Raw genomic sequence first — 55,898 nt, 5'->3', positions numbered from 1 at the left:
GTACGCCGCCTCGGTGAGCGCGGTTACGGCGTACGCGTCCCGGGCGGTCGCGGGGGGTTCCTCGCCGCTTTCGACGCAGTCGATGAACGCACCGGCCTTGCTCTCGCGGCGCTGGTTGTCCATGAACGGAACGACGGTCGTGCTGTCTTCTCGAATCTCCGTTAACTGCCGGGGTTCCCACTGACGCCCTTCGAGATAGAGCGCACCCTCGTCGTCCCAGATGTGGATGTGTTCGCGAACGCACGGTGCGTCGCTGTACACGGAGATGCTGGCGGACGACCCTTCCTCGAACTGGACAGTGAGCTGAGCTCGCTCGTCCACTCGGTTTTCGTCGTCGGCGAATTTCATGTTCGCCTGCACCGACGTGGGCGTCAGGCCGGTCGTCCAGAGGACCGCGTCGATGAGGTGACTCCCGGTGTCGTAGAGGTTGCCACCGCCGGAGAGGTCGGGGTCGGTTCGCCACGCGTCCTCGAACCGTGAAATCCAGTTTTGCGTGATTTCGGCGCTGATGAAGCGGGGCGTCAGGTCCGTACCGTGCCACCGTTCACGCGCTCGGACGAACGCCTGATTCAGGTGACGCTGGTACCCGACCATCAGCACCTGGTCGCCCTCGCTTCGTTCGGCGAGTTCGCGTGCCCGCTCGGTGTCGGTCGTGAGTGGTTTGTCACAGAGGACGTGGAGACCCTCGTCCAGTGCTGCCGTCACTTGCTCGTAGTGGAACGCGTGTGGCGTCCCGATGAGCACGGCGTCTAGGTCCTCCGCGTCGAGCATCTCGGTGTAATCTTCGTATCGCGAGCCCTGTCCGACGTAGAGGGTCTCGCCAGCCTCGTTTCGGGCTGCCTCGTTCACGTCCGTGAGCGCGACGACCGACGCTCGACGGTCGTCTTCGAACTCTCGGCCCACCGTGGTTCCGATGAAGCCGCAGCCGACGATGCCGACTCGAAGTTTAGGCGATTGTGGATTCATTCCTGACATAAATTACTCCGTGTTTGAAGAAATTCTCACGCTCGTTCGATTGGAGGGGTCACGACTTATGTTTCACGGCTACTCCCAGGTTCGGACGAGCGAAACCAACGCCCCTCCGGTCGTCGCTGCCGATGCTCTCGGGTCTCCGCCGTAACTGGCTTTGGAGACCCACGGGAACCGGACGAATCCCGGTAATCCACGAACGTCGTTCGAGACGAGAACGCGCACAGTTCCGCTTCGCTCACTTTTAAGCCCGTTCCCGAGGTGTGCATTCAGCACGACGAAAGTCGAAATCGAATACTGTCCCGTGTGAGATGTTAGACCGCACACAGAGCCTCCAGCGCGAACTGCTCTCGGAGTACGGTCGGCGACTCGACGCGGTGACGTTGAAAACCGGCGACGATGGCGTCTTCAGGGTCAGCGTCGACGACGAGGTGGTGTTCGACAAGAAAACCGACGAGTACGACATCGACGCGATTGCCGCGTCGGTCGGCGAGCGACTCTGAAGGGCGCGAGACGGGTCGTCTCGAATCGACGTTACACCGGTACCGGACCGGTCGAACCGGATTTCGTCGGATGCCATCCTTCTGACAGTTTGAAGATTGCGACATCCTCGTTTTCGAAGACGAGGTGGTACTGCGACGACGTGAGCATCGTGGTCGCCATCTCATCCGGTTGGGAACGTTGCATTCCACGAACAGTGTACCCGCCTTTCGGGACGTAAACATAGTCGGGATGGACGCGAATGGACATCAGTTCGGCAGTGAGACAGTACGAACTGTGACAGCGGGATAGCTGGCGGAACTGGCGTAACTGATACCGATACTGCGAGTGGCCTTTCCACTCGACGCCCCACGGACCGACCAGCATCGTCCGGTCGGACTGCTGTGGGAACCACTCCGCCGCGTCACCGAGAACGACGAAACTCGACGACTGGTCGGTGTTCTCTTCGGCCCACGCCATCGCCTCTACGTCGCCGTCGTCCAGGAACTGCGGAAGTGATGGACTCCCCGCGTGAGCGTTCAGTCCGCCCGTCGCGTAGAGCGTACCGCCACTGAGTCCGACGAGCGCGAGCAACACGACCGAGACCATCACCACCTCCTCCCGGTTCAACGTCACGAACACACCCTCTTTCAACCACGGGGCGATTCCGTCGAAGACGAAACGGGCGGTGACCAGTGCTCCGATGAGAAACACGAATCGAGGTTCGCCCATGATGATAACGATGGTGAGCAACCATGCTGGCAAGAAATACTCTCGTCGGGACAGCAACCAGAACCAGCCAACGACCGGAAACACGTGCCACGCCGACAGGAAGGGCGGTTCGTTGAGTTGTCGTTCGAGCAACCCAATAAGGGTGGTAATCGCCGCGCCGATGCCACCGTGCGTCCCCGCAGCGCCGGTGAACACGGCTCCGCCGTGATTCGAGAGCACTAGCCCCCACCACGGCGCGGTGAGGAGAACGCCGCCGAAGCCGACGAGCAAGCCGAAGAGCACGCCACGGAACGACCGGTCGAACCGGGCGTAGAGCAGGACGAAACTCACCACGAAGAAGACGGTGTACATCGGATGGGTCAACAGCGTCAGCGAGAAGGCGACGAGTGCCGGGACGAGCCATCTCGTGTCTCGATATCGAAAGAGGTGGAGCCCCGCGTAGATGCCGACGAGTGCGAACAGCATCGCTGGTGCGCGAACGGTGCCTCCGGCCGAGATATGCCACTGAAGAATCGGGGGGCTGACGGCGACGATGAGGGTCGCAAGCGACGCCTGTGGCCGCGAACCGAACAGGTCGCGGGCGAAAAAGTAAAGCGGGACGAGGTAGGCGATGGTGACGATTCCGGGGAGGAATCGGGCGAGCGTCAACGGGTCGAGACCCGTCACGTCGAGAATCACCGCCAACACGTAGAACATGAGTGGCGGGTAGGCGAACGGAACGCCTCCGGCGGTGTAGTTGGGAATGGTTTCCGGGAGGACGTACCCGTTCGCACTGATGCTCTCTGCGATTTGAAAGTACAACCCGGCGCCGAACGAAGGGTACGTGTGAGAGTCGAGGTAGAAAAAGAGGATGCACATCCCGGCCAGCAGCGGGGGGACGAGCCACGGCAGTTCGTAGCCGAGGTGGGGTTTCTGTGTCGTTTTGGAATCCGTCTGATGACTAGCCATTGTTGAACTAGGGGCGGTCGCTCTGCAGCGCGGCGCGGCGAGCGTTCTCGTTGGAGAGAACTATCGTAGGATTCACTCTTTGTTATCCAGTGGCTATCGGCGAAACACCGACGAATACTCCCCGCTCGCTGAAAGTAGGGAGTCGTTTTGCTCGCGGTAACGGCTGGTTGTGCCTACTGCTCGTCCGAGACAGCGTGACACCCCGCGTGTCGGACCTACGACGGTCTAATCGTTCCGCGGACAGGTCGTACGGTCTATTCGAGATTTCAACTGCAAGAGCAAATACACGTTGTCGCGTTATCACCACTCGAAAGAGATTCGTCCGCGGGAGTCACTCGTAGCGCAGTGCGTCGATTGGGTCGGTGTGTGCGGCGTCCCACGCCGGGTAGATTCCGGCGAGGATGCCGACGAGGACTCCGACTACGACGGCGATGCCGAACCACTCGGGTCGGAACGTCAGCGGGAGGCCGATGAACTCCGCCGCGAGATAACCCCCACCGAGGCCGGCGAGCGCACCGAGTGCGGACCCGAACAGTCCGAGCAGGACTGCCTCGAACAGGAACAACTGCAAGACGTCTGTGTTCTGTGCACCGACCGCTTTCATGATGCCGATTTCGCGGGTTCGTTCCGTGACGCTGACGAGCATGATGTTGGCGATACCGATCGCACCGACGACGAGCGAGATGAGTGCGATGCCGGTGATGTACGCCGTGAACGTGTTACTCACCTGTTCGACCTGGTCGACGAGTTCGTCCTGTGTGGTGACTTTGAACCGATAACTGTTCGATTTCAGCTGCCGGGCGTCGGAATCCTCTCCGAGGTACGTGTACACGCGTCCCTGCACGGCGTCGACCTGTTCGGGATTCTCCGCCAGGACGAGTATCCGTCCGTAGACGCGCTGGTTCTCGTTCTCGGTGGGACTGAACACCGTCCGTTTGTAGAACGGGTCGGTCGGCGCGAAGACGCGCGGCGACGGCCCCTCCGAAAGCCCGAGCGTGGACTCCCCGGACGGTTCGACGATTCCGACGACCGTCGCGTTCACCTCTTGCCCGCCCGCGGCGCGCGTGAGCGTGATGTTGTCCCCGACAGAGACGTTCTCGTCTCCGAACATCCTCGCAGCAGGGCGATTCAAGACGACTTCGCGTTCGCCACTCGTGAACGACCCACCTGCGACGAACTCCTGATTTTTCACGTCGAAGTACGGCGGCGTCGTGGCGACGACCCACTGGCGACCGACCGTCGAATTGTTGAATTCGACCGTCGATGCAGCGATGCCACTCTCCGGAACGGCGGCTTCGACGCCCTGTAACGACCGGATGCCGTCTAAGTCGTGTTCCGTGAAAATCGTCTGCCCGCCGCCGCCGAAGTTCGGCAGGCCGGTCTGACTCTGTGACTGTGCGGAGACGTACATCGTCGCGGCGTTACCGCCCGCGACGGTGCTGACGATGTCCGCCTGCAAACTCGCACCGAGCGTGACGAACGTGATGACGGCGGCCACACCGATGATGACGCCGAGTGTCGTCAACGCCGAGCGAAGTTTGTGTTCGCGGATGTTTCGCCAACTGATTCGAAGGCTCTCGAGGACGTTCATCCGCCCGTGTCGTTCTGCGTATCTCTCATTTCCCGTCTACCCGTTTTCGGCTACGTGAGCCACCGACAAAAACCTATGACGGGAAACTCCGTCTTAACCGCTTGAAACGCTGGATTATCTGCGTTTCGACCGACGGTGGAGAACGTCCTTACTTTTTCTTCTCCATCCGAACCGTGAGAACGGGAGCGTCGGAGAGACGGACGACCTTCTCGGTGACGCTGCCGAGGAGATAGCGGTCGAGTCCTCGACGGCCGTGGGTTCCCATCACGACGAGGTCGACGTCGTTGTCGTCGACGTAGTCGAGGATGGCGCGGTGGGGCGTCCCTCTGAGCACGGTAGTCTCGACGGCCGTTCCGTCGTCTTCCGCTTTGGATGCGATGTCACGTACCGCCTCGTCGGCTTCCCGTTCGAGTTCGTCGTAGACGATGTCGGCCCGAACGTCCGGCGGGACGACGGTCCTGTCCACGACCGAGATGACGTGGAGCGTCGCGTCGTAGTTCTTCGCTATGTCGAGCGCCTGTCGGGCCGCTTTTTCGGACGTCTCGCTGCCATCTGTCGGGAGTAGAATTCGGTCGTACATGCTTCGTATAGTACGTCCTCGATATTCAAAGCCCTACGGGAGGTTATCACGAACTGAGAATCAGCCTCTTTATAAAGCGGTCACAATGCCAACGAACAGTCGAGAGAGACTATGTTAGATCCCACGTTAGCGAGTCGCCTCCAGTTCGCACTGACGACCATCGTGCACATCATCTTCCCCGTCATGAGCATGGGCCTCGCACCGTTTCTCGTCTACTTCACGTGGAAGGAGGTTCGAACCGGACGCCCGCTCTACGAGCAACTCCGCCGGTTCTGGACGAAGATTTTCGCCGTCAGTTTCGTCGTCGGGACGGTGACCGGACTGGTGCTCGAATTCGAGTTCGGGACGAACTTCGCCGCGTTCGCCGCGACGACGGGTGAGCTGTTCGGTGGCCCACTCGCCGTCGAGGGGATGATGGCGTTCTTCCTCGAAGCGACGTTCCTCGGTATCTTCGTTTTCGGTCGCGAACGCGTCTCCGACCGCCTCTATCTCGTCTCGGCTGTGCTGGTGGGTCTCGGAACGTGGCTCTCTGCGGTGTGGATTCTCGTCGCTAATTCGTGGATGCAGACGCCACAGGGGTTCGAGATGGCGATGCAGGGTGGACGACCAATCGTCACGCTCGTCGACCCCGTCGCGGCGTACGCGAATCCGCGATTCCCCTGGATGTTCGTACACATGCAAAACGCCGCCGTCCTGACGGTCGCACTGTTCATGGCCGGCGTCGCGGCGTACAACCTTCGATACGTTCGGAGCGACCGTGACACGCAGTTCTGGCGCGCAACACTGAAGATTGCACTCGTCGTACTCATCGTGACGGCACCGCTTCAGGTGATCCACGGTGACGCCTACGGTCGCCACGTCGCGGAGACGCAACCGCAGAAGTTCGCCGCGATGGAGGCAGTCTGGGAGACGGACAGCTACGTGCCGGAGTACATCGTCGCGTTTCCGACCGACGTGGACGACCTGCTGAATCCGCGTGCGAAGGACATCTTTGGCATCGGTATCCCCGGAGGAGCGTCGTGGCTCGCGAGCGGTGGCGACGCGCAGGCGGAAATCCAGGGGCTGAACGAGTTCGAAGGGTCGCCGCCAGTGGCCATCGTCTTCTGGTCGTTCCGCGCGATGGTAGCGATGGGATTCTGGTTCATGCTCCTCGCCTTCTGGGCAGGATATCGCTGGCGGACGGGTGAACTGTTTGAGGATACGCTCCTCCACAATGCGTTCGTCTGGTCGTCGCTGCTCGGATTCGTCGCAGTCGAAACCGGGTGGATCGTGACCGAGGTCGGCCGTCAACCGTGGGTCGTCCAGGGCGTCATGAAAACGAGCGCGGGCGTCTCGCCGGGACTCTCTTCGATGGAGGCGACGCTGACGCTCGTCGGATTCGGCGTCGTCTACGCAGGTCTACTGGTGCTCTACAGCTACATCGTCTGGCGAATCGTTCGCAGTGGCGCTCCCGACGTCGAACGTGTCCACCGAGACGCACCCGGCGTGGAGGTGACGACCGATGATTGAGCTTCCCGACCTGTGGTTCGCACTCGTGTTCGCCCTGCTCGGAACCTTCCTGTTCCTCGACGGATTCGACTTCGGGGTCGGCGCGCTGTTCGCTACCCGCGACGACGAGGAGGAACGCGAAACCCTGCTGGCCGCTATCGGGCCGGTCTGGGACGGTAACGAGGTGTGGCTCGTCGTCTTCGGCGGCGCACTGTTCGCCGTCTTCCCGGCGGCCTACGCCGGACTGTTCAGTCGGAACTACCTCCTCATGTTCGCCATCCTCGGCGCGCTCATCCTGCGCGGCGTCGCTCCCGAGTTCTACGAACAGCGGGAAGACGAGCGTTGGCGGCGGACGTGGGGGAGAGCGTTCGTCGTCGGCAGCGTCACCGCCCCGTTCTTTCTCGGCATGTTCGCCGCGAACTGGGTGCTCGGTGCGTCGGGCATCGTGAACGTTCCCGCAGTCGCGTTCGGACTGGTCGTCGTCGCGCTCACGGTCGTCGAGGGTGTCGCCTTCCTCGGCCTGAAGACCCGTGGTGAACTGCGGTCCGAGATGGCGCGGTACGCCGGGCGCGTGACACCTGCGTACCTCGCGCTGGTCGTGGCAGTAATCGCCTATCTCGCGGCGACTCGTCCCGACCTCCGGAGCGCGCTGGTGTCGCCACTCTCGCTGCTCGCGGTCGTGGTAACTGTCGGACTGGTCGCCGGCGTCGTCCTCACGATGCGGGACAAACGATACCGGGCAGGATTCGTCGCCGCTGCTGGATTGCCGTACGCGCTCGTCGCCTTCGTGGGTAACATGCTGTATCCCGCAATCGACCCCGCTGTCGGTCTGACGGTCCGGGAAGGCGTCGTCTCGGACCTGCCGCTGACGATAATGACCGTGGCGGCAGCGTTCCTCATTCCGGTCGTGTTGACGTATTTCGGCATCCTCTACTCGGTGTTCAGCGGTCCAGCAGACCCGTCGGAGACGTACTGAGGGGGCGGCCAACGGAGTCGTTCTCGTTCTGGAAGGTTCCGAACCGACGACGGAATTCGTCGACAAATCGCCTGTCGTGGAGGAACGTGCCAGTCGAGCCACGAACCGATGGTGAACACCGCTACGAGCGTTCGGACGATGATTCGTCCGCTTTCGTGTCCCATCTCGGTACCGACTGCTTCCGTTTTAGTATATAAACCATCGGCTCAGCGAGTGGGTGACGGTCGACCGCCGGCCGTCACCGAGGTCACGAGGACGTAGCAGATAGGGAGCATGAGCAAGCCACCGAGGACGAACGGAAGCCAGTAGGCGACGGCCGCGTACAGCGCGCCCGCCGCGACTGGACCGATGGCTCTGGCGATGCTCCCCGCACTCTGGGTGAGTCCGAACGCGCCGCCCTGTTCGTCCTCGGACGCGCTCTTCGAGACGAGGGTGTTGAGCGAGACGTTCGCCAGACCGTTGCCCACTGCGAGTGCGGTGAGCACGCCGAGTAGGGCGAGCAAACCGCCGGAGAACGGGCCGAGAGTCGGGAGCGAGTTTCCGAGCGTGGGCGAGAACGGGAGTAAAGCGAGCGTGACGAGTTCGAGCACAGCACCCACGAGCGCGAGGAGTCGTTCGCCGAACCGGTCGGTGAGTCGGCCGACGAGTCCGCCCTGGACGATGGCGATGACGACGCCGACGTAGGCAAGGACGTAGCCGTTCATCTCGGGTCCGTAACCGAACTCCTGTTTCGTGAACAGGACGAACATACTCTCCATCGCCGAGAAGGCGAGCGAGAAGAGGAAAAAAGAGACGACGAGTCCCGAGAGCGCCGGGTCGGAGAGCGCGTCGAAGATGCGGGCCAGTCGAGATTTTTGCTCCATCGTCGTCCGGTCGGTTCGCGTCTCCGGCAGCACGAAGAACGCGCCGACGAGGTTGAGCGCACTGATTCCGGCGGCGGCGAAACTCGGCAGGGAGAACTGAGTCACCGGGACGAATCCCGGAAGGAGGCTCTGCCCGAGGGCGACGGCGGCATCGCTGGAGAAGATGCCACCGAGTGCCGGGCCGAAGACGAAGCCGAGACCGAACGCCGCACCGATGAGACCGAGTCCTTTCGCCCGGTCTTCCGGCGGCGTGACGTCGGCGATGTAGGCCTGTGCGGTCGCGATGTTCCCACCCATCGCGCCCGCGAGAAGACGCGCCAGAAAGAGCACGAGGAGACTCCCGGCGAGGCCGAAGAGCGTCCACGCGACGACGCTCCCGAACAGAGAGAGCAGGAGGATGGGTCGTCGTCCACGCTCGTCCGAGAGTCGGCCGAGAATCGGCGCGAAGACGAACTGCGTGATGGAGTACGAGGCGATGAGGAGTCCGACGACGAACTCGTTCGCCCCGAACGCCTCGGCGTACAGCGGGATGATGGGGATGAGAATACCGAATCCGAGGAGGTCGACGAAGACGATGGCGAACACCGTCGCCAGTGCACGACCCGTGCCTTCGTCGTTTTCCATCACAACCTCCCGGCGACCAGGAGGAGACCGACCGCTACGAGACCAGCAGCGTGGAACAGCGTGGCGTTGGCGGTCGCGGCCTGTTTCGCTCCGGCGTCGAGACGCTTCGTCAGGCGACTACTCGCCAGATGACTCAGACCGGCGAGCACGAACCAGAGCGCGACCATCGTGAGAATGAGGTGGCCACGTGGCTGGTTCAGGAGGTACTCGAAGGTGTATCCGGTGCCAGCGAGGTGACCGCCGGTAACGAACAAAACGAGCGCCGACAGCATCGAGAAGCGCGAGAATCTCCCTGTCATCCAGCCGAGCGCGTCGCTGCCGAGATGGCCCTTCTTGGCCGCCGGGAGGACGAGGGCGGCCATGAACAACGTAAAACCGGCCCAGACGCCCGCGAACAACGTGTGAAGAATCTGCATCGTCGCGTCGAGGAGTGTCATCGGCCGGGGGTTACCCCGGATAGTTCAAATAGCTTCGGATGGAAACCGATACCGTATAATCCAAATTCGATTATGAAAACCGACGTAGACAGACCACGGGGGATGCTCTCGCCCGCCGACCGAGCCTACCTCCTCGGCGAAGCGGAGATGGAACACGACCAGTCGAAGCGCAACGCCGAGGCGCGAATCCGTCAGCGAATCACGGACACCGTCCTCGATTTCGCTATCGTCGTCCACCACCTGAAGCAGAAAGACCGCAGACAGGTGTTCGACCGAGCGGTCGAAGGCGACGACTTCGTCGACGGCGTGATGGCGATGCTTTCTTTCACTTACATCGGGATGCGCGAGAGCGGCCTTGAGTTCGCCCACGCGCTGGAACCGGCGATTCGCAAGGCAGAGGAGGTCCACGCCGCCGCCGCGCTCGGCCAGGCAATCTCGGTGGACGTGCAGTTCGACGTCGAAACCGAGGTCGAAACGGCGGTAGACGACGTCGCGGCGAACATCGAAGCGGGCAATCCCGTCACGCCCGCAGAACTGTTCTCCGTTCTGGTCGGCAGCGACGCACTCGACGAGGTGGACGAGATAACGCTCCAGTTAGGGAGTGACGACAGTCTGCTCAAACAGGAGGAGTTCGTTGCTCACCTCGCCGAGTATCTCGACGCAGACCTGCGATGGCTCCCCTACGACCGGGTGAAGGTCGTCGTCGGTCAGGCGACGTAGCGCGTCCACAGTCGAAGCACGCTCGGGAGGACGAGAACGGTGGCGACGAACGCGTAGACGATGCTCAAGGCCGTCACGATGCCGAATCGCTGGAGCGAAGGAACGAGCGCGAACGCGAGAACGCCGAATCCGCCTGCCGTCGTCACGGCACTGCCGAGGAGCGCACCACCGGTACCCGTGACGCTCACGGCTAACGCCTCTTCCGGGTCGTTTCGGTCGAGTTCCATCCCGTATCGTTCGCTCATGTGGATGGCGTAGTCCACGCCGAGACCGATCGCCAGCCCCGTTATCATCGCCGTCTCGGAGTTGAACGGAATGCCGAGGAGGTACATCGTTCCGAGCGTCCACGCGAGCGAGACCAACACGGGAAACACCGTCACCAGACCGAGAGTCGCGTAGCCTTCCCGGAGTCGGTAGGCGATAGCGAGGAAGCCGAGAACGGCAACGAGCGTCAACACGAGCGTCGTGACCAGCGTCTGGAGGAGGCGTGCTTGTACGACCGCCGTGAGTACGGGTTGGCCCGTCGCGGTCGCGGTCAACCCGTCGCCCGAAACCGTCTCCGAGGCTGCACGCATCTCGGCGGTCACGTCGCGCACGTCCGCGTTGCCCCGGACGGAGACCGCCATCCGGAGCGCCCGGTACTCGCCGTCCTCCCGGTGAACGACTTCGGCTGCCCCCTCGGGGGCGGCAGCGAACAGCGCGTCGTACACCCGGTCGAGATTCTGATCGGGGACGCCGTTGCCGTCGGTATCAGCCCGTTCGACCACGTCGGCGAACGACTCGTTTCGCGCCGCGATGGTCTCGACGAGCGTGAGGGGACTCGCGATTCGGGAACCACCGTCGGCCAGCGTGACGGTCGTGGAACTCCCCGAGGCGCGTTCCTGTGCCCGGTGGAGTCGTTCGAGCGTCTGCGGGTCGGTCACGTCACCTTCGACGAGAATCTGTGCTCGTGTCGTATCGCGCATCTGAACGAAGTGGTCGTTGACGAACTGGACGTTCTGGCGGACGTGGTACTCACCCGGTCGGAAGGGGTCGGGAAGCGAGTCCATCCACTGGGGTGGATCTTCGGCGATGAAATCTTCCTGGCGAAAACTCGTGTCTATCTTCGTCGCGCTGTAGGCACCGCCAGCACCGACGAGGAGAGCCACGACGAGGACGACCACTGGCGCTTTTCGAGCTGCGAACGTTCCGACCGACAGTATCCTCGTCAGCGCACCGCCACCAGTTCCGAACGCACGCTTTCTCCGGTCGAATCCACGTCCTTCCAGGAACGCGTCGAGTTCGACCTTCGATGCCGGTATCAGTACACCGAAGACGAAGAGCGTGGAGACGATTCCTGCCGCACTGACCACGCCGAAATCTCGAATCGGTGGAACGGAACTGCTCAGATTCGAGAGGAAGCCTATCGCCGTGGTCGCGGTGACCCACACGAGCGCGACACCGACACCCCTGAGTGTGGCGTCCATCGACTCGCGGGCGGACGCGTCGGCGTGTGTTTCCCGAGTCTCCCGGTGACGCATGAACACGTGAATCGCGTAGTCGATCGACAATCCGATGAGCAGGATGGGCACTGCGATGAGCATCTGGTTGAACGCGATCCCTGCCCAACCCATGAACCCCGCCATCCAGACGAGCACGAGACCGATGCCCAACAGGCCGAGGAGGATGTCGAGCAAGTCGCGGTACGCGACTGCCAACGTCACCAGCACGAACAGCAACGCGAGCGGCGTAATGACGGTGAAACTGTCGCCCATCGAGCGACCGACTTCGTCGGTCACGATTCCGAGACCGAAGACGAAGGCGTCGTCACCGAGCCGCTCGGCCGTCAACGACTGCATCGCCAACTGCGATTCCACGAGACGGTCGGAGGCGTCGCTCAAACCACCGACGTCGGAAGTGGTCGTCTGGAAGACGACGAACATCCGTGCGTTCGCGGTGGTCGTTCCGGGTTCGTACTCCGTGGGCATGAACACCAGGGCGTCGTCTCGGCCGCCACCATCGGCGAGAACCATCGTCAGGACGGTGTCTATCTCCGACTGGTTCATCGAGCGCAGTTGGTCGATCTGCGCGTCGAGGGAGGGGCCTTCGTCGGTCGTGGCGTCTTCTGTGGGAGGAACACGTCCATTCGCTCCGTCGGATGGACTCCGTCGTTCCGCACGCATGGCCGCGAGTGCGACGGCGTTCGCGACGCCGACCGACGAGGTGTTCGAAGCGAGCGTCGGCCCGACCGTCTCGTCGTCGCGGAACGTTCGTTGGAGTTCGAGCGTTCGAAGTAGCGACGCCTTCGAGAGAACGTCGTCACCACGGACGACGACCTGGACGGTCGTCCGGTCGTCGTTTCCCGTCGAAAAGTTGGATTCGATGTAGTCGAGTTTCTGTGATGCGGTCGAGTCGACCTGAAACTGGTCGAGCGAGGAAGATTGTCCGAGGTTCGAGACCCCACTCCCCACGGCGAGCGAGAGAACGAACAGGACGACGATGACGAGGCGACTGCGCTTCGTGACGATGGCCGCGAGTCGGTCGATTACCATCGGCGAGCGCTTCCCCCAGCGATTCGTGACATGCCGAGGTAGTTACTACTCTGAACGAAAGTCGTTTCGGTGAAAATCGATGTGTTATAATCCGAATCGGATTATACCGTTGGTGTGGGCTGCTCCGACTCGGCGTACTTGTCCTCGAACTCCTGGATGAGTTGCCCCATCTTGGCGTACCACTCGTTCAACATGCGCTGCATGTCGCGGGACACCTCGTCGGGATTGGTCGGTCGGTACACGTGGTAGTAGCCACCTTGCTCGTAGTTCACCTGCTCTTTCTGGATGAAACCGGACTGGAGCAGTCGCTGGATAGACCGGTAGGCCGTCGAGCGTTCGCGTTCGATTCGGTTTGCAATCTCGTCGATGGTCAGCGGGTCGCTACTGCGGACCACGACCTGATAGCACTTCCTGTCGAGTTCTTTGAGTCCGTGGATACACTCCAGCAGTCCCTCACACTCCATGTCTTGCTGGAGGTACTCTGCCATCGAATCTGCCATGTCTAGTAACTACTAGGAACTGCGTCCGTAAAAGGGTTTGTATAGTTCGTGCAAAACTCCGCTAACTAAGTCAGTCAGCCGTCGGCGATGGCTGAGTACTCTGTTTGCGGAGCGTGTGAACGCTGCTGTAGATGACGGCACCACTGACGAGGAGTGCGGAACCGAGGATCAGCACCAGACTGACCGTGTTCAGCACTTCCATCCCGTAGGCGTTGCCGATCTGTCGGAACGCGACTGCGATTGCGCCACCGAGCAGCATGTACCCGAAGTACTGTTTGATCTCGTCTTCGTTGACGATGTTCGTCGCTGCCGACCCGATACGTGCGCCGAGGGCGCTCCCGGCCAGAAGCGGTGCGACGATGGAGAGGTCGACACCGCCAGACCCGGCGTACAGGAGGCTCCCGATACCGCCGGAGAACACGATTTCGAACAGGTCCGTACCGACGGCGATGGGGACCGGGACGCCGATGAGGTAGAACAACGCTGGCATGCGGATGAAGCCACCGCCGACCCCGAGCAGTCCCGAGAGGAGCCCCGTCAGGAACGCGACACCGAGGATCATCCACAGCGACACCGACACGCCACCGCGAAGCGATATCATCGGCGGAACGTTGTACTTCTGGATCCGTTTGGCGATGTCCGGAATGTCGTCGGCGTCGATCTCGCCGTCCGCGTCGTGGTCGATGCCACCGCCACTGTCACCGCCTTTCAACGCCTCGTAGGTGACGAACAGGCCGATACCACCGAGCAGGACCACGTAGGTCACGCTGATGAGGCTCCCGGCCATCCCGAGTTCTTCGAGCATCAACACCATCTCCTTGCCGACTTCGATACCGAGGGTCGTCCCGGCAATCATCAGGACGCCGAGTTTGTAGTCGACCTGTCCGAGGTCACGGTGTTTGAGCGTCGCGATGACGGACGTCCCGAAGACGAACGCCAGGCCGCTCCCGACCGCTACCTTCGGCGCGTAGCCCATCACGAGGAGGGCCGGCGTGACGAGGAACGACCCGCCCATGCCGAAGAAGCCGAACAGGACGCCGATCATCAGGCCGAAACCGACGAACAGTGCAACCAACTCCGGCGCCATTCCGAATAGCAGGTCCATCGATTATTTCCCCCGTATAGCGTCCATGATTCCATCTCCCGCGACTCGCGTGAGTGCGCCGTACCCGACGTACAGCACGATTGCCTCCACGAGCACGATGCCGACGGTCGTCAGTGACTCTACGTCTGCGCCGAGCGCTCCGATGTCTACCATACCATATCACACCCTCTCTGGGGCACTTTGAACGGTTGTGTGCGTATCATACTATTCTACTCAGCCATACCTATCCGCCGAAGGGTTATAACGGTTTTGGGAATACGATACAATACTATTCCGCCCGTACGAACGCCAGACGGCGGTGATATCCGGCAAATATTACGTTGTCTGAAAATTTCGAAAAACCGTAACTACGTCAGTCTGCCATCGATGCCGTGGTCGTCTCCCCCCGACGAAGGTTCTTCACGGTGGCGTACATTATCGCCCCGCTGACCAGCAGGGCCGCACCGAAGATGAGCGCCATACTCAGCGTGACTAGCGCGTCGACGTCGAACGTGTTGCCGAGTCGTTTGCTCGCCACAGCGGCACTCCCCGCCAACAGCATGGCGGCGAAGTAGCCCTTGATTTCGTCTTCGTCCACGATGGCGGTCGAGGCGGCCCCGATTCGCGCGCCGAGGGCGCTTCCCATCAACAGCGGGACAACGATGGAGAGGTCGACGGCCCCGCTCTGTGCGTAGAGGAACGATCCGACGGCTCCGGAAGCGGTGATCTGGAACACGTCGGTTCCCACCGCGACGGCCGCAGGAACTCCGAGCACGTACATCATCGCGGGCATCAACAGGAAGCCGCCACCGACGCCGAGGAATCCGGAGAGGACGCCGATAGCTGCCGCGATTGCCAGCGTGAGCCACACCGAAACTTCAGTTCCACCTTTGATGGAGACGGTCGGCGGGAGCTGAATCGATTCGAAGCGTTCGACGAGGGCACGGTCATCTCCGTCGTCGGACGTCGTTCGGGCGTCTTTCAAGATGAGCAAACCGACAGCACCGAGGAGGACGACGTAGGAGACGCCGACGACCAGGTCGGCCATGCCGAGTTCCTCCAGGAGGAAGACGACCTGCTTACCGCCTTCGATACCCACCGTCATGCCGACGATGAACAGTGCGCCGAGTTTGTAATCGACCTGGCCGTGGTCACGGTGTTTGAGTGACGCGATGACGGACGTCCCGAAGACGAACGCCAACCCGCTTCCGACCGCGACTCGTGCCGGATAGTCCATCACGAGGAGGGCCGGCGTGACGAGGAACGACCCGCCCATGCCGAAGAAGCCGAACAGGATGCCGATGAGGAGGCCAAAACCGACGAACAGGACGAACGTGGTCGGGTCGATGCTGAGCCCAATCACGCCTTCTCACCTCGTATCGATTCGACGGCCGATTCGGTGACGTCCGTTAGCAAACCGTATCCGACGTACAGGGCCAGCGCTTCGCCGAGCACCGTCCCGATAGTCACGAACGCACTCGCTGTTCCGCCAACCGATTCGATGCCAGCCAGGGTCATCGTTGCTTCCACCTGTCGAAATTTCGTGGTTTTGTACGAACCATGCTTTTCCGCGTAGTCGGCGATTACCGGCTACAGCATTTATCAACGTTGGGATTCTCGTGCAATATTGTATCCGGAAATCGTAACGATAACCTATGAATCGGCTGGCGGAGTCGGCTCCGGGCTGCGACGGTGAGAAGGAAATCGTACTGATACCCTACGAATCGGTTCGGAAGCCGACTAGAGGAGCGCGACGACGAAGACGCCGTACCCGATGGTGAACGCGATGACGAACGACCCGGCCCACGCCCCCACGGTCTTGAGGAGTTTGACGCTCTCGACGTTCGCGTTTCCGCCGACTGCGGCGCCACTCCCGACGATTGCACTGACGATTATCTCGTTGAACGAGATGGGGACCCCGAGTAAGACGGCAGTCTGTGCGATGAGGAACGAGGGGATGAGCGCGGCTATGGACCGACGCGGCCCGAGCGAGGAGTACTCCCGCGAGAGAGCCTGGATCATCCGCGGTGCTCCCGTCCACGACCCGATGAGGAGGCCGAGACCACCGCCGACCAGGACGAGCGCCGTCGGAACGGCGAACCCGTCCAACAGCGGCAACAGCGGGCCGACCGCCAGACCGACCTGACTCCCACCGGCGGCGAACGCGACCAATCCCCCGAGTGCGAGGAGAAATCGCCGGAGTGCTCGCGCCTCGTCACGGTCGATGTCTCGACGGAGGACGACGGCGAGCGCGAGGGCGACGACGAGCGTGATGGCGATACGAGCCGGCAGTGCCGGGACGGGTACGCTGACCGCGACCGCCTCGGAGAGCGAACGGGCGACGCCCGTCGGTCCGAGGAAGGTGAACTCGACGTTGGCGATGACGAGACCGACGAACGCCCCGAGCACGGGGATACTGACTCGTTCGGGGACGTCCTCGCGTGGGAGGACGCGGGCGATGCCGTAAGCCAGTCCACCACCGACGAACGGCGTCAACAACCACAGCGCAGCAATCTCCTGATACTTCGCCCACGCGGGCGTGCCACCGAGTGCGAGGCCGACACCGATGACGGCACCGGTGACCGTGAACGCGGTTGCGATGGGGATGCTGGCGTAGATGCCGATTGCCATCAGTCCGGCACCCGTCAACAACGCCACGATGACGGCCATCGGCGTCAGCGTCACCCCGGTCACGAGACCACTCCCGACAGCTTCGGAGACGTTTCCTCCCTGGACTGCAGCACCGGCGAAACCGAGGATTCCGACGACGAACGCCGCACGCAGTATCGAGATGGCGTTCGCGCCAACTGCCGGGGCGAACGGCGTCGCACCACTCGACCCCGCCCCGAGGACCCACGCCATGAAGATGCTGCTCAAGACGGCGACGAGAACCGGAGCCAGTGTTACGACGTCGGCCATCACAGCCTCCCTCTGGAACGCATCGGTTCGACGTGTTTCTGATTCATTGACAGCCGTTACGAAACGACGGGATAAAACAGTTCTGCATAGAATCTACAATACTGCACGACCAACGAAGACCGTGGCGAGACGCTCTATCGACGGTCTCGTGCGCCACGGCTCTGTCATCTCTTCGGTCGTGAGAAAACAGTGACGAGTTAGTCTGCCGTCGAAGTCGGCGCAGTCGATTCACTTCGATGCTTTCGCCAGAGACCCTGCAGGTACGCGCCGAGGAACATCCCGCCGACGCCGAGCAACATCGGATAGTTTCCGAGTCCGACGCTCGCGTAGGCAGACCCCGGACAGATTCCGGAGACGCCCCAGCCGACGCCGAAGATTCCCCCGCCGATGAGAACGTTCCGGTCGAACGACTTCAGTCGTCGTTTGTATCTGCTTCCCGTCAGCGGCGCGCGGTCGAGGAACGTCGTGGCGATGGTGAACGTCACTGCCGTCACGGCCGCAGCTCCTCCCATCACGAAGAGGAGGCCGAGGTCCTCGAACTGGAGGAAGTCCAGCACGACTTCGGGTTGGGCCATGTGGCTGTAGCCGAGACCGAACCCGAAGATGAGTCCACCCGCCAGTATCAGGGGCAAGAACAGCGGGCCGCGTTGGCTGCTCATGGTGTCACCCCCAGTGCCTGCACCAGTTGGGCCGTCCCGATAGCCACCGCCATGAACATCGCCACGTTAGCGATGGACGTAGACGAGGCGGAGCCGACGCCACAGACGCCGTGTCCCGACGTACATCCCTTCCCGATTCGGGTTCCGACACCGACGAGGATGCCGCCACCGAGCAGTCGCCACCACTGGACGTCGGTCGTCCAGATTTCGCCGTGGAAGACGGCCTGATAGATGGCCGCCCCGCCGACGATTCCGAGCGTGAAGACGACACGCCAATCGCGGGAGGCGATGTACTTCGGCTGCTTGAACCGAGGGATGTTCGAGACGTACGACAGCGTCGACTCGAGGAACGTGCTCGCTCCAGCGATGATGCCGGTTCCGAGGTAGATTACCGCCGCCCCGAGACCGATGAGCACTCCCCCGATGGCGTATCGTGCGATACCCTCGGGGAACAGTTCTGCGTACGTAAGTATCGGTGCCAGTTCGTATACCATAAGTTGAGATGAATACTACGCGCCAGTTCAGTCGCTCGTCATCGCGTCTTGGCTGGCTGCGCAGTTGTTCGGGCCGAGTTCGAGTTCGAATGCCTCATCATCGTCTGCGTCTTTCACGCCCAAGTTGGTTTCGATAATGTCCACGTAGTTCGCCGGCCGCGGTGGCATGTCCGAGAGGATGAACTCGACGAACTCGTCGCGTTCCATCGAGAGTGCCCCCATCGTGTCCACCAGTTCGCCGATGGTCGCGGTGTACGTCCCGTCGTCGCGTGGAGTCGCGGCGTCGCTGAAGTGGGCCGGAGCGACGTACGTGTCGTCGGGGAGCGTGAGAACCTTGTTCTGGAGCGTGTCGTAGAGCATCCCTGCCGCTTCGGGTGCGCCCTCGTCACCCTCTTCGAGGTCGGGGCGAGCGACGCTCTCGGTGAACAGGCCGTCACCCGTGAACAGCACGTCGTCCACGAGGTAGGAGGTCATACCAGTCGTGTGGCCGGGCGTGTGGATGACCTCGACGCTCGTCTCGCCGACTGACAGTTCTTCGCCGTCTTCGACGGTCGTGTACTCGATGTCGTAGTCGACGCCGCGACCCTCGGCGGCGGCCGGGATGACCGCTTCCGCGCCATTCTCCTCGGCGAGGGTGCGAACACCGCTGATGTGGTCGGCGTGGATGTGCGTGTCGATGGCGTACTTCAGGTCCGCGCCGAGTGCTCGCGCGTCCTGGACGTACGTGTCCGTGAACGCACGGAGCGGGTCGACGACGGCGGCTTCGCCACCGCTCACTACGAGGTAGCCGAGACAGCCGCTGGACGGGCGCTGGTACTGGGCGATGGTCGCGTCGGACTCGGTGTCGAGTTCGTGGTACTCGTAGATGCTCGCCCAGCCGTTCATGCCGGATTCGAGGTGGTCGACGTCGAAGCCGCGCTCCTTCAGGAGCCCGGCGACGTACTCGCTCGCGCCACCCTTCGCACAGAGAACCGTCACGTGCTCGTCTTCGGGCACCTCTTCGAACAGCTCCTCGTCGGGTTCGTCGGCGAGGAACTCGAAGTAGGGAATGTTGATGTTCGTGACCGAATCGCCTTCGATGCGCCACTCCTCGAAGTCGCTTTCCATCCGCACGTCGAGGATGGTCACGTCGTCGCCCGCGTCGACCTTCTCTTTCAGTTCTTCGGCGGTGATCGGTTCGACTTCGACCTCTGGAGTCGGAAACTCTGATTCACTCATGTACGATGATTCCTATCGGACGGAGACGTATAAGTGTTTGCATAGTATTCCAAAAACTGTGCAATACTGGGTCCGAGCCTGCGACGCGGCACCCATTATTCTAGTTACTGATCGCACGAGCGCGCCGAGCGCGGAAAGGGAATTCGGGAGCCAAACGGGGACGAAAACCACCGAGGAGGGCTGTAGCAGCTTCGCGTGGATGGTTGTGTGCGGTCTCCCCATCAACCAACACACTTTTAAACACCGCTCCAGTATTGTTTGGTACGTCCAAGATAGAACATTGGTGAACACAATGAGCACTGAATTCGAAATCGCAGAAACACTCGACGTGAAAGGATTGAACTGCCCAATGCCCGTCGTCAAGACGAAGCAAGCGACCGACGGACTCGCAGAGGGAGAAATACTGGAAGTCGTCGCGACCGACTCCGGAAGCATGAGCGACATCAAAGGATGGGCGAACACGACCGACGGTGTCGAGCTCGTCGACCAGCAGGAGGGCGACGAGAACGGTGAAGCAGTGTACCGTCACTACGTCCGCAAAACGGCGTAATCATGAGTACTGACACACCAGACAGCGCGCAGTCGGACGTCCCGAGCCAGGCGGCGCTCCACGAGCAGATAGAGAACCTGGAGCAGGAACTCGCCGACCTGAAAGACGAAGTCGGCGGGCAGAAGAAGATGACGATCATCGCCACGAAGGGGACTCTGGATATGGCGTACCCGCCCCTCATCCTCGCCAGCACGGCCGCTGCCTTCGGCTGGGATGTCGTGGTCTTCCACACGTTCTGGGGTCTCGACATCCTCCACAAGGAGAAGTCGAAGGACCTCAAACTCAGCGCCGTCGGGAACCCCAGCATGCCGATGCCGAACGCGCTCGCTGCGCTCCCCGGCATGGATTCGATGGCGACGAAGATGATGCGAAAGAAGATCGACGAGAACGGGACGGCGACCATCGAAGAACTCATCGACGTCTCGATAGAGAGCGGCGTCGAACTGCAGGCCTGTCAGATGACGATGGACCTGATGGACTACGAGGACGAGGAGTTCTACGACGGCGTCGTGAGCGGTGTCGGTGCGGCCACCGCACTCGAACACATGGCCGACTCCGACGTCCAACTGCTCGTCTGAACGTCGAGCGCTCGTTCTCTTCTAATCGTCGCGTCGAAAACGCTAGTAACCTTTTTTTAGTGGTGTTGTCGTATCGGGAAGCAAGGTCGAAGCATGACCACCTCACTCCCTTGTTGACCGGGCATCGGTCGATTCGTCGTCCGCTCCACGCGAGCGGCGCACATCGGTCCCCGGTTTCGTTCGTGAAACGTCGAGTAGCGTAGCGTGGCGATTTTCGCCGAGGTACCGACGATCAGACACACACGACACCAAATCATGCAAGCAGGAACAGCGATCATCGCGAAACGAGTGGACGACGGAACAGCGGAAACGACGGAGATACGAGCGCTCGCCGACGCGGCGGGGTACGAGATGGTCGACGAGGTGACCCAATCGCGAGCGGAGGATTCGACGTACCAGTTCGGTCGCGGGAAGGCCGAAACCCTCGCACGACGCGTCGAAGAGAACGACGCGTCGACGGTCGTCTTCGACAACTCCCTCAGCCCGCAGCAGACCTACGAAATCGGGGTGCTGTGTCCCGACGGGACGGAAATCGTAGACCGGTATCGGCTGGTTCTCGACATATTCAGCCAGCAAGCGGGGACCCGTCGTGCGAAACTTCAGGTCGAACTCGCACGGTTACAGTACGAACTCCCGCGCGTTCGAGCCGAAATCAGACTGGGGAAGGAAGTCGCGAACGAGCGACGCTCGCGAAACGGACTCGGCGAGAAAGAGGACCGACGCATCACCGACATCGAAGACCGCATCAACCGCATCGAGTCGAAACTCGACAGTCTCTCCGACGTGGGCGACCAGCGCCGCGAGAAACGACGTGAGCAAGGATTCGACCTCGTGGCGCTGGCCGGCTACACCAACGCCGGAAAGTCGACGCTCCTGCGGCGACTTGCGGACGAGATGGACCTCGACCCGGAGCGCCACGACGACGTACACGAGAGCGCCACAGTCGAAGACCGACTGTTCGAGACGCTCGAAACGACGACCCGCCGGGCCGAGATTCGGGGACGGAAGACGCTCGTCACCGACACGGTCGGATTCGTCAGAGACCTTCCCCACTGGCTGGTCGAATCGTTCGAGGCCACGCTCACCGAGACGTACGAAGCGGACCTCGTGCTGCTCGTCGCCGACGTGAGCGACCCGCTACCGACACTGCGCGAAAAACTCGGGACCTCGCTCGACTTGCTCGACGGCGAGACGAATCGAGCCGTGACCGTACTGAACAAAGCAGACCGCGTCGGGTGCGACGAACTGAACGAGCGAGTCAGCGCGGTGGACGACCTCGCACCCGACCCGGTCGTCGTGAGCACCACCGAGAACGACGGTCTCGACGAACTTCGAGACCGCATCGCGGACGAACTGCCGGAGTGGGAGACGGACGAGTTGACGCTCCCCAACACCAGCGAGACGATGACGCTCGTCTCCTGGCTCTACGACAACGCTCGCGTCGATAGGGTGGTGTATCCAGGTGACCGCGAGGAAGTGATAGTCGAGTTCGCCGCACCCTCCAGCGTGGTCCAACGTGCGACGGCGAGAGCCGACGCCATCGTCCCCCAATATTCATGACTGTCCCTCCCTAACCGCCATTGAAGCCCGGTAACACGGGACATGGGTGGGGACCATGAGTAGTGAATCACAGCCAGCGTCACAGCAGGACAGTCCGCCAGACGAGCGACTGGTCGACGAAACCAGTCGCACGGAGGCGAAAGGACAGGGGAATCGATTCGATTCGAAGCTTCGCGACGCCCTCGGAACGTCGCCGTTCATCCTGACGAAGTTCGATAAGTTCATGAACTGGGTGCGCGGGTCGTCGATGTTCATGCTACAGTTCGGTATCGCCTGCTGTAGCATCGAGATGATGCACACGTACGCGGTCAAACACGACCTGGACCGCTTCGGGGCGGGCGTCCCACGCGCTTCGCCGCGACAGGCCGACGTCATCATCGTTCCAGGTACCATCGTCTCGAAGTTCGCGCCGCGCATGAAGCGCGTCTACGACCAGATGCCCGAACCCAAGTTCGTCGTCAGCATGGGGTCGTGTACCTGCTCCGGCGGTCCGTTCCAGGAGGGGTACAACGTCATCAAGGGCGCAGAAGAGGTCATCCCGTGTGACATCCACGTTCCGGGGTGTCCGCCGCGCCCCGAGGCGCTCGTCTACGGTATCGCCAAACTCCAAGAGCGCATCGCCAACGGGGAAGCGAGTCCGGTGACCGTCAAGCCGTACGAACTCGAACGGTTCGGCGACCTCGACCGGGACGAACTGGTCGAGACGCTCGCCGACCGAATCGACGAGGAGACGCTCGTCATGCGCTACAACTGGGCCGATTCGCCATGAGTCTGCAAGAACAACGTGTCGACGGCGACGCACTCGCCGACCTGCTCGGCGACCGCGTCATCGGGCGCGAGGAGCACCTGAACGCGCCGGGGGTCGTGATTCGTCCGGACGAAGTCCAGGAGGTACTCACCATCCTGCGCGACGAGGCCGGATTCGACCACCTCTCGTGTCTCTCCGCACAGCAGTACGACGACCGTTTCGAGAGCGTCTATCACCTGAAAAAGTACGACGACCCGCGACAGGAGGTGAGCGTCGTCGTGCCGACGAGCACAGACGACCCCGTTAGCCAGTCGGCAGAACCCGTCTATCGGACCGCGGAGTGGCACGAGCGCGAGGCCTACGACCTCGTCGGCATTGAGTATGAAGGCCATCCGGACCTGCGGCGGATTCTCCTTCCCGAGACGTGGCAGGGCCATCCGCTCTCGCTCGACTACGCCCAGGACAAACCGCAGATAGTGACGCTGGAAGCCCACAGAAATCCGTTGCAAGAAGACCACTTCGCCGAGGAAGCGGACACCATCTTTCTCAACATCGGCCCACACCACCCCGCCACGCACGGGGTGCTCCACCTGGAGACCGTACTAGACGGCGAGCAGGTCGTCGACGTGAAACCCGACGTCGGTTACCTCCATCGCTGTGAAGAGCAGATGGCCCAGAACTGCACCTACCGCCACCAGATAATGCCGTATCCCGACCGTTGGGACTACGCCTCCGCGGGCCTGCTCAACGAGTGGGCGTACGCCCGCGTCGCGGAGGACATCGCGGACCTGGACGTGCCGGAGTACGCGCGAGTCATCCGAACGATGAGCGCGGAACTGTGTCGAATCGCCGCGCACATGCTCGCCGTCGGAACGTTCGCGCTCGACGTGTACGGCGACTTCACAGCCATCTTCATGTACGCGATGCGAGACCGAGAGCGGGTGCAGAACATCTTAGAGGACCTCACGGGCCAGCGTATGATGTTCAACTACTTCCGCCTCGGCGGCGTCGTCTGGGACCTTCCGGAACCCCGCGAGGAGTTCTTCGAGAAGATTCTGGACTTCGTGGACGAACTGCCGGGTGCGCTCGAAGAGTATCACGACCTCATCACGGGCAACGAGATTTTCCAGCTCCGGTGTCTCGACACCGGGGTTCTGGAACCCGAGGTGGCCAGACAGTACGGCGCAACCGGACCGGTCGCTCGTGGGTCGGGCGTCGACTACGACCTGCGCCGCGACGACCCATACGGCTACTACGACCAGCTCGACTGGAACGTCGTCACCGAAGACGGCTGTGACAACTTCTCGCGCGTGCTGGTGCGACTCCGCGAGGTCGAGGAGTCGGCGAAAATAATCGAACAGTGCGTCGAACTGCTCGAAGACTGGCCGGAAGACGAACGCGAGATTCAGTCGAACGTTCCCCGGACGCTCAAACCCGAGGCCGACACCGAAGCGTATCGGGCCGTCGAGGCGGCGAAAGGCGAACTCGGCATCTACGTGCGGTCGGACGGCACGCCGAAACCGGCGCGATTCAAGATTCGAAGCCCGTGTTTCCACAACCTCTCGACGCTCCCGGAGATGGCCGAAGGCGAGTTCGTACCGGACCTGGTCGCGTCGCTGGGAAGCCTCGACATCATCCTGGGCGAGGTGGACCGATGATCGGCCTGCTCAAAGGGATGGCGACGACGATGAAACACGCGCTGGACGGGTCTACGTTCACGGTCGAGTATCCCGACGTGGCACCCGAAGTCAGCCCGCGGTTCCGCGGCATCCACAAGTTCAGCCAGGAACGCTGTATCTGGTGTCGCCAGTGCGAGAACGTCTGTCCGAACGACACTATCCAGATAGTGATGGACGACCAGCGCAACGGCGAGCAGTACAACCTCCACGTCGGCCAGTGCATCTACTGCCGACTGTGCGAGGAGGTCTGTCCCGTCGACGCGATTTTGCTCACCCAGAACTTCGAGTTCACGGGCGACACGAAAGACGACTTGGTGTACAACAAGGAGCAACTGAAAAACGTCCCCTGGTACAAGGACATCGACCCGCTGGCCTCGCGGGAACCGGATAGAGGGGCGTGGATCGGCGAAGGAGAGGGAGAAGTGGATTATCAGTAGAGAGGTCGAAAAGTAGCCAGAACGCTCAGCAGTCAGGCCAGTCGCCGACTCACGCCCGAGTAGATGCGCCGTCGCTGATACACGAGTTCGCCGACGACTAACCCGAGCAACAGCAGGATAGCGACCAGCGCGGCGATGAACGCGTATTCGCTCATCCAGATTGGGCGGATGAACGGCGTCACCTGGTCCCACTGTTCGCCGTACCGGCGCGCGTCGTCTTCGAACGACGTGCCCGCGAAGGCGTCGGCGAGCACGACCGACATCTTCACGCTGTCGCCCGTGCCGGGGTCGATGTTCGCGCTACCGGAGACCTGATACTCGCCGTTCACGCCCTGGTCGGCCATCGTCGGGCCGTTGGAACCGCCACCGTGTGCGACGCGCTCGGCGTCGTAGGGAAGCCACGGCGAGTAGAACTCCCAGACGATCTTGCCTTTCGGCGTCACTTCGATGACGCGGTGGTTCGAGGAGTCGGTGATGAGCGTGTTACCGTTCGGCAGGCGGTCTGCGTCACGGGGCCAGTTGAACTTCTCGGACGAGCCCATCTCCCACGTCTTCTCCCAGTCGTCGCCGCGTTTCTCGTACTCGACGACGCGATGGTTGTGCGAGTCGGCGACGAGGACGGTCGGGTTGCCGTCCTCGCTTTCGAGGTAGTCGGGGTTGTGCTGTTCGTAGAGGACGTCGTGGTTGCCACCGTCCTCTCCGAGTTTCATCGTGACGTTCTTCGTCTCACGGTCGATGACGAGCACTTCGTCCATGTTGCGCGGGTCGGCCATGTACTTGCCCGGACCGATCTTGTCGACGTCGTTGACGTGCGTCCAGTCGCCGGTGTACTCGTCCTTTCCGGCACTCTTCTCGTAGTAGTTACGGAAGTACCAGCGCCAGACGATTTCGTCTTTCTCCAGGTCGTAGACGTAGATGCTGTCGTCGTTCTTGCCTGTACTCTCGTTGTACGCACGCATGTTGGCGACGAGCAGTTGTGTGCCGTTGTTGATGAGGTCGATGTCGTGCGTGTCGTGGATTTCGAGGAACTGTTTCCACACCCTCTCTTTCGTGTCGGGGTTGTACTCGTAGACCAACGTGCCGCCGCGCTGGGTCGACACGACGAGCAGATTCCCGTTCGGCAACGGGTCGACGTCGTAGAACCACGCCGCACCTTCTTTCGAGCCGTTGTGTACCCACTCTACGTTGCCGTTCGGACCGACGGCGACGAGGCGCGCGGGCTTTTTCTTGTTTCCTTTCCCCTGGAAGTGATATCCTTGCACGCTGATGACAGTGGTTCCGTTCGCGGGTTTCTCGATGGTGCCCCGCTGCAGGTTCGATTCCTCTTGGTCGTACGTTATCGCGGAGACAGCGGAGGGCGCGAGGAGGGCGACGATCAGCAGTAAAACGACGCCGCGCACGAGCCAGGGCCGTGGCGGGAGTCGGTCCGTCCAGTCCATACGTCTGTACTCGGAAGCTAACACTTTGAGTATTTTGTGTTTCGTCTGCCATTGCTGGCAGGTGATTCCATCGTCTCGTTTCCGAATACTGAAGCGGACACGAGACGCCACACACTACGTGGGAAAATGGTCGACGATGGCGGCGAAGTCGGCAGACGGGCGGTGGCTCACTCCGTTCTCGCCAACACGTCGAGCTGGTGGGCGACGTACGTCAGTTCCGCGTTCTCGACCTGTCGCGTCCGCGTCCGCATCCACTCAGAGAACGCGTCGGAGTCGATGTCGGGATGGTCCGCGAGCACCCCGTCGATAGTGTCGAGGATGTGCCGAAGAAACGCCGCCTCGTCCGCGGGGTACGAGCCGTTCTGGGGATACACCACCCAGTCAGAACTGCCCGCCGCGAGCACCTGCGTGTCGCGTGCTCGGAGCGACCCCAGGAGTCTTCGTCCCGCCCGGCTGGTTCCATCTCCCTCGTCCATGTGCTCGTGGTACAGTCGCTCTACCCGGTCGTCTAGCGGATGCGGCGGGTCGAAGACCGTTCCACCGTCGAAGGTGATGGGAAAGTAACAGATTCCACCCGAATCGAGCACCGAGAGGAGCGCGGGGAGTGCCGAATCGAGGTCGAACAGGTCCGCAACCGCGTGGCCGACGAGGACGTCCCATCGGTCGGTCGTCTCGCGCGCGAACGTGAGTGCGTCCGCGACCTCGAACGAGACGACGAGCCGCCGGCCGTCTCGCTCCAGGGTGAGGTCGTCGCCCGCGTCGAACCCCCGTGCGAGCAATCGCTCGCGGGCGGTTTCGACGTTCTTCGGGTCGATGTCGAGGGCCGTGTAGTGGACCTCGGGCGGAAAACAGTCCCAGGAGTGGAGTCGGTCGACCATCACCCCGATTCCGGCGCCGACTTCGAGGACGCGAGCGGCGTCGGGGAGTTCGCCGCAAAATCGAGAGAGGACCCGGCGGTTCAGCGCCCGGTCGTCGACCGTCCGTTTCGCTTCGAGGTACCGTTGGAAGGTCATGGCGAGGAGGGAACCTGGTTTGATTGTCGGGTCACCCTTTCGAGGAGTCGTTCCACGGCGTCCGTCGCGTCGTCCCAGTCCGGATGGGCTTCGTATCGTTCTCGCGCCGCCCTGCTCATCCGGCGGAGGGTTTCTCCGTCGTCCCGCAAGCGACAAACGGCCCCAGCTATCGCGTCGGGGTCGCCCGGCGGGAGTACGAACCCGTTTTCGCCGTCGAAGACGATTTCGTTCGCACCGCCCGCCGTGGTCGCGATTGCGGGCAGTCCAAACGACATTCCCTCGAGGTAGACGAGTCCGAATCCCTCGTACAACGACGGCACCGCGAGGACGTGGCCGCTGGCGAGCAGTTCGGCCACCGCCTCGTCGGGAAGTCGTCCGGTGAACGTGACCTTCTCCGTCAGCCGAAGTTCGTCGCGAAGGTGGCGGACTCGCGCCGCGTACGCTGCGTCAGTGGCCGCACCGACGACGGTGAGATGCCAGTCGCCGCGCACCCGAGAGAGTCCGGAAAGGAGGACGTGGAGTCCCTTCCTGGGGATGAGGTTGCCGAGGAAGACGAGTCGAAGTGGCCCGTCGAACGCTCGCTCGACGGAGGCAACTGGTGCGAATCGGTCGCCAGCGGGGTACGCCACAGCGGTCGGGAGGTCGTGGAGGGAACGGACGGTTCCCCGCGTCGTCTCGCCGTTACACACCGCGCCGTCGAGCCGTCGAAAGTAGCGGCGTTCGACGGCGCGGTACACCCGATTTTGCCACGCCGGTCGCGGTTCGCTCGACCGGAGGTGGTGGACGACCGAGACCAGTGGGGCGTCGAGGTGTCGATTGACCTGGACGAGCGAAGGGTGACAGAGGTGGTCCTGGAGGAGCACGTCGAATCCCGCCAGCCGTGAGCGAAGTCGACGCGAGTAGTTGTGGAGGAGACATCGACCGTACCCGTCCCACGGCAGGCCGACGACCTGCACGTCGTGCCCGCGTTCACGGAGGTGTTCGACGAGTTTTCTGTCGTAGCGAAAGCCACCGGACTGCTCCGCGAGCGACCCGTACACGACGAATCCGAGGTGCATCACACCGAGCGCTCGAAGGCGGCCCACGCGTCGTCGTCTTCACGCAGTCGAACCCTCACATCGTCGATTGGCGACGCGTCGATATCGTCGATGCCGTGAAGGACACGGTCGCAGAAGATGCGAGCGAAGTGTTCGACGCTGGGATTCAATCCCTCGAACGCCGGAAGGTCGTTCAGCGTCTCGTCGCGATATCGAGCCACCGTCTCGTCCAGCGAGTCGGACACGTCGTCGATGTCTACCAGATAGCCGTACTGATTCAGCGAGTCGCCGCGAAATCGTACTTCTGCTCCGTAGCGATGCGAGTGGAGGTCACCCTCCGGGCCGGGGTTCGGGACGGTCAAGTAATGCTGTGCGACGAACGTTCGTGATACGCTCACTTCGTACATGGTCAATCGTAAGTCAGGAGGACGGCAACCGCTTCGTCCGGGGATTCGTCCAGCAGTCGGTACGCCTCGGACGCGTCGTCGATGGGGATTCGATGCGTGACGAGTCGGGTCGGGTCGAGGCCGGCGAGTCGACGCCACGCCACGTCGAGTCGGCGGTCGGTGTCCCACCGCCCCCGGAGTTCAGGGGCAAGGGTGCTCACCTGCGTACTGGCGATGTCGATTCTGCTCCGGTGGAACGACCCGCCCAGGTCCAGGTCGGCCCGCTTGATGCCGTACCACGACCCGACGAGGACGCGACCGTCGTAGCCGGTCACCCCGACCGCGTCGTCTAGCGCGTCGGGATCGCCCGAGAGTTCGTAGGTCACGTCCGCACCCGCAGGCGTTTCTGGCCGGGAGAGGACGGTTTCGACGTCCTCTCGAACGTCGGCCGTAGCGTCCAGACAGTGGTCGGCACCCATCTCCTGGGACAGTTCGCGCCTGATTGGATAGTAATCGAGCGTCACGAGGTCGGCGAGCGGGCAGTCCGCCAGGAGCCCCGTCGTGAGGAGTCCGACGACACCCTGTCCGAAGACCACGGCCTGTTCGCCCATTCGTGGCGTGCCGTCGAGCACGACGTTCACCGCCGTCTCGACGTTCGGCAGGAATACGGCCTCCTCGGGCGAAACGCCGTCCGGAATCCGAACGAGGTCGTCCGGTGAGGCGAGAAAGTGACTGGCGTGGGGGTGGAACGCGAACACCGATTCGCCGAACCAGTCGTCCGGGACGTCGCGCCCGGCGTCGACCACGCGTCCGGCAGACGCGTACCCGTACTGGAGCGGAAAGTCGAGGGTGCCGGAGAGCGAATCGATCGTCGTGTCGGTCACCTGTTCGGTCGGTGCTTCACCGCGGTAGACGAGGAGTTCGGTGCCTGGGCTGACCGCCGACACCTCGGTGCGAACGACCACCTCGTCCGGTCCCGGTTCGGAAACCCCCTCCACGCGGACGTCGATTTCCCGCGGTCCCGTGAAGTGAACCGTGCGTGCTGATTGCACACATCCCATGCGATAGATTCCAAGAAATTCTTTTCGGCTACCACGTTCTGCGACCGAGGTGACGGCGGAGGAACTCACACGTCCGACGTCGGAGCGGTTCGATCACCGGTTCCGGACAGACGGCGAGATACGCACAGGCCGGTTCGTATTCGTCCGTTTCGAGGAGTTTCACCGCACGTGCCGTCGCCCGGTAGTTTCCGTCGGCAACCTGGGGAGGGTGACAGTTCCAACGGTCTACCAACACGAGTGGTTCGTCGGGCCGAGATTCTCGAAGCGACAGGACGCGGTCGACGTCGACCCCCGTCTCGGCAGTCAACTCGTCGGGGTCGCCGTCTCTGATTCGCCGGGCCGCCCCGAGAATCGTTCCGTCGGGCGAGAGCGCGCGCCAGTGCAATCCGTCCGGACCGGCGACGACGCGCAGTCGTTCGAACGCGCGTCGAGAGAGCGTCACTCGTCGCCACTCGATAGGAGCCTCGCGCCACACGAACGCCGCGGCTCCCGGTTTCAGGCGCAGGAGTCTATCGAGCGTCTCTCGTTCCGACAGCGATTCGACGTCGAACGACGGCGTGGTCGCCTTCCGGCATTCGAGTTCGAGCCAATGTTCGAGGACGGTCTGCTGTGAGACGCGCGTCATTCTCCGGACCGTACGACGCCCGTGAACTCGAATCGTGCGCCGCCACCCTCTGCCTCGGTGACCGAGACGCGCCAGTCGTGGGCTTCGGCAATCTGCTTGACGATGGTCAACCCGAAACCGGTGCCGGAATCGTCGGTGGAGTAGCTCGATTCGAACACGGATTCGTAATCTGCGGTCGGAATCCCCGGCCCGTCGTCGGCGACGAAAAAGCCGTCCACGAGTTGGCCGACACGAACCGTCACGTCCGGGCCAGCGTGCTCGATAGCGTTTCTGAACAGGTTTTCGAGCAACTGTTGAAGCCGACTCCCGTCCGCCTCGATGGTCGAGTCCCAAGACACGTCGAGGGTCGCTTCCCCCGTCTCGACGGACGCCCACGCGTTCGTTGTAATCACTCGTCCGGCGATGGGTTCGGTTTCGCTCACCGTCTGCCCGTGTCGCGCGAGCGTCAGTACGTCGGCGACGATGTTCTCCATTCGGTCGTGGGCACGCTGTATCCGGTTCAGATGGTCGTCTTTGCCCGTCACCTGATACATGTCGAGATAACCCTGTGCGACGTTCAACGGGTTTCTGAGGTCGTGCGAGACGACGCTGGCGAACTCTTCTAAGCGTTCGTTCTGTCGCTCTAGCTCGCGTTGGTTGGCCTTTCGCTCGTCTTCGCGCTCAGCCCTGTCGAGCGCGGCCGCGGTGTTCGCGGCGAGCAGTTGGGCGTACGTGACGTCGAAATCGCTCAACGTCTCGCTACCGAACGCCATCACACCACGGTCGCCCAGCGGGACGAGGGCTTCCGATTCGGTCTCGTTCGCGTGCCTCCGGCGGACGACCGTCTCACCGGATTCGAACGCGTCGAGCGTGGCGCTCCGGTCGGAGACCGAATCTTGTTCGCCGTACTCGGTGCGGTGTTCTTCGGTCCTTGCGACCAGCCGAAACGATCGGTCGTCGTACTCCCAGATTCCGGTCAGCGGGAGGTGGAGCACGTCTCGCGCGGTGCAAACAGCGATTTCGCTCACCGCAGTGCTCGTCTCAGCCTGCATCAGTTCGCGCGTCGTGTCGTGGAGCGCTTCGAGCGTCTCCTCTCGACGCTCGCGTTCCGTGACGTCTCGGGAGTTGTGCACCAACCCCTCGATAGCGGGGTCTTCGAGCCGATTCTCTCCCGTCGTTTCGAGATACCGCCACGAGCCGTCGGCGTGACGGAATCGGTACGTGACCGTGGGATTACGGTCAGGCTCTTCTAATACGTGCGAGAACGTCTGAACCACGTTCGGACGGTCGTCGGGATGGATGTAATCGAAGGCGAGCTCCCCGAGAAGTTCTTTCCGGCCGTAGCCGAGTCGTTCGATAGACGGGCTCTCGTACTTGACGACGCCCGTCTCGTCGATGAGCGTGAGAATGTCGTGGGAGTGTTCGATGAGCGCGTTGAGTCGGTTCTCCGTCCGTTTTCGGTCGGTGATATCCCGAACCGACCCGATAGCTGCCGGGAGACCATCGTAGTTCGTTTTGCGGACCGAAAAATCCCCGTTTCGGACGTCGCCGTCTTTCGTCAAGAATCTGGCCTCGTACGTCGAAACGTCGTGTTCGCCTCGCTCACGGTTCGACGCGATAGCTTTAACCCGGTCGTGGTCGTCCGGGTGGACGATAGACCAGACGTTCATTCCGAGCAGTTCGTCTTCGTCGTAGCCCGTAATCTCGCAAGCGCGCTCGTTGACGAAGGTGAAGTGGTCTTCCTGATAGATGTATATCGCGTCGTGGCTCCCCTCGACGACGGTTCGATACCGCTCTTCGCTCTCTCGGAGGGCGTTCTCGGTGCGGTAGGAGTGGACGGCGTTCTGGATTCGATTCGCCAACACGGCGTACTGCTCGGTCGATAGCTCCTTTTGGATGTAATCGGTGACCCCTGCAGAAATCGCTCGACTCGCAATTTCTTCGCTCCCGGCGCTAGTAAACAGAATGAACGGAAGCCCCGGATACGTCGCTCGAACCGTTTCGAGGAAGTCGAGGCCGTTCGAATCACCCAGTTCGTAGTCACAGACCATACAATCGATTCCGCCTTCGTGAAGCATCTCGGACCCCGTCTCGTACGAGGCGGCGGTTCGAAGTCGCAACTGCCGGGACTCCCGTTCGAGGAACGTCGCCGCGAGGTCCAGCACGTCTTCGTCGTCGTTCATGTGGAGGACGACGATTGGAGGTGAGTCACTCATTCTCCGTCGCTTGGTTGACAGACTGACCACGCGACTATAATTGTTGCGTATGTTAGATATGGATTCCGTCAGTTACGGGCACGCGCGGAGCACTTTTGAAGAGCGACGACGTTACGTCTGGCGAGGTGGAGGATGTTCGAGGACAGAACGGACGCAGGTACACAACTGGCCGACCTCCTCGTGCGTGAACGAACGGACGCCGACATCGTCCTGGCGATTCCCCGTGGGGGGCTGCCGGTCGGACGACCAGTAGCCGACGCACTCGACGTGCCGCTGGACGTGGTCGTGGCGAAAAAGCTCGGCGCGCCCGGAAACCCCGAACTCGCCATCGGTGCAGTCGGTGCCGACGGGAGCGTCTGGCTGAACGACGAGCTCATCGACCGGCTGGGTGTCGACGATGCGTACATCGAGCGAGAGCGCGACCGACAGGCGGCAGTCGCTCGTGAGAAGGCGACGACGTACCGAGGTGACGAACCGATTCCCGATATTGCGGGCGAGCGAGTCGTCGTCGTGGACGACGGCGTCGCCACGGGTGCGACGACCACCGCCTGTCTCAGACAGGTGAAAAACGCTGGAGCGAGCCACGTCGTCCTCGCGGTACCCGTCGGGTCACCGACCGCGGTCGAGAAACTGGCCCGTGAAGCGGACGACGTCCTCTGTGTGGAGACGCCGCCGTACTTCAGCGCGGTCGGGCAGTTCTATCGCCAGTTCGAACAGGTTTCAGACGAGGTCGCGAGGTCGTACTTGCGAGAGTGAGCGTGGGTCGAACTGGCGACGGGACGACCCGGAGCGGGGGCGGTCGCTTCGAATCGAGAGACCTCGCACGAGGGATAGTATCCGGAGACCGGAAGAAAAATCACCCGACGAAAAACCGATACTGTTTTACCCGTTTCGATTCGGAGTTTTACAGGATTCGTCGTGCGAAAATTGTCGTGGATTGGCGCCACAGGCTTGTTAATGGCCGACAAGGGAAATCAGGAATGCCACAATTCATCGAAACATTTAAGTACTTTTCGCCCTAACCCATGGTTAGGAAGAAGCGACCGGGTTTTTTCAGGTTTTCCCTCCCGGGAGCTACCGCCCACCCACCACCATGACATCGACCAAGATTCAAAACCACAGTGAGTCCGGTGTATCGACTCACGAACGAGAGGGCGAGAGCGAGCACGAACAGAACGTCTGCCCCGAGTGTGGCGGAAACCTCGTCTCCGACGAAGGACGCGGTGAGACCGTCTGTTCCGAATGCGGCCTCGTCGTCGAGGAAGACTCCGTCGACCGCGGCCCGGAGTGGCGCGCGTTCGACGCCAAAGAGAAAGACGAAAAGAGCCGTGTCGGTGCCCCGACGACGAAGATGATGCACGACAAGGGGCTCTCGACCAACATCGGCTGGCAGGACAAAGACGCCTACGGCCGGACGCTCGGGTCGCGCCAGCGCGAGAAGATGCAGCGCCTGCGCACGTGGAACGAGCGCTTCCGCACCCGCGACTCCAAAGAGCGCAACCTCAAGCAGGCGCTCGGCGAGATCGACCGCATGGCGAGCGCGCTCGGACTGCCGAAGAACGTCCGCGAGACGGCCAGCGTCATCTACCGTCGCGCGCTCGAAGACGACCTGCTTCCCGGCCGCTCCATCGAGGGCGTCGCGACCGCCTCGCTGTACGCCGCCGCGCGCCAGACCGGCGTCCCGCGCAGTCTGGACGAGGTGGCGAGCGTGAGTCGCATCGACGAGATGGAGTTCAAACGCACCTACCGCTACATCGTGCGCGAACTCAGCCTCGAAATCCAACCCGCGGACCCCCAGAGCTACGTGACGCGCTTCGCCTCCGACCTCGGCATCAGTGACGAGTCGGAGCGTCGTGCACACGACCTCCTCAAGGCCGCCAAAGAGAAGGGCGTCCACAGCGGCAAATCGCCGGTCGGTCTCGCCGCTGCCGCCGTCTACGCAGGTTCCCTGCTCACCAACGAGAAAGTGACGCAGGCCGAGGTGAGCGATGTCGCCAGCGTGAGCGAGGTCACCATCCGAAATCGCTATCAGGAACTGCTCGAAGCCGCGGAAGACGACCGTGTTGTCGCCTGAACACTTCTGTTTTCGTTCTGCCGTGAGCAACGCCGAGTGAACCCCGAGCGGGAAGTAAATCGTGAGTCCGTAATCAGTACGTGTGAGGAAGGCAGTTAGTACAGGTGCAGGGAAACTGTTTTCGTAACCGGAAATGGCCGGTACACTAATTGCGTGCGATTCGAAACCGTTCGGTACTGATGCCCGGACCACGAGTCGGGATAGACCGCCGCGTTCTGACTGGTATGGTGTTTCTCGTACTCGTCAGTCTCGTGGTTTTCCAGCCCGGGTTTCTCACCGCACAGACGGGCGAGAAAACGGCGAAAAAGGACCCCAAAAACGTGCGGATGGTTTCGCCGAACGAGAACAGTTCTGCGGAGTTGTGGCCCTTCACGAGTCGACAGAGGGAGTTCGATTCGTTGACCCTTCCCATCAACGTCGTGGTTCGAGGACACTCCGCACGGATAGTGACACAGTTACGCACCGGGAAAGGTGCGACGTGGAGCAACCAGTCGAACGAGTGGAAAGGAGTCGGTAGCGAAGACGAATCGGTCGGCGCCAACGACCCGGCCGTCGAGTGGCGTAACACGACGGGCGCGACCCGGTACACCTACATCAAGGCCCCCGGTTCACGCGGTGGGTGGACGACGGAAACGGCCCAACTCCACGACGGCACGTATTTCGGGTCGCGGTATCATCTGCGACTGTACGAGGCCGGGCAAGGCAACAAGACCTGGACCGCCATTCAGGCCCATCACGAACACTGGGACTGGTTCCGTTTGCGACATTCGGTCGGGTCGTTGGCGAAGGCCCAGTACTACCTCGATAGTCGATACTACGGAAAGTGGTACGTCTCCGACATCACCCGAGAACGCTTCGCCAACGGCGGCATCTCCGACACCGACGGGTGGGTGTCCGTCATCGACCTTCGAGATACGAGCGAGTTGCGACCGATGGCGCTGTTGTGGGTCGTGTTGCTCCTCGGCTCCATCGGCGTTCAGGAGTCACTGCGGGATGCGATTCGAGAACTAACAGAGGAACTCTCGACGGAGACGACACAGCGGGGTCTCGCCCTCGGCGTCTCCCTCTCCGGGTTGCCACTACTCGTCCGCGCAGCGAGTATCTTCGTCGAGACGAACTTCGCTGGCGTCCCCGTGAAGGCGATCGCCGGTGTGGGCTATCTCACCCTCGTCGTCGGCTTACCGCTGGCCGCAATTAGCTTTCCGAGCGGCGGTCGGTCGCTGGACTGGTTCGGCGTCGCGTTCGTCGCACTCGGACTGGGATTCCTCCTCGATTACCAGAGCATCGGCGTCAGGGTACTCCCCATCGCGGTCGTCCTGCACCGGCTCACCGTTCTCAGTACGGTCGGTTTGCTCGCGGTCGGCGGGGCACGGCAAGAGACCGACGGCCGGTGGAACCTGCTGGTGAAAGCCGGCATGCTCCTCTGGGTAGGCGTTCTCGCCTGGCCGCTGTTTTACGGCTTCTGAGCCGTCACTGAACGGTTACCTGCACCTTCGGCATGGAGAGGAACGCCGTCTCGTACCCTTCGTGTCGGGACACTTGCGGCGGCGAGTCGACCGTCACCGTTAGCTGGTCGCCCGACTCGGCACCTGTCACGTTCGCACCGTAGTGATAGCCGAGCGTCGGGTCGAGGGTCGGGGTGAGCGTGCCGTCGAACACCGACTTTCCGCCGCGCGTTAATTTCGCAGAGAACGACATCATCGGGAGCGGGTAGCGGTTGTAGGGCGTCCGCGGCGAGACGAGGAGGTAAGTATCGTCTGCCAGGTCGGTGTCCGAGAGTGCCGTCACGAGGAACGTTGCGTCGCCACTCGATTTCTCCGCGACGAGCTGGCCGGGGAGGTCTGCCTTCGGAGGGACGTGGCTCATCGGCATCTTCATCTTCATGGGGTTAACTGCGCCTTTCGTCCCTTTCTTGTCGTCCAGTTCGTTGAACGCGAGGGTGTCGAGACGTTTCTGACTGAACTCGAACTCCGTCGAGAGCGTTACACCCGAACCGAACTGCCCGGAGAGCGCCCCGGTTCGACGAACGCTCAGGCCGCCGACCTGCACCTCGGCCGCGTACGTTCCCTCACCGTTCAGTGACACGTTGTCGCCGAAGTGAAACCCCATGTTCTGAGAGAGCATTGGCCACATCGTCCTGGTGTCGCTCCAGTCCCCCTTCGAGAGGTCGATGCGAACGTTTCCGGTGGGAAGCACCGTCTTCGTCTCAGCGTCCCAGACGGAGGCCATCAGGTGCAGGTCGTCGTCTTGCTGCACCGGGACTTTCTTCTGCTGGTTCGCCGTTCCGCCCCCCATCAGCCAGAAACGGTGGGGAAACGAGTAAAACAGGCCGAGGCGATACCGACCCTGCTTCGCCATCCCGGCCATCTCCATACTCTCGGTGTGTGAGGGATAGTACACCGCATCCGGGGGGTTCTGTACCATGGGCGGTTCGCGCGGCATCGTCTTCGTCTGGAAGAGTCCAGAACACCCTGCCAGTGCTGTCACACCGGTGGCGGTCGTTGCCTCCAAAAACCTGCGGCGGTTCATCGACCGAGAGTTGTGAGTCGCCGGGAAAAGGGGTTATGGTACACCTGTCGAAAGGAGGTCGGCGAGACGGGCACCGGTCTCCGAGCGTCCGGCGGGGCAAACTCCGAAACGCGTCCAGGCAGATGTGCACAGAGACGTCCGGACAGGTATCTAGAAAGATATTCGGATAGATAACCAGATAGCTGTCCAGAAATCCGCCAGACAGAAGGCTAAACGAGCGGATCAGATGGACGACTCCCCGACCGTTACTGCGTCTGGCTGTACTGCTCGACCCACTCCTGAAGCGTGATTCCCATCGCAGATTGCGTAATCGCGTTCGAACTCGCCGAGTTGGCGCTTTTGACCAGTTCAGCTTCCAGCGTGCGCTTCGGAACCTCGCCGAGGAAGTGCGGAATCGCGCGCTGAACCGCGAGCGGACAGCCGACTTCGTGGGCCAGCGCGTACCCCGAGATGGAGTGTGGAATATCCTCGGTAGCGTAGGTCGGGTCGGGGTCGAGCAGCGTCTCCTCGCCGACGAAATCGACGTACTCGTAGCACTTGCCCACGTCGTGGAGCAGGCAGGCGGCGACGACGACGTCCTCGTCGGGGTCAGCACCGTGGAACTCGCGTTGTTCTTCGGCACAGCGCATGGCGATTCGGGTCACCCCCCGGACGTGCTCGACGTTCGTCACCTCGTGGATGTTCCACGCATAGGGGATGTCTTCGATATCCCGCCACCCGCCGCGTTCGAGACCCAACACCCACGCCTCGACGACCCGTTCGCGTAACTCGTCGCTCTCGATGGACTGCAGTTCTGGATAGGCATCTTCGACCTGTTTTCGGTAGTCCGGACCGTTGCTCATACCCGGTGGTTCGTGACGGAGCACGTAATGGTTCGCGAATCGGCCAGGGAAACGCTGGGGTCGCGGTCCGAGAGCGACCGAACGGTTCCGAATCGACGTCTCCCTTCGAAGACTCTTCGAGAGAGAACTCCCCCGGTAACACTTTCCCGTTCCGAGCGAACGTCCGACCGAGGCGATGACACGGAGACGACGGTTGGAGAGCACGAAGCTTCCTTTCGGACGGGAAAGTGACCTCTGGGGGTACCTCCTCTTCTCTCACGGCTGGGCGTGGGGATGGTGGAGTATCAACGTCGTCGCCGGATTCGACGCCTTCAGCGTCCCCGGCGTCGTGTTCACCGTCCTCGGTGGGCTGGGACCACCACTGGGAGGTGTCGTCATGTCGTGGGCCACCTACGGCCGCGAAGGAGTACGCGAACTCCGAAGGCGCATCACCGACGTGCGCCGAATCTCCCTCCGATGGTTCGCTGTCGTCTTCTTCCTCGTCCCGGCGCTCACCGCGCTCACGGCTGGCGTCGCCGCGATTTCGGGAATCGCCGCCGACCCGCTCGAACTCGAGGAGTTAACTGACCTGCTTTCGAACCCGACCGGACTGGTCGCCTACGCGGGGTTCGTCCTCGTGCTCGGACCGTTACCGGAAGAGATCGGCTGGCGAGGCTATCTCCTGGACCGCCTGCAACTCCGGCGGAGTGCCCTCACGTCCAGCGTCCTCCTCGGACTGGTGTGGGCGAGCTGGCACGCGCCGTTGTTCCTGATGCCAGGGTACTACAGCGGCGTCGATTTCGCACCCGAACCGCTCAGCTTCGCCTTCAACATCGTCGTCGGCTCTATCATCTACACGTGGATATTCAACAACACCCGACGGAGCGTTCTGGGTGCGATCGGCTACCACTTCGCGGAGAACTTCACGGGGCAGGTCGTCTCGCTCGCACCGGCGGCGGAGACGCTTCGAACCGGCATCACGGTGGCGTTCGTCCTCGTCGTCCTCCGCTGGTGGGGGCCGACGTCGCTTCGGCGAGACGAGCCGAGACCACTGCCGCCCAACGCGTTGCCGTCCGACGACACGCTGGCGTCGGAGACGACGAAGTAGAAAAGGTGTCGTTCAGTCCCGTCTCTCGTCCTTCTGGACGGTCTCCTCGCCGATGAACCGAGGCCGTTCTTCGATGGCGAGGAAGTTGTCCACGTCCTCGCGGGCCTCTTTCGCTTTCCCCTTCGCCGGGTCGTAGTCCCGCGACCCCTCGCTGCCGAGCGCGTCGTGCAGGGCGTCCAGGTCGTCGAAGTAGAGTTCCGCGATGCCGTCGAACTCCGCATTTTCGGGGTCGGTGGGGAGGACGGTGTCGTACTTCACGACGCCCTCTATCTCGCGGGCGATGGGCGTGTGGTTGTTCTGCCAGTGGTCGACGAACTCCTCGTGGCTCATCCCCTCCTTGCGGACGAGGAACGCGCTGTGTTTGTACAGGCCGTCCGTCTCTCCGTCTACCTCGTCTCTCTGCGTGACGACTTCGCCGATGAATCGCGGGCGCTCCTCGATGGCGAGGAAGTTGTCCACGTCCTCGCGGGCCTCTTTCGCCTTGCCCTTCGCGGGGTCGTAATCCCGCGACCCCTCGCTCCCGAGCGCGTCGTGCAGGGCGTCCAGATCGTCGAAGTAGAGTTCGGCGAGGCCGTCGAACTCGGCGGCCTCGGGATTCACCGGCAGCACCGTACCGTACTTCACGACGCCCTCTATCTCGCGGGCGATCTTCGTATGGTTGTTCTGCCAGTAATCGACGAACTCGTCGTGGCTCATTCCCTCCTTACGCACCAGTAAGGCGACGTGTTTGTACATTCGTCTGAAATCACTGTCCGTGGTATCATAAAGCACCCGAAGGGTATCCGTTCACGACACCGAAATCGAGCGTCGAAACGGCTCGTCCACCCGCGTCGTTCACCGAACCTACACCATCGTTTCCGATGTTTTCCCGTCGCCGTCTCCATCTCGACGAACGTTTCTCAACCGAGAGCCCATCCCGGTGGTTCTGTCGCCGACTCCATCACCTCGTCACACCCAGATGCCGGGTCAGGACCGCCTCGTCTTCCCGGAGCTGTTCGGTGGTTCCGTGGTAGACGATTTCGCCACGGTCGAGCACGTAGTGGCGGTCCGCCAGTTCGAGCGCAACCTCGATGTTCTGTTCGACCAGCAGTATGGCGGTGCCGCCGGCGTTCAGGTCGGTGACGATATCCTCCACCTGTCGGACGACGAACGGAGCCAGCCCTTCGGTTGGCTCGTCTAGCAACATGATGTCGGCACCGCCCACCAGCGCGCGGGCGATGGCGAGCATCTGCTGTTCCCCGCCCGAGAGCGCGGCCCCGCGGCGGTCGGGATGGTCGCGAAGGTTCTCGAACTCCGCGAGTACGTCGTCGGGGGCGCGCTTGGTGGCCGTCTCACCGCCACCGAGGTGGCCGATGAGCAAGTTTTCCGCGACGGTCAGCCCAGGGAAGATACGTCGCTCTTCGGGAACATACGCCATGTTTCGGCGAACCGTCTCTTCCGGCGAGAGGCGGGTGACGTCTTCGTCGCGCAGCGTGACGGTACCGGCGTCAGGAACGACGCTTCCGACGATAGACCGAAGGATGGTCGTCTTGCCCGCGCCGTTACGGCCGACCAGCGAGACTATCTCGTCCGCTTCGACGCACAGCGAGACGCCGTGGAGGACCTCGGTTCCGCCGTACCCTGCGACGAGGTCAGCCGCGTCGAGCAGGGGACTCGTGCAAGCACCCGCGTCGAGACGCTCGTCGCTCGTCATCGAACGCCCCCCAGGTACGCCCGTTGGACCGCTTCGTCGTCGGCGATTCGTTCCGGCGACCCCGTCGCCAGGACCTGTCCGCGGTGTAACACCGTAATCGCATCGGAGACGTCCATCACGAGGTCGATGTCGTGTTCGATGAGCAACAGCGTCCGGTCGGCCAGCACCTCCTCGATGAGAGTCATCGTCCGAGCGGTCTCCTCGCCGCTCATCCCGGCGGTCGGTTCGTCGAGTAACACGAGGTCCGGGTCCGTGGCGAGGACGAGTCCCAGTTCGAGGCGACGGCGGTCCCCGTGAGCGAGTGCCCGCGCGGAGTCGTCTGCTCGCTCGGCCAGTCCGATATCTTCGAGAACCGCCTCGGTACGGTCGTTGATGTCGGTGAACCGCCCCGTCGGCGTGAACAGTTTTCCGAGCGCCGAAATCGCGTCGTCGGCGACCGACTGTGCTGCCAGTCGGACGTTCTCGCGCACCGACAGACCGCCGAAGACGGTGCTAATCTGGAACGACCGCCCCATCCCTCGCCGAACCCGGTCGTGCGGCGGCAGGTCGGTGACGTCTACATCGCGGAGGTAGACCCGACCCTTGGTGGGCGCGAGGGCTCCGGTGAGACAGTTGAACAGCGTCGTCTTTCCGGCACCGTTGGGGCCGATGACGCTGCGGAACTCCCCCTCTCGCACTGCGAGGTCGACGGCGTCGACGGCCGTGAAGGTACCGAACTGCCTGGTCAGTCCCTCGGCCCGCAGGACGCAGTCCCCCGTCGGGGAGCGGTCGGCCGCGTCGGTGGTCGTCATTTGTTCACCTCCCGCTCGGTCTCGGTCAGCGGTTCGGGTTCGTCGGGTGTCCTCCCCGTGGAACTACCGAGGAGTTCGAGTACCTTCCGTGGGAGTGACACCAGTCCACGCGGCAAGGCGACGACGAAGGCCACGAAGACGACCCCCAGCGCCAGTTGCCACTGGTCCGTGTACGACGACAACAGGTCTTCGAATCCGATGAACGCGCCCGCACCGAGCATCGGCCCGTAGAGCGTGCCCATCCCGCCGAGGATGGTCATCACGATGACCTCGCCGGAGTTCAACCAGTGGAGAAACGACGGCGCTGCGTAGCCGTTGTGGACGGCGAACAGACCGCCGGCGAGACCGGCCAGTGCGCCGCTGACGACGAACGCCTGCCGTTTGTAGGCGGTCACGTCGTAGCCGACGAACTCCGCGCGGCGCTCGCTCTCCCGAATCGACTGCAGGACGCTCCCGAAGGGGGCGTTCATCATCCGCCGGGCGAGCAGGTACGACCCGACGACGACCGCCAGGAGGAAGTAATAGAAGAGCACGTCTTCCCCGACGAACGGTATCGCCTCCGCGATGTCGTCCAGTTCCGCACTGACGCCCGCGATGCCGTACACCACGTCCGCGCCGAAGAGACCGTCGCTCCCTCCCGTCCACTGGAACTTGAAGACGGCGTTGTAGAACAGTTGGGCGAACGCCAGCGTTATCATCGCGAAGTACACCCCCGAGATGCGAATCGAGAGGTGACCCATCCCCCATGCGATGACCGTACAGACCGCAACCGAAGCCGCGAGGGCGACGAACGCCGACGGCGTGACGTGCAGCAGTACGAGGACGGCGGCGTACGCGCCGGTTCCGTAGAACAGTGCGTGTCCGAGCGAGACGAGGCCGGCGTAGCCCATCACGAAGTCGAGGCTGAGCGCGAACAGCGCCCAGACCAGCACGTCGGTCAGTAACGTGACGACGAACTGCGAGTACAACACGTCGACGCCGAACGGAACCGCCACGAGGAGACCGACGACCACCGCACCGAGGCGATGTCGCTGACCGTCGGTCAGCACGGCCCGACCACGTCCCGCGAGCAGTTCCCCTTCCGACTCGGCGGTCGCCTGCCACTCCGGATTGCCGAACAGCCCTTCGGGACGAACGAGAAGGACTAGAATCATCAGGATGAACACGACCAACCCCTCGAAAAACGGGAAGTAGGCGCGTGCGAGCGTCTGGATAACCCCGACGGCGACCCCGCCGATGACCGCACCGCGGAAACTGCCGAGGCCGCCGAGGACGACGATGACGAACGCCGGGATGATGACCGAATTACCCATGCTCGGGTTCACGTTCTGGTAGGCTCCGAGGACGATGCCGGCGAGGGCGGCGAGAGCGGCACCGAATGCGAAGACGACGGTGTAGTAGCGGTCGATGTCGATGCCCAGGTTGCGCACCATCTCGCGGTCCTGTGACCCGGCGCGCACCACGAGTCCGAAGCGGGTGTTGTTCAGCGCCCACCACGTCCCGACCGACAGAGCGACGCCGATGCCGACGATGAAGTAGCTGTACAGAGAGTTGCTGACCCCGAAGACCGTCACCGGCCCGTCGAGGAGTGCGGGCGGCCCGAACGGCTTGGCCTGTTTCCCCCAGACGAGCGTGATGAGGTCGTTGAGTATCAACACTAGTCCGAAGGTAAGCAGGATATGGTACAGGGGGTTCCGGCCGTACAGCGGGCGCAACGTGGTCCGTTCGACGACCGCGCCGACGACGGCGACGAGCAGCGGTGCGACGAGCAGCGCGACCCAGAACCCCGCACCGCCGAGAGGTGCGGCCAGCGCGAACGCGAGGTAGGCGCCGAGGGCGAAGAACTCGCCGTGGGCGAAGTTGATGACGTCCATCACGCCGAAGATGACCGAGAGCCCTGCCGCCAGCAGGACGTACACCATCCCGATGGTCAGCCCATTCAACAACTGCTCGGCGAGTCCGGTGACGGCGACCATGTCAGAGGTCGCAGTTCACGCTATCACAGGGCGGGATGGCGTTCTGCCCCTCGATTTTCGTTCGGAGTTCGACCGCCGTCGTCTCTCCGGACTCGGGCATGACGTTCTCCCCCGCCCAGACGGGATTCGTGGCCTGTTGGTCACACTCGCGGAACCGGTTCGGCCCGAACAGGCTATCGACCTGGAGACCCGGAAGCACGTTCGTTACCTCGTCGGGGTCGTTCGTTTCCGCCTCTGGATACCCAGCGCGGTCATCCGGATGGAGTCGTAGGCGACCCGCGCGAAGTTGTCCGGCGTGTTTCCGTTGGCCTCCTGGTACGAACTGACGAACTGGGCGTTGTCGCCGGTCTCTAACTTCGGCACGTAGCGTACGCCGCCGAAGGTGTTCGCCGCAACCGGGCCGAGCGCGGAGCGGACGACCTGGAACGTCATCGTCGGGCTGACGAGTGCGACCTCGTCTTTCAGTCCCGCGTTCGCGGCCTGCTTGACGAAGTTAACGAGGTCGCTGCCGGTCATACCGATTACCACGACCTCCGCGTCGGAGTTGCTGATCTGGCTGACGAACGACCCGAAGTTGGTCGCGCCGAACTGCGACCGCGATGCGCTGACCTCCTCGAACTCGTCACTGGTCGCCTGCATTCGAGAGCGCCACTCCTGGAGAACGGAGTTGCCGTAGGCGTAGTCGGCGATGTGGAACCACACCTTGCTTCCGAGATTCTCTATCGTCCACGGTGCCATCGCCTCCGCGATCTGTGCGGCGTTGGTCTCCGCACGGAAGACGTACTCGTTACACTGCTCGCCGGTGATGGCGACCGCCGCCGCACCGGGATTGTAGACGACCTCCTCTTGCTCCGCGAACTCGTTCAACGCGAGCGCGGTCGAACTCGAAATCGCGCCCATCACGTACGAAACGTCGTTCTGGTCGACGACTTTCTGGGCCTTCCGACGGCCAGTCGCTGGGTCGGCTTGCGTATCGTCGAAGACGGCGTCTATCTGAAAGTCGAACTCGTCACTCTGGTTTACGTGCTGGATAGCCAGTCGTGCCCCCTGTCGCTGGCCCTGTGCGAGACCGCTGAACGGACCGGTCATCGGGCTGAGAACGCCGTACCTGACGGTGCCGATTCCCTGTGTCCGAAGACTCCCGACGCGGCCGGTCAGTGCGCCTGCGCCTGCAACTCCCGCCAGTCCGAGAAACGTTCTCCGCGAAGTGCTACTCGTGTGCTGGTCACTCTGTTCCCCACCACCGTGCGCGTCGTTCACGCGACCCATACGAACCCTCCGTAATCCTTAATAATAAACCGTTGCGTAGTAGTTGGATCCTCGGTCCGTGAAAAAAGAGAGCAATCACCCCATCGAACGGTTGAATTTCGTTACGGACTCGTGAATCGCTCGTCACCGGGCGCGATTCGCCAGTCGTCGTACCCCGTTCGGAACGCGAGCCAGAGACCGTGTCGACCCGGAATCCGTTCTCGTCGGTGGTGGTCGTCCCCCGTCCCCCCTGGCTCCGCGACGAGAGCGTCGGGCGTTCGTTTCCACGTCGTCCCCTCGGCATCCACCAGCGAATCGCCCGACCGGGACAGCGGAAGCGGTGGTGCCTCGTACACGGCCACGTCGGTTCCGTCGCCGAGGACGACGACCGACCGACCGTCAAGTTCGTCCGTGACTAGGCCACGCTCTGCCACCCAGTCCACGGGGTAGACGTGAACCGTCCCGCCGCGCTCCACGGCGTAGACGTACTCCTTGTCTGCGAGCGTGCGCTCGTCGTTCTCGCCGTCTTCGCCGTCGCTCCTCTCGCTGGATTGGACGCCGGGGTGGGAGACCGAGTCGTTCTCCCAGTAGTGGCGACTGATGAAGCCGTCGTAGTCGCGGTAGTACTCGTAGTCCCAATCGTACCCCGTGTCCGGGTTCAACACCATCGTTTCCGATGTCTTTTCGCGCCACTCGTCCCACGAACACTGCGTGACGGGCAGGAAATCGAGGGTGGTGTCGGTTTCGAAGTACGGGCCTGCGACCGGTACGCCCCGATGTTGTGACCAGAGGCTCCCCGTCTCCTCGTCGTACATCAGTTTGTTGCCGCCGTGGATACACCCCGTGCTCCCGAACGAGAGCGTTTGGTCGTCTCCGGCGGATGCGTTCGGTATCCCGTCGACCCGGCAGTCGTACAGAATCGGCGAGTTACACATCGTACAGTAGGTCAGCGAGAGGGGGATTCCACCGAGTTCGACGTTGAGCATCTCGTGTGGAAAGACGAGATAGCGAGGAACTGCGTAGGGCTGTCCGGCCACCTCGAAACCGAACACGAGGTCCGAATCGCGGAGATACTCGGTCTCCTCGGCGGGCAGAAACTCCGGGCCGTTCAGCGGATGCAACGAAGCGGGGTCGGTGTTCCCCCAGCGGATACCCTCGACGTCCGGATGTCGCGGCGACGTATCGAGCAAATTGCCGACCAGTGGATGATAGCGTTCGAACAGTCGAATCTTCCACTCGGCGAACCCGGAGAGCGGTTCGACGTCCCGCTCCGTGAGCCACGCCTCCCACTTCAACCACGCCGCCGGACCGTCGAACTCCGGGTCGGCGTTCGCACGGAGCGCGTCGATGACTCCCGGCCACGCGACTTCCGGGTGGGTGAGCGACCGCGGTGGTGACTCCTCTCGAAGCACTTCGGGAAAGCCGAACCGCTGCCAGTCGTTCGCCACCGCGTCGAGGGTCGCCAGTTCCACGAGATGTGGGACGAGCCGGTCGTCGCCCTCCTCGGCGATTCGAGAGAGCGTCTCGCGGTGGACGGCCCGGTCTTTGACGAGTAGGCGGTCTGCGAGGTCGTGGAGGTCGGAGTCAGCAGCCATGCACACCACATCGGAGAACGAACACTTATACTGTCGGCCGCACGCCATCGTCAGCCCGACGCGCACCGTCTGCGGCGCTAATCCATCGTCAGCGATGGTCGTAGATTCGTTTCGCCTTGCCGACCTCGGTTTTGTCGATGGTGCCCGGTTCGACCACCCGAACCTCGTCGGGAGTCAACTGGAGCACGTCGTGTAGGCGTGTGCGGAGGCGGTCTGCGAGGTCGGTTGCGTTCGCACCGGGTTCGCGCTCGACCGTCAGTTCGAGCGTATCGAGACTGCCCTCCGTTCGAAGGTCGATTCGATACTGCGGTGTGACGGCGTCGAACTCCAGGACGACGCTCTCTATCTGGCTCGGATAGACGTTGACTCCGCGAACGACGAGCAAGTCGTCGCTCCGCCCGGTAATCGACAGGCGAGCGTGAGTGCGTCCGCAAGCACATCGCTCGCGCGTGAGCGTCCCGACGTCACCGGTCCGGTAGCGAAGGACGGGGAGTGCGACTTTCGACAGCGCCGTCAACACGAGTTCACCTTCCGCACCCTCCGGCAGCGCGTCTCCCGTCGATGGGTCGACGATTTCGGGAAGGAAGTGGTCTTCCCAGAGATGCATCCCGTCGCACTGCTCGGCACACTCCGTGGCGATGCCCGGTCCCATCAGCTCAGAGAGACCGTAGTTCTCGGTGACCGTGGCGTCGAACCGCTCCGCGATTTCGGCGCGCATCGCGGGAGTCGATGGTTCCGCTCCGACTAAAATCGCCGAGAGTGGGAGGTCGCGGGGGTCGATACCGCGCTCGTCCGCCGTTTCGGCGAGGTACAGTGCGTACGACGGGATGGTGACGAGCGCGTCCACGTCGAGGTCGCGAACGAACCGGAGTTGCCGGACAGTGTGACCCGCACCCGTCGGGACGGCCACACAGCCCAGTCGCTCGATTCCGGCGTGAAAACCCAGTCCGCCGGTAAAGAGGCCGTACCCCGCCGCGTTCTGGACGGTCTGGCCGGCCGAAACACCGGCGGTCGAGAGGGTACGCGCCGTGAGGTCGGCCCACGTATCGAGGTCGGCGTCGGTGTACGCCACGACCTTCGGCTTCCCAGTCGTCCCCGAAGACGCGTGGATGCGGCGTATCTCGTCGCGGTTGACCGCGAACAGACCGTCCGGGTAGGTGTCACGGAAGTCCGCCTTCGTCGTGAACGGGAGTGAGGAGATATCTTCGACGCCGTCGACGTCCGACGGGGAGATGCCGACCTCGTCGAAGCGACGACGGTAGTGAGGTACATTCTCGTACGCGTGTTCGACCGACCGTCGGAGACGTATCGCCTGACGCTCCCGAATGTCCGCCCGTGAGAGCGATTCTAGCGAGTCGTGAGCCATGTTACGTCATCACACGAGTAGAGTAAATCGTTTACCCTGCCCGAAAACTCCCATCTCTGTCATCGGATACTTCCATTCCTGAACCGACATTCAGTCAATCTTATACAATCATTTATTATTCGCCCTTCGTTCCTTGTTGTCATGGCAAATGGTAACCCGGGTGAGGCAAACGGATTCGAAACGAGTCGTCGGGCGTTGCTCGGCGCGGTGGGTGCTGGCGGACTCGCGGGAGTGGCGGGCTGTATCGATAACATCGGCGGCAGCGGTGGGAGCGTCGACACCGTGAAATACGGCATCCTCAATCCGATGACGGGACCGTACGCCGGACTCGCCGAAGAGCAGCGAAAGGGCGTGAAACTGGCCATCGAGACGATAAACGACAGCGACGAGTACGAGTTCACCATCGACGCGAAGTACGGCGACACGCAGGCCGACGTCGAGACGGGCCAACAGGAGGCACGAAAACTGGTCGAACAGCACAGCGCCTCGTTCCTGATGGGTGCGATTTCCAGTTCCGTCGCGCTCGGTTTGAACGAGTTCGCGAACAAAGAGGGGACCATCTACTCGCCGGGGGCGGCGGCCATCCCCATCACCGGGAAAAACTGCAACAAGTACGTCTTCCGCTGTGAGACGAACACCGCACAGATAGCGGAAGCCTGCTCCGAGTGGACGCTGAAGAACCTCGGAAGCAATGTGTGGTTCCACATCGCCGACTACGCTTACGGCAAGTCCGTCCTCAGCGAGTGGCGTTCCCGGATGAAACAGTCGAGTGCGGATTTCACGGAGGTCGGCGTCACGAAGGCGGAGTTCGGCGCGAAGAACTTCGACTCGTTCATCAGCCAGATAAAGAACTCCGAGGCCGACGTGGTCGTGGTCGGGTCGACCGGTAGCGACTTCATCAACTTCGCGAAACAGGCGAAATCGCAGGGATTGACGAACCAGAAGGAACTGATGACGACGACCGCGACGTTCCAGGTCGTCAGGGGTGCGCTCGGCGAGGACGCCGACGGAATTTACAGCGGAACCCGATACGTTCCGAAGATCGATTCCGGTGACAACAAGGAGTTCGTGAAGGCGTACAAGAACGCGAACGGGAGCGAACCCGGCAACTTCGCGCGGGTCGCCTACGACTCCATCCGAATGGTCGCCAACGGTATCAAGGAGGCGGGAAGCACCGACCCGGACGAAGTGGCCGACACGCTCGCAGGGCTGGAGATGGACACCCTGTTCGGGAAGAACACGTTCCGCGAGTGTGACCACCAGGCGGAGAATCCGGTCTGGGTCGGGCAGAACGTCTACAACGGCGGGAAGATGGCAGACGTGAAACTCATCAACAAGGTCGAGGGTGACGAAGCGATTCCCCCGTGCGACCAGACCAACTGTCAGCTCTGACATGGCGGGCGCACTCCTCGAACAGCTTCTGAACGGACTGACCATCGGGGCGGTCTACGTGCTCCTGGCAGCAGGGCTGTCTATCATCTTCGGCGTGATGGACGTCATCAACTTCGCCCACGGCGAGTTCTTCGCCCTCGGCGCCTACCTCGCGTTCGCCATCGTCGCCGTTGGAACCGGTGGCGGAATATTCTGGGTCGCGCTGCTCGTCGCACCGCTACTCGTCGCCGTCGTCGGCGCGGTCGTCGAGCGAGCGACGATTCGGCCGCTGTACGGCCGGAACCCCCTGTACCACATCCTCCTCACATTCGGACTCGTCTTAATCTTCAAAGACGCCATCGCGTTGGTCTGGGGTGACAACCCCAAGCCGTTCGCACAACCGCCCGTGCTTCGTGGTCCCGTCGACCTGTTCGGATTCAGCTACTCGAAGTACAACCTCTTCGTCATCGGCATCGGCGTCGTGATGGCGCTCGGAACGTGGCTCATCCTGAACCGAACCCGGTTCGGTCTGGTCGTTCGCGCGGGGGCACAGGACCGCGAGATGGTGCGTCACCTCGGCATCGACATCGACCGCTACTACACCGTCGTCTTCGCGTTCGGCGCGTTCCTCGCCGCCCTCGCCGGCATCGTCCTCGGTGCGAAACAGGGCGTCTACACCGGGATGGGCAACTCGGTCATCATTCCGGCGTTCGTCATCGTCGTCCTCGGCGGCCTCGGCAGTTTCCGCGGCGCAGTGCTCGGCGGGTTCGCCGTGGGCGTCCTCGAAACGTTCTTCCGGAGTCCACCGTTCGGACTCGAGGCAATCCTCCCGGACATCGGCGGCGTGGTCGTCTTCCTGCTGATGATAGGCGTCCTGCTCGTCCGTCCCCAGGGACTCTTCGGCAACCCCGAGTGGGAGTCTTCCGACGGCGGCGGCGAACTGCTGACGGGTGGTGGCGGCGGCGTGCTCGACGACAGAACGCGCGTTCGCCTCGGGGCGGTCGTCGTCGGACTGCTCTCTCTCGCCCCCCTCGGAATCGGGGTGCTCTACACCTCCTACGAGGTGAACACGCTCCTCCTCTCCGCGCTCATCTGGGCGCTGTTCGCGCTCAGCCTCGACTTCGTGATGGGCTACGCCGGCCTCGTCTCGCTCGGGCACGTCCTCTTTTTCGGTCTGGGAGCCTACGGCACCGTCCTCACCGTCGAGCACGCGACGCCGTCGGTGTTCTCCGCGCTCGCGGTCGGCATCGTCGTCGCCGCGTTCGTCGCGTGGGGCGTCGGCCACCTCTCGATTCGCGTGTCCGGAGTCTACTTCTCGATGATAACACTCGGGTTCGCAGAGCTGTTCTTCCAACTCGTACAGAACACCGAGTTCACTGGGGGAAGCGACGGCCTGTTCAAAGGCTTCGACCCGGTGTACGGCCTGACGAGCGGCCCCGAAGTCGGCGACGTCGCCCTGCTCGGCGACATCGAGTTGTTCTACTACTTCGTGCTCGCGCTCGTCGTCGGGTCGTACCTGCTCGCCCGGCGGATGATGAACGCCCCCTTCGGGAGCGTCCTGCAGGGCATCCGCGAGAGCGAGGAACGAGCCTCGTTCGTCGGCTACGACGTGACCGCCTACAAACGGCAGGCGTTCGTCGTCAGCGGCGCACTGGCCGGCCTCGCCGGCGGACTCTCGGCGATTCACACCGGCGGGGTCGCACCCTCGTTCCTCGCGTGGATAAAATCCGGCGAGGTCATCGTGATGACCATCCTCGGCGGGATGGGCACGCTCTACGGGCCGATGCTCGGCGCGGGCGTGTACGTCGCGCTGGGGGAATTTCTCAGTTCGTTCACCGAACAGTGGCAGGGCCTCCTCGGGACGGTGTTCGTCCTGTTCGTCATCTTCGTGCCACGCGGCCTCGTCTCGCTTCCCGGGATGGTCGCCCGACACACGAACCAGGAGGCCGGTGGCGGTCCCGAACCCGTCGCCGACCCCGAATCGGAGGTGAGCAACTGATGGCAGTGCTGGAGACGCAGAACCTCACGCGGCGGTTCGGCGAACTCGTCGCGGTGGACGCGGTGAACCTCTCCGTCGAGGCGGGCGAGTTCCGCAGCGTCATCGGCCCCAACGGCGCCGGAAAGACGACGCTGTTCAACCTCGTCACGGGGGCGCTCGCACCCACGTCGGGGAGCGTCGTTTTCGCGGGCGAGGACGTGACGAGTCTGTCGCCACACGAACGCGTCCGACGGGGTATCGGGCGGTCGTTCCAGATTACGACCGTCTTCGGCGGACTCAGCGTTCGGGAGAACGTCCGACTCGCGGCCCAGTCCGGCCACGACGAATCGCGCTGGGTCGGCGAGCGCCTGTTCCGTCCGGCGGATAGCTTCCCGGCGGTCAACGAACGGGTCGACGACGTGTTGGGTCGAATCGAACTCGCGGGACGTGCGGACGAGCGGGCGGCGGCGCTGGCCTACGGCGACCGGCGACGACTGGAAATCGGGCTGGTGCTGGCGACCGACCCCCAAGTCGTCCTGCTGGACGAACCGACCGCCGGGATGAGCGTGGAGGAGACGCGAGCGACGATGGAACTCATCGACGACGTGTTGGCGGACAGGACGCTGTTGCTCATCGAACACGACATCGACCTCGTCATGAACATCTCCGACCGCATCACCGTGCTCAATCGCGGGCAGGAACTGGCGACCGGTACGCCCGAGGACGTGGCGGCGAACGACGAGGTGCAGGCGGCGTACCTCGGAGGTGTTCGGGCCTGATGCTCTCCATCGAGAACCTCCGGGCGGGGTACGGCGAGACGGAAGTGCTCTCCGGCGTCTCGCTCGACGTGCCGGAGGGCGAAATCGTCGCGCTCATCGGGCGCAACGGCGTCGGCAAGACGACCACCCTGCGGTGTATCACGGGGGCGCTCACGCCGACCGCCGGAGCGATTCGACTCGACGGGGAAGACATCGCCGGCCGGTCGCCGGTCGAAACTGTCGAGCGAGGAATCGCGCTGGTGCCGGAAGAACGACGCGTGTTCCCCGGCCTCTCGGTGCGCGAGAACCTCGCAATCGGCGCACTCGGGGGCAACGACAGCGCCCATCGCAAGGAGGTAGACGACGTGCTCTCGACCTTCGAGAACCTCCGGGAACGACAGCACAGTCGCGGCACCGACCTCTCGGGTGGCGAACAGCAGATGCTCGCCATCGCTCGTGCGCTAGTCTGTGGCGCGGACCTGCTCATGCTCGACGAACCGACCGAGGGACTCGCCCCGCTCGTCGTCGAACAGGTGGAAGAACTCGTCCGCGACCTGAACGAGGAGGGCATCACGGTGTTGCTCGTCGAACAGAACGTCGCCGTGGCGCTCTCGCTCGCGGACCGCGTGTACCTGCTAGACCACGGCAGAATCGTCTTCGAGGGGACGCCCGAAGAACTGGAAGCGAACGGGGACGTGTTGGACGACCACCTCGGCATCAGCGTGTAACTCTGCGCCGCTCTTATCCGTCGGCGGTGTCGGAACCGTCGACCGATTTCAAGCCCGTGGCCATCAGCCGTCGGGCGATGACCACGATACCGTTGTCGAAACCTCTGCCGAAGACGGCCTTCTCGACGTTGGACTCGCCGGCATCGCTCTGCTGGACCGAACTGACCAGAATCGTATTTCGGTCGACCAGCAACAGGCGACTTATCGTCACCTCCTCCTCGTCGCCGGGCAGAGAGCCGCTCAGCCACTCAAGTCCGGAAACGAAGACCTCGGAATCGGGGAGTTCCTCCTGTATCCGGTGGCGTAGCTGGTCAGTCACTGCGCCGACGAGAACATTGATTCCCCTTTTCTGGACCCGCTGCAGGTGCTCGACCAGTTCCTCGGTGAGAACTTCTTCGCGGCCGACGACGAGGACGATTTCTCGTCCAGCACCGTCGATGAGTTGTTGTGTCCGATTCGCAATCGCAGTGGCTCCAGACATCGCCCACACTTCGTGTGTCACTTCCTGGTCGGCGTCCGGCAGTACTGGTTCGATGTCCTCGATGGCTTCGACGAGCGTCTCCGTCCGAGATTTGAACTCCCGTCGAAGCGTCTCGGCTGCCTCGTCGATCGCTACGGCCCGAAACTGCTGGGGGTTCGTGTGCTGAATCTCGACGAGTCCCTTGGCTTCTAGCACTCGTATCGCGTCGTAGACCCGCGTTCGCGGAACGTCGGACGTCTCGCTTATCTCCTTGGCCGTCCCTTTCGGGAGGCGTGACAGTGCCACGAAACATTTCGCCTCGTACTCTTTCAAGCCGAGGTTCTGAAGCAGTTCGACCGCTCGTTGGTGATTAGATAAGTCTTTCATGGGTCCCAACCATGCTACCGGCGTATCCGGTACCGTCTCCGATGTTCTGACGCCACTCACAAGTCAGTTCCTGTCTCACCGACAGCGAGTATCTAACAGGAACGCCGTTCATATCCATCCGTAGCGTCTGGAACGGCTTGAACCACACTGATAGGATTTCTATTGCTTTGTGGATTCCGTACTTATTCGTCTTCTGGAACGGGGTTCGACATAATCTAATGTGGGAAGCGCAGGATATAACTCTATAGTTGCGGTTGCAGTAGATATAAAATAATTGTTACTCTTCTAACTCCGCCGAACCACCTTCCGCCGTAGTGAAGTGGAAATGATTGAACGGCTGCATCTTGCGCTGTTTCATGAGCTCTGAACTCTCTATCTCGATACCGAGGTCGTGGACGGAGTCCGTGATGCGGGTGATGTCCGACGTGCTCGTCGCGACGACTTCGATGTGGATGTTCTTCCGTCCGGTCAGCACCTCCCGGATGTCGCCCACTCCCTTGATGTCCATTACCTTCTCTGCCAATTCGCCACGCTCGGTCAGTGGAGCGGTGCAGACGAAAACGACTCGCAGCGGAAGCTTCGCCGCTTCGAAGTCGATTTCGGGGTGGTAGCCCTTGATGATACCGTCCGTTTCGAGCTGATCGATCCTGTTTCGAATCGTGCTCGGTGAGACGCCGACCGTGTCGGCGATTTCCTGGGCGGTCGTATTGCGGGCCTCCTGCTGGAGCATGTGTAAAATCCCTCTATCGACGTTGTTCAACTCTCTGGGCATGGTGTCGGATACGAGCACCGGCCGTATGCATTCTGGGTGCAAAAACGGTGTCGTGCGCATCAAATCGTCCCCCGTTCGTCGACTGTCGTCTCTTCACCCAGATAATCACAGTAAGATTATACCGGACCAGTGCGAACCGGGGAGTGGCACGGAGTTCGATAGGGTCCCAACCGATCGTCAATCCGTGTCAGAACTGCCACCTTCGTGGCAGTTTCCGTAGAGAGATTCGTTCCCGTTCGCTACCGCTCGGAGAGAGTTCTCCCACCGAGTACGAAACCACGTTCGGGCGTGAGCAGTGTTCCCCGAACTTCGTCGACGTCGTGACTGTGATGGGGCCACTCGCTCGAACGGCACGTCGTAACTCGCTTTCTCACAACATCGGACGACGGAGAACGATGGCGACCGATTACGGTCTACAGCGAATCGGTGACCGAGAACGAATCAGCTCGAATCGGGAGACCGTTCCTCGTAGCGAGGTCTTCGAGCGAGTGGATGCGAACCGTCGACGGTGTCGAACTGAACGGAACGCCCGTTCGACTAGCTCGGCGTTCGAAACGGTACACCTGCCACGGGACTAGTGCTTCGTCAACCATAGATTGTTAAGAGACAATCTGTTAGAGAGGATATGGTAAACAAGGAGTATACGGTTGATCTTTCAGACGAGGAACGCACCGAGCTCGAATCGTTCGTCTCTCACGGCAAACGGAGTGCTCAAGCAATTACCCGGGCTCGAATACTACTTCGGGCTGATGAGGGCGTCAGCGATCCAAACATCGCTGACGCGCTCGACTGTAGCGCAATGACCGCTCATCGAATGAGAAAACGTTACTGCGAGGACGGGATTGCGGCGATTCATCGCCGCGATCCCGACCGTGAGTATGAGCGGAAACTCACCGGTGAAGACGAAGCACACCTCATCGCACTTGCCTGTAGCGACCCTCCTGATGGGCGCCACCGTTGGACGCTTCGGCTTCTTGCCGACGAACTCGTTGTGCTTGAGGAAACCGACGTCGAGTCGGTTTCCCACGAAACAGTGCGTCAAACGCTCAAAAAAACGAACTCCAGCCTCACCGATCCAAACAATGGGTGATTCCGCCTGGCCAAAGCACTGAATTCGTCTAT

53 protein-coding genes and 1 pseudogene (1 of these 54 running past the window's edge) are annotated in these 55,898 nt (G+C 62.3%); 19 read left to right on the top strand and 35 right to left on the bottom strand.

The window, feature by feature from the left end; genetic code table 11:
- Nucleotides 1-975: the 5' portion of a Gfo/Idh/MocA family protein gene (locus tag ACR3FF_RS07105; protein ID WP_458187288.1), read on the bottom strand. 45 nt of this gene lie to the left of the window's left edge; only the first 975 of its 1,020 coding nucleotides appear in the window; its start codon is at nucleotides 973-975; the stop codon falls past the left edge of the window.
- 305 nt (nucleotides 976-1,280) lie between these two features.
- On the opposite strand from ACR3FF_RS07105, the gene ACR3FF_RS07100 reads away from it, so the two are divergent.
- A complete protein-coding gene (locus tag ACR3FF_RS07100; RefSeq protein ID WP_458187286.1) occupies nucleotides 1,281-1,472 on the top strand; it encodes an Rdx family protein in 192 nt (63 codons plus the stop codon).
- 31 nt (nucleotides 1,473-1,503) lie between these two features.
- Here the strand turns inward: ACR3FF_RS07100 and ACR3FF_RS07095 are convergent, their stop codons facing one another.
- The 3 genes from ACR3FF_RS07095 to ACR3FF_RS07085 all read right to left on the bottom strand — a co-directional run bounded on the left by ACR3FF_RS07095 (nucleotide 1,504) and on the right by ACR3FF_RS07085 (nucleotide 5,300).
- Complete coding sequence (locus ACR3FF_RS07095) at nucleotides 1,504-3,129, bottom strand: ArnT family glycosyltransferase (RefSeq protein ID WP_458187285.1); 1,626 nt, start codon at nucleotides 3,127-3,129, stop codon at nucleotides 1,504-1,506.
- A 331-nt stretch (nucleotides 3,130-3,460) separates the two neighbouring features.
- Entirely contained in the window at nucleotides 3,461-4,720 is a 1,260-nt protein-coding gene (locus tag ACR3FF_RS07090) for an ABC transporter permease (protein ID WP_458187283.1), read from the bottom strand.
- Between the two features lie 148 nt (nucleotides 4,721-4,868).
- A complete protein-coding gene (locus ACR3FF_RS07085) occupies nucleotides 4,869-5,300 on the bottom strand; it encodes a universal stress protein (protein ID WP_458187281.1) in 432 nt (143 codons plus the stop codon).
- A 111-nt stretch (nucleotides 5,301-5,411) separates the two neighbouring features.
- Between ACR3FF_RS07085 and ACR3FF_RS07080 the strand changes: the two genes are divergently transcribed.
- Nucleotides 5,412-6,809, top strand: coding sequence for a cytochrome ubiquinol oxidase subunit I (locus ACR3FF_RS07080; protein ID WP_458187280.1), 1,398 nt, complete (start codon nucleotides 5,412-5,414; stop codon nucleotides 6,807-6,809).
- Nucleotides 6,802-7,764 (top strand): cytochrome d ubiquinol oxidase subunit II, encoded by a 963-nt coding sequence (cydB, locus tag ACR3FF_RS07075; RefSeq protein ID WP_458187278.1) that lies wholly within the window; start codon nucleotides 6,802-6,804, stop codon nucleotides 7,762-7,764. The genes ACR3FF_RS07080 and cydB overlap by 8 nt, the downstream gene beginning before the upstream one ends.
- Before the next feature lie 206 nt (nucleotides 7,765-7,970).
- On the opposite strand, the gene ACR3FF_RS07070 is transcribed toward cydB, so the two are convergent.
- Nucleotides 7,971-9,251: an MFS transporter gene (locus tag ACR3FF_RS07070; protein WP_458187276.1), complete on the bottom strand. Its 1,281-nt coding sequence runs from the start codon at nucleotides 9,249-9,251 to the stop codon at nucleotides 7,971-7,973.
- A complete protein-coding gene (locus tag ACR3FF_RS07065; protein ID WP_458187274.1) occupies nucleotides 9,251-9,688 on the bottom strand; it encodes a CopD family protein in 438 nt (145 codons plus the stop codon). The genes ACR3FF_RS07070 and ACR3FF_RS07065 overlap by 1 nt, the downstream gene beginning before the upstream one ends.
- 72 nt (nucleotides 9,689-9,760) lie before the next feature.
- Between ACR3FF_RS07065 and ACR3FF_RS07060 the strand changes: the two genes are divergently transcribed.
- Nucleotides 9,761-10,408 carry a DUF8102 family protein gene (locus ACR3FF_RS07060; RefSeq protein ID WP_458187273.1) on the top strand — a complete coding sequence of 216 codons (648 nt, stop codon included), beginning with the start codon at nucleotides 9,761-9,763 and terminating at the stop codon, nucleotides 10,406-10,408.
- Here ACR3FF_RS07060 and ACR3FF_RS07055 read toward each other — a convergent pair.
- The 10 genes from ACR3FF_RS07055 to ACR3FF_RS07010 form a co-directional block, all read right to left on the bottom strand.
- Nucleotides 10,396-12,939, bottom strand: coding sequence for an efflux RND transporter permease subunit (locus ACR3FF_RS07055; protein WP_458187271.1), 2,544 nt, complete (start codon nucleotides 12,937-12,939; stop codon nucleotides 10,396-10,398). The genes ACR3FF_RS07060 and ACR3FF_RS07055 overlap by 13 nt on opposite strands.
- Before the next feature lie 101 nt (nucleotides 12,940-13,040).
- Nucleotides 13,041-13,439 (bottom strand): helix-turn-helix domain-containing protein, encoded by a 399-nt coding sequence (locus ACR3FF_RS07050; protein ID WP_458187269.1) that lies wholly within the window; start codon nucleotides 13,437-13,439, stop codon nucleotides 13,041-13,043.
- Nucleotides 13,440-13,509: 70 nt separating this feature from the next.
- Nucleotides 13,510-14,544, bottom strand: a complete 1,035-nt coding sequence (locus tag ACR3FF_RS07045) for a sulfite exporter TauE/SafE family protein (RefSeq protein WP_458187267.1) — start codon at nucleotides 14,542-14,544, stop codon at nucleotides 13,510-13,512.
- Between the two features lie 3 nt (nucleotides 14,545-14,547).
- Nucleotides 14,548-14,697 carry a DUF7512 family protein gene (locus tag ACR3FF_RS07040; protein ID WP_458187266.1) on the bottom strand — a complete coding sequence of 50 codons (150 nt, stop codon included), beginning with the start codon at nucleotides 14,695-14,697 and terminating at the stop codon, nucleotides 14,548-14,550.
- Between the two features lie 199 nt (nucleotides 14,698-14,896).
- Nucleotides 14,897-15,886: a sulfite exporter TauE/SafE family protein gene (locus ACR3FF_RS07035; protein WP_458187264.1), complete on the bottom strand. Its 990-nt coding sequence runs from the start codon at nucleotides 15,884-15,886 to the stop codon at nucleotides 14,897-14,899.
- Nucleotides 15,883-16,041 carry a DUF7512 family protein gene (locus tag ACR3FF_RS07030; protein WP_458187262.1) on the bottom strand — a complete coding sequence of 53 codons (159 nt, stop codon included), beginning with the start codon at nucleotides 16,039-16,041 and terminating at the stop codon, nucleotides 15,883-15,885. Before ACR3FF_RS07030 ends, ACR3FF_RS07035 begins: the two co-directional genes overlap by 4 nt.
- Before the next feature lie 222 nt (nucleotides 16,042-16,263).
- Nucleotides 16,264-17,442: an inorganic phosphate transporter gene (locus ACR3FF_RS07025; RefSeq protein WP_458187261.1), complete on the bottom strand. Its 1,179-nt coding sequence runs from the start codon at nucleotides 17,440-17,442 to the stop codon at nucleotides 16,264-16,266.
- Nucleotides 17,443-17,639: 197 nt separating this feature from the next.
- The gene (locus ACR3FF_RS07020; protein WP_458187259.1) at nucleotides 17,640-18,101 is read right to left on the bottom strand and encodes a DUF6691 family protein; all 462 of its coding nucleotides are present in this window, start codon (nucleotides 18,099-18,101) and stop codon (nucleotides 17,640-17,642) included.
- Nucleotides 18,098-18,595, bottom strand: coding sequence for a YeeE/YedE family protein (locus ACR3FF_RS07015; protein WP_458187258.1), 498 nt, complete (start codon nucleotides 18,593-18,595; stop codon nucleotides 18,098-18,100). The genes ACR3FF_RS07020 and ACR3FF_RS07015 overlap by 4 nt, the downstream gene beginning before the upstream one ends.
- 27 nt (nucleotides 18,596-18,622) lie before the next feature.
- On the bottom strand, nucleotides 18,623-19,813 hold the full coding sequence (locus ACR3FF_RS07010) for an MBL fold metallo-hydrolase (RefSeq protein WP_458187257.1): 1,191 nt from the start codon (nucleotides 19,811-19,813) through the stop codon (nucleotides 18,623-18,625).
- Between the two features lie 292 nt (nucleotides 19,814-20,105).
- On the opposite strand from ACR3FF_RS07010, the gene ACR3FF_RS07005 reads away from it, so the two are divergent.
- The 6 genes from ACR3FF_RS07005 to ACR3FF_RS06980 all read left to right on the top strand — a co-directional run bounded on the left by ACR3FF_RS07005 (nucleotide 20,106) and on the right by ACR3FF_RS06980 (nucleotide 25,365).
- A complete protein-coding gene (locus ACR3FF_RS07005) occupies nucleotides 20,106-20,363 on the top strand; it encodes a sulfurtransferase TusA family protein (protein WP_458187256.1) in 258 nt (85 codons plus the stop codon).
- A gap of 2 nt (nucleotides 20,364-20,365) precedes the next feature.
- A complete protein-coding gene (locus ACR3FF_RS07000) occupies nucleotides 20,366-20,941 on the top strand; it encodes a DsrE/DsrF/DrsH-like family protein (RefSeq protein WP_458187254.1) in 576 nt (191 codons plus the stop codon).
- Nucleotides 20,942-21,196: 255 nt separating this feature from the next.
- A complete protein-coding gene (hflX, locus tag ACR3FF_RS06995; RefSeq protein WP_458187252.1) occupies nucleotides 21,197-22,501 on the top strand; it encodes a GTPase HflX in 1,305 nt (434 codons plus the stop codon).
- A gap of 55 nt (nucleotides 22,502-22,556) precedes the next feature.
- A complete protein-coding gene (locus ACR3FF_RS06990) occupies nucleotides 22,557-23,270 on the top strand; it encodes an NADH-quinone oxidoreductase subunit B (RefSeq protein ID WP_458187251.1) in 714 nt (237 codons plus the stop codon).
- A complete protein-coding gene (locus tag ACR3FF_RS06985; protein ID WP_458187249.1) occupies nucleotides 23,267-24,907 on the top strand; it encodes an NADH-quinone oxidoreductase subunit D in 1,641 nt (546 codons plus the stop codon). The genes ACR3FF_RS06990 and ACR3FF_RS06985 overlap by 4 nt, the downstream gene beginning before the upstream one ends.
- Nucleotides 24,904-25,365, top strand: coding sequence for a NuoI/complex I 23 kDa subunit family protein (locus ACR3FF_RS06980; protein WP_458187247.1), 462 nt, complete (start codon nucleotides 24,904-24,906; stop codon nucleotides 25,363-25,365). Before ACR3FF_RS06985 ends, ACR3FF_RS06980 begins: the two co-directional genes overlap by 4 nt.
- Nucleotides 25,366-25,397: 32 nt before the next feature.
- Here ACR3FF_RS06980 and ACR3FF_RS06975 read toward each other — a convergent pair whose 3' ends face one another.
- The 7 genes from ACR3FF_RS06975 to ACR3FF_RS06945 all read right to left on the bottom strand — a co-directional run bounded on the left by ACR3FF_RS06975 (nucleotide 25,398) and on the right by ACR3FF_RS06945 (nucleotide 33,121).
- On the bottom strand, nucleotides 25,398-26,804 hold the full coding sequence (locus ACR3FF_RS06975; protein WP_458187245.1) for an arylsulfotransferase family protein: 1,407 nt from the start codon (nucleotides 26,802-26,804) through the stop codon (nucleotides 25,398-25,400).
- 167 nt (nucleotides 26,805-26,971) lie between these two features.
- A complete protein-coding gene (locus ACR3FF_RS06970) occupies nucleotides 26,972-27,817 on the bottom strand; it encodes a class I SAM-dependent methyltransferase (protein ID WP_458187243.1) in 846 nt (281 codons plus the stop codon).
- Nucleotides 27,814-28,902, bottom strand: coding sequence for a glycosyltransferase family 4 protein (locus ACR3FF_RS06965; protein ID WP_458187241.1), 1,089 nt, complete (start codon nucleotides 28,900-28,902; stop codon nucleotides 27,814-27,816). The genes ACR3FF_RS06970 and ACR3FF_RS06965 overlap by 4 nt, the downstream gene beginning before the upstream one ends.
- Complete coding sequence (locus tag ACR3FF_RS06960; protein ID WP_458187239.1) at nucleotides 28,875-29,261, bottom strand: 6-pyruvoyl trahydropterin synthase family protein; 387 nt, start codon at nucleotides 29,259-29,261, stop codon at nucleotides 28,875-28,877. The genes ACR3FF_RS06965 and ACR3FF_RS06960 overlap by 28 nt, the downstream gene beginning before the upstream one ends.
- Nucleotides 29,262-29,263: 2 nt before the next feature.
- On the bottom strand, nucleotides 29,264-30,292 hold the full coding sequence (locus tag ACR3FF_RS06955) for a zinc-dependent alcohol dehydrogenase (protein WP_458187237.1): 1,029 nt from the start codon (nucleotides 30,290-30,292) through the stop codon (nucleotides 29,264-29,266).
- 37 nt (nucleotides 30,293-30,329) lie between these two features.
- Complete coding sequence (locus tag ACR3FF_RS06950) at nucleotides 30,330-30,926, bottom strand: hypothetical protein (protein ID WP_458187236.1); 597 nt, start codon at nucleotides 30,924-30,926, stop codon at nucleotides 30,330-30,332.
- Nucleotides 30,923-33,121, bottom strand: coding sequence for a PAS domain S-box protein (locus tag ACR3FF_RS06945; protein ID WP_458187235.1), 2,199 nt, complete (start codon nucleotides 33,119-33,121; stop codon nucleotides 30,923-30,925). The genes ACR3FF_RS06950 and ACR3FF_RS06945 overlap by 4 nt, the downstream gene beginning before the upstream one ends.
- 132 nt (nucleotides 33,122-33,253) lie before the next feature.
- On the opposite strand from ACR3FF_RS06945, the gene ACR3FF_RS06940 reads away from it, so the two are divergent.
- The 3 genes from ACR3FF_RS06940 (at nucleotide 33,254) to ACR3FF_RS06930 (ending at nucleotide 36,661) form a co-directional block, all read left to right on the top strand.
- Nucleotides 33,254-33,877 (top strand): phosphoribosyltransferase, encoded by a 624-nt coding sequence (locus ACR3FF_RS06940; protein ID WP_458187233.1) that lies wholly within the window; start codon nucleotides 33,254-33,256, stop codon nucleotides 33,875-33,877.
- Nucleotides 33,878-34,214: 337 nt separating this feature from the next.
- The gene (locus tag ACR3FF_RS06935; RefSeq protein WP_458187231.1) at nucleotides 34,215-35,195 is read left to right on the top strand and encodes a transcription initiation factor IIB; all 981 of its coding nucleotides are present in this window, start codon (nucleotides 34,215-34,217) and stop codon (nucleotides 35,193-35,195) included.
- Between the two features lie 179 nt (nucleotides 35,196-35,374).
- The gene (locus ACR3FF_RS06930; protein ID WP_458187229.1) at nucleotides 35,375-36,661 is read left to right on the top strand and encodes a hypothetical protein; all 1,287 of its coding nucleotides are present in this window, start codon (nucleotides 35,375-35,377) and stop codon (nucleotides 36,659-36,661) included.
- Nucleotides 36,662-36,665: 4 nt separating this feature from the next.
- On the opposite strand, the gene ACR3FF_RS06925 is transcribed toward ACR3FF_RS06930, so the two are convergent.
- Together ACR3FF_RS06925 and ACR3FF_RS06920 are read right to left on the bottom strand one after the other, a co-directional pair.
- A complete protein-coding gene (locus ACR3FF_RS06925) occupies nucleotides 36,666-37,724 on the bottom strand; it encodes a DUF7350 domain-containing protein (protein WP_458187228.1) in 1,059 nt (352 codons plus the stop codon).
- A gap of 245 nt (nucleotides 37,725-37,969) precedes the next feature.
- A complete protein-coding gene (locus ACR3FF_RS06920; protein WP_458187226.1) occupies nucleotides 37,970-38,566 on the bottom strand; it encodes an HD domain-containing protein in 597 nt (198 codons plus the stop codon).
- 175 nt (nucleotides 38,567-38,741) lie between these two features.
- Between ACR3FF_RS06920 and ACR3FF_RS06915 the strand changes: the two genes are divergently transcribed.
- Nucleotides 38,742-39,653, top strand: coding sequence for a CPBP family intramembrane glutamic endopeptidase (locus ACR3FF_RS06915; RefSeq protein ID WP_458187225.1), 912 nt, complete (start codon nucleotides 38,742-38,744; stop codon nucleotides 39,651-39,653).
- 12 nt (nucleotides 39,654-39,665) lie between these two features.
- On the opposite strand, the gene ACR3FF_RS06910 is transcribed toward ACR3FF_RS06915, so the two are convergent.
- The 7 genes and pseudogenes from ACR3FF_RS06910 to ACR3FF_RS06880 all read right to left on the bottom strand — a co-directional run bounded on the left by ACR3FF_RS06910 (nucleotide 39,666) and on the right by ACR3FF_RS06880 (nucleotide 48,322).
- Nucleotides 39,666-40,388: an EthD domain-containing protein gene (locus ACR3FF_RS06910; protein ID WP_458187223.1), complete on the bottom strand. Its 723-nt coding sequence runs from the start codon at nucleotides 40,386-40,388 to the stop codon at nucleotides 39,666-39,668.
- 205 nt (nucleotides 40,389-40,593) lie between these two features.
- Nucleotides 40,594-41,346, bottom strand: coding sequence for an ABC transporter ATP-binding protein (locus ACR3FF_RS06905; protein WP_458187221.1), 753 nt, complete (start codon nucleotides 41,344-41,346; stop codon nucleotides 40,594-40,596).
- Nucleotides 41,343-42,137 carry an ABC transporter ATP-binding protein gene (locus tag ACR3FF_RS06900; RefSeq protein WP_458187219.1) on the bottom strand — a complete coding sequence of 265 codons (795 nt, stop codon included), beginning with the start codon at nucleotides 42,135-42,137 and terminating at the stop codon, nucleotides 41,343-41,345. Before ACR3FF_RS06900 ends, ACR3FF_RS06905 begins: the two co-directional genes overlap by 4 nt.
- Entirely contained in the window at nucleotides 42,134-44,113 is a 1,980-nt protein-coding gene (locus ACR3FF_RS06895; protein ID WP_458187218.1) for an ABC transporter permease, read from the bottom strand. Before ACR3FF_RS06895 ends, ACR3FF_RS06900 begins: the two co-directional genes overlap by 4 nt.
- A gap of 1 nt (nucleotide 44,114) precedes the next feature.
- A pseudogene (locus tag ACR3FF_RS06890) lies at nucleotides 44,115-45,298 on the bottom strand (ABC transporter substrate-binding protein).
- Nucleotides 45,299-45,483: 185 nt separating this feature from the next.
- The gene (locus ACR3FF_RS06885; RefSeq protein WP_458187216.1) at nucleotides 45,484-46,956 is read right to left on the bottom strand and encodes a DUF3179 domain-containing (seleno)protein; all 1,473 of its coding nucleotides are present in this window, start codon (nucleotides 46,954-46,956) and stop codon (nucleotides 45,484-45,486) included.
- An 88-nt stretch (nucleotides 46,957-47,044) separates the two neighbouring features.
- Entirely contained in the window at nucleotides 47,045-48,322 is a 1,278-nt protein-coding gene (locus tag ACR3FF_RS06880) for a phenylacetate--CoA ligase family protein (RefSeq protein ID WP_458187214.1), read from the bottom strand.
- Between the two features lie 141 nt (nucleotides 48,323-48,463).
- Between ACR3FF_RS06880 and ACR3FF_RS06875 the strand changes: the two genes are divergently transcribed.
- Genes ACR3FF_RS06875 through ACR3FF_RS06860 form a run of 4 tightly spaced genes read left to right on the top strand, consistent with a single transcriptional unit; the run spans nucleotide 48,464 to nucleotide 53,157 of the window.
- On the top strand, nucleotides 48,464-49,714 hold the full coding sequence (locus ACR3FF_RS06875) for an ABC transporter substrate-binding protein (protein ID WP_458187212.1): 1,251 nt from the start codon (nucleotides 48,464-48,466) through the stop codon (nucleotides 49,712-49,714).
- Nucleotide 49,715: 1 nt separating this feature from the next.
- Nucleotides 49,716-51,692, top strand: a complete 1,977-nt coding sequence (locus ACR3FF_RS06870) for an ABC transporter permease (RefSeq protein WP_458187210.1) — start codon at nucleotides 49,716-49,718, stop codon at nucleotides 51,690-51,692.
- Nucleotides 51,692-52,450 (top strand): ABC transporter ATP-binding protein, encoded by a 759-nt coding sequence (locus ACR3FF_RS06865; protein WP_458187208.1) that lies wholly within the window; start codon nucleotides 51,692-51,694, stop codon nucleotides 52,448-52,450. Before ACR3FF_RS06870 ends, ACR3FF_RS06865 begins: the two co-directional genes overlap by 1 nt.
- Nucleotides 52,450-53,157 (top strand): ABC transporter ATP-binding protein, encoded by a 708-nt coding sequence (locus ACR3FF_RS06860; protein WP_458187206.1) that lies wholly within the window; start codon nucleotides 52,450-52,452, stop codon nucleotides 53,155-53,157. The genes ACR3FF_RS06865 and ACR3FF_RS06860 overlap by 1 nt, the downstream gene beginning before the upstream one ends.
- Nucleotides 53,158-53,170: 13 nt before the next feature.
- Here the strand turns inward: ACR3FF_RS06860 and ACR3FF_RS06855 are convergent, their stop codons facing one another.
- From ACR3FF_RS06855 to ACR3FF_RS06845, 3 genes are all read right to left on the bottom strand, one after another.
- Nucleotides 53,171-54,004 (bottom strand): TrmB family transcriptional regulator, encoded by an 834-nt coding sequence (locus tag ACR3FF_RS06855; protein ID WP_458187204.1) that lies wholly within the window; start codon nucleotides 54,002-54,004, stop codon nucleotides 53,171-53,173.
- Nucleotides 54,005-54,281: 277 nt separating this feature from the next.
- Nucleotides 54,282-54,776, bottom strand: coding sequence for an Lrp/AsnC family transcriptional regulator (locus tag ACR3FF_RS06850; protein WP_458187203.1), 495 nt, complete (start codon nucleotides 54,774-54,776; stop codon nucleotides 54,282-54,284).
- Nucleotides 54,777-55,189: 413 nt separating this feature from the next.
- Nucleotides 55,190-55,369 (bottom strand): hypothetical protein, encoded by a 180-nt coding sequence (locus ACR3FF_RS06845; protein ID WP_458187201.1) that lies wholly within the window; start codon nucleotides 55,367-55,369, stop codon nucleotides 55,190-55,192.
- Nucleotides 55,370-55,401: 32 nt separating this feature from the next.
- On the opposite strand from ACR3FF_RS06845, the gene ACR3FF_RS06840 reads away from it, so the two are divergent.
- Complete coding sequence (locus ACR3FF_RS06840; RefSeq protein ID WP_458187200.1) at nucleotides 55,402-55,866, top strand: helix-turn-helix domain-containing protein; 465 nt, start codon at nucleotides 55,402-55,404, stop codon at nucleotides 55,864-55,866.
- The last annotated feature ends 32 nt before the right edge of the window (nucleotides 55,867-55,898 follow it).

Source organism: Haladaptatus ordinarius, assembly GCF_054177595.1.
This window is presented reverse-complemented; position numbering and strand designations above follow the sequence as displayed.

Excerpts from the sequence above, each read along its gene's own strand:
- ACR3FF_RS07100 (WP_458187286.1), top strand. The coding sequence starts at position 1,281 with ATGTTAGACCGCACACAGAGCCTCCAGCGCGAACTGCTCTCGGAGTAC.
- ACR3FF_RS07095 (WP_458187285.1), bottom strand. The coding sequence starts at position 3,129 with ATGGCTAGTCATCAGACGGATTCCAAAACGACACAGAAACCCCACCTC.
- ACR3FF_RS07090 (WP_458187283.1), bottom strand. The coding sequence starts at position 4,720 with ATGAACGTCCTCGAGAGCCTTCGAATCAGTTGGCGAAACATCCGCGAA.
- ACR3FF_RS07085 (WP_458187281.1), bottom strand. The coding sequence starts at position 5,300 with ATGTACGACCGAATTCTACTCCCGACAGATGGCAGCGAGACGTCCGAA.
- ACR3FF_RS07080 (WP_458187280.1), top strand. The coding sequence starts at position 5,412 with ATGTTAGATCCCACGTTAGCGAGTCGCCTCCAGTTCGCACTGACGACC.
- cydB (WP_458187278.1), top strand. The coding sequence starts at position 6,802 with ATGATTGAGCTTCCCGACCTGTGGTTCGCACTCGTGTTCGCCCTGCTC.
- ACR3FF_RS07070 (WP_458187276.1), bottom strand. The coding sequence starts at position 9,251 with ATGGAAAACGACGAAGGCACGGGTCGTGCACTGGCGACGGTGTTCGCC.
- ACR3FF_RS07065 (WP_458187274.1), bottom strand. The coding sequence starts at position 9,688 with ATGACACTCCTCGACGCGACGATGCAGATTCTTCACACGTTGTTCGCG.
- ACR3FF_RS07060 (WP_458187273.1), top strand. The coding sequence starts at position 9,761 with ATGAAAACCGACGTAGACAGACCACGGGGGATGCTCTCGCCCGCCGAC.
- ACR3FF_RS07055 (WP_458187271.1), bottom strand. The coding sequence starts at position 12,939 with ATGGTAATCGACCGACTCGCGGCCATCGTCACGAAGCGCAGTCGCCTC.
- ACR3FF_RS07050 (WP_458187269.1), bottom strand. The coding sequence starts at position 13,439 with ATGGCAGATTCGATGGCAGAGTACCTCCAGCAAGACATGGAGTGTGAG.
- ACR3FF_RS07045 (WP_458187267.1), bottom strand. The coding sequence starts at position 14,544 with ATGGACCTGCTATTCGGAATGGCGCCGGAGTTGGTTGCACTGTTCGTC.
- ACR3FF_RS07040 (WP_458187266.1), bottom strand. The coding sequence starts at position 14,697 with ATGGTAGACATCGGAGCGCTCGGCGCAGACGTAGAGTCACTGACGACC.
- ACR3FF_RS07030 (WP_458187262.1), bottom strand. The coding sequence starts at position 16,041 with ATGACCCTGGCTGGCATCGAATCGGTTGGCGGAACAGCGAGTGCGTTC.
- ACR3FF_RS07025 (WP_458187261.1), bottom strand. The coding sequence starts at position 17,442 with ATGGCCGACGTCGTAACACTGGCTCCGGTTCTCGTCGCCGTCTTGAGC.
- ACR3FF_RS07020 (WP_458187259.1), bottom strand. The coding sequence starts at position 18,101 with ATGAGCAGCCAACGCGGCCCGCTGTTCTTGCCCCTGATACTGGCGGGT.
- ACR3FF_RS07015 (WP_458187258.1), bottom strand. The coding sequence starts at position 18,595 with ATGGTATACGAACTGGCACCGATACTTACGTACGCAGAACTGTTCCCC.
- ACR3FF_RS07010 (WP_458187257.1), bottom strand. The coding sequence starts at position 19,813 with ATGAGTGAATCAGAGTTTCCGACTCCAGAGGTCGAAGTCGAACCGATC.
- ACR3FF_RS07005 (WP_458187256.1), top strand. The coding sequence starts at position 20,106 with ATGAGCACTGAATTCGAAATCGCAGAAACACTCGACGTGAAAGGATTG.
- ACR3FF_RS07000 (WP_458187254.1), top strand. The coding sequence starts at position 20,366 with ATGAGTACTGACACACCAGACAGCGCGCAGTCGGACGTCCCGAGCCAG.
- hflX (WP_458187252.1), top strand. The coding sequence starts at position 21,197 with ATGCAAGCAGGAACAGCGATCATCGCGAAACGAGTGGACGACGGAACA.
- ACR3FF_RS06990 (WP_458187251.1), top strand. The coding sequence starts at position 22,557 with ATGAGTAGTGAATCACAGCCAGCGTCACAGCAGGACAGTCCGCCAGAC.
- ACR3FF_RS06985 (WP_458187249.1), top strand. The coding sequence starts at position 23,267 with ATGAGTCTGCAAGAACAACGTGTCGACGGCGACGCACTCGCCGACCTG.
- ACR3FF_RS06980 (WP_458187247.1), top strand. The coding sequence starts at position 24,904 with ATGATCGGCCTGCTCAAAGGGATGGCGACGACGATGAAACACGCGCTG.
- ACR3FF_RS06975 (WP_458187245.1), bottom strand. The coding sequence starts at position 26,804 with ATGGACTGGACGGACCGACTCCCGCCACGGCCCTGGCTCGTGCGCGGC.
- ACR3FF_RS06970 (WP_458187243.1), bottom strand. The coding sequence starts at position 27,817 with ATGACCTTCCAACGGTACCTCGAAGCGAAACGGACGGTCGACGACCGG.
- ACR3FF_RS06960 (WP_458187239.1), bottom strand. The coding sequence starts at position 29,261 with ATGTACGAAGTGAGCGTATCACGAACGTTCGTCGCACAGCATTACTTG.
- ACR3FF_RS06950 (WP_458187236.1), bottom strand. The coding sequence starts at position 30,926 with ATGACGCGCGTCTCACAGCAGACCGTCCTCGAACATTGGCTCGAACTC.
- ACR3FF_RS06945 (WP_458187235.1), bottom strand. The coding sequence starts at position 33,121 with ATGAGTGACTCACCTCCAATCGTCGTCCTCCACATGAACGACGACGAA.
- ACR3FF_RS06940 (WP_458187233.1), top strand. The coding sequence starts at position 33,254 with ATGTTCGAGGACAGAACGGACGCAGGTACACAACTGGCCGACCTCCTC.
- ACR3FF_RS06935 (WP_458187231.1), top strand. The coding sequence starts at position 34,215 with ATGACATCGACCAAGATTCAAAACCACAGTGAGTCCGGTGTATCGACT.
- ACR3FF_RS06930 (WP_458187229.1), top strand. The coding sequence starts at position 35,375 with ATGCCCGGACCACGAGTCGGGATAGACCGCCGCGTTCTGACTGGTATG.
- ACR3FF_RS06925 (WP_458187228.1), bottom strand. The coding sequence starts at position 37,724 with ATGAACCGCCGCAGGTTTTTGGAGGCAACGACCGCCACCGGTGTGACA.
- ACR3FF_RS06920 (WP_458187226.1), bottom strand. The coding sequence starts at position 38,566 with ATGAGCAACGGTCCGGACTACCGAAAACAGGTCGAAGATGCCTATCCA.
- ACR3FF_RS06915 (WP_458187225.1), top strand. The coding sequence starts at position 38,742 with ATGACACGGAGACGACGGTTGGAGAGCACGAAGCTTCCTTTCGGACGG.
- ACR3FF_RS06910 (WP_458187223.1), bottom strand. The coding sequence starts at position 40,388 with ATGTACAAACACGTCGCCTTACTGGTGCGTAAGGAGGGAATGAGCCAC.
- ACR3FF_RS06905 (WP_458187221.1), bottom strand. The coding sequence starts at position 41,346 with ATGACGAGCGACGAGCGTCTCGACGCGGGTGCTTGCACGAGTCCCCTG.
- ACR3FF_RS06900 (WP_458187219.1), bottom strand. The coding sequence starts at position 42,137 with ATGACGACCACCGACGCGGCCGACCGCTCCCCGACGGGGGACTGCGTC.
- ACR3FF_RS06895 (WP_458187218.1), bottom strand. The coding sequence starts at position 44,113 with ATGGTCGCCGTCACCGGACTCGCCGAGCAGTTGTTGAATGGGCTGACC.
- ACR3FF_RS06885 (WP_458187216.1), bottom strand. The coding sequence starts at position 46,956 with ATGGCTGCTGACTCCGACCTCCACGACCTCGCAGACCGCCTACTCGTC.
- ACR3FF_RS06880 (WP_458187214.1), bottom strand. The coding sequence starts at position 48,322 with ATGGCTCACGACTCGCTAGAATCGCTCTCACGGGCGGACATTCGGGAG.
- ACR3FF_RS06875 (WP_458187212.1), top strand. The coding sequence starts at position 48,464 with ATGGCAAATGGTAACCCGGGTGAGGCAAACGGATTCGAAACGAGTCGT.
- ACR3FF_RS06870 (WP_458187210.1), top strand. The coding sequence starts at position 49,716 with ATGGCGGGCGCACTCCTCGAACAGCTTCTGAACGGACTGACCATCGGG.
- ACR3FF_RS06865 (WP_458187208.1), top strand. The coding sequence starts at position 51,692 with ATGGCAGTGCTGGAGACGCAGAACCTCACGCGGCGGTTCGGCGAACTC.
- ACR3FF_RS06860 (WP_458187206.1), top strand. The coding sequence starts at position 52,450 with ATGCTCTCCATCGAGAACCTCCGGGCGGGGTACGGCGAGACGGAAGTG.
- ACR3FF_RS06855 (WP_458187204.1), bottom strand. The coding sequence starts at position 54,004 with ATGAAAGACTTATCTAATCACCAACGAGCGGTCGAACTGCTTCAGAAC.
- ACR3FF_RS06850 (WP_458187203.1), bottom strand. The coding sequence starts at position 54,776 with ATGCCCAGAGAGTTGAACAACGTCGATAGAGGGATTTTACACATGCTC.
- ACR3FF_RS06845 (WP_458187201.1), bottom strand. The coding sequence starts at position 55,369 with ATGGTTGACGAAGCACTAGTCCCGTGGCAGGTGTACCGTTTCGAACGC.
- ACR3FF_RS06840 (WP_458187200.1), top strand. The coding sequence starts at position 55,402 with ATGGTAAACAAGGAGTATACGGTTGATCTTTCAGACGAGGAACGCACC.